The organism is Micromonospora sp. WMMD735, assembly GCF_049178995.1.
GTDB lineage: Bacteria > Actinomycetota > Actinomycetes > Mycobacteriales > Micromonosporaceae > Micromonospora > Micromonospora wenchangensis.
This window is the reverse complement of the sequence record NZ_JBMHMJ010000002.1, coordinates 2886639-2943355: the sequence shown is the minus strand read 5'-3', so window position 1 is coordinate 2943355 and position 56717 is coordinate 2886639. Positions and strand designations below refer to the sequence as shown.

General features: G+C 73.3%; 53 protein-coding genes (2 of these 53 cut by a window edge). 31 read left to right on the top strand and 22 right to left on the bottom strand.

All coding sequences use genetic code 11. The features are described 5' to 3' along the window. The 3 genes from ACN268_RS12300 to ACN268_RS12290 form a co-directional block, all read left to right on the top strand. Window positions 1-332, top strand: partial view of a metal-sulfur cluster assembly factor gene (locus tag ACN268_RS12300; protein WP_421486870.1) — the 3' portion only. Its footprint begins 157 nt before the window's first position; 332 of the gene's 489 nt are visible here — the last part of the coding sequence; its start codon lies beyond the left edge, outside the window; it ends in the stop codon at window positions 330-332. A gap of 520 nt (window positions 333-852) precedes the next feature. Further along, window positions 853-1731 carry a LysE family transporter gene (locus ACN268_RS12295; protein WP_421483323.1) on the top strand — a complete coding sequence of 293 codons (879 nt, stop codon included), beginning with the start codon at window positions 853-855 and terminating at the stop codon, window positions 1729-1731. Between the two features lie 208 nt (window positions 1732-1939). Further along, window positions 1940-2605 (top strand): acVLRF1 family peptidyl-tRNA hydrolase, encoded by a 666-nt coding sequence (locus ACN268_RS12290; protein WP_421483321.1) that lies wholly within the window; start codon window positions 1940-1942, stop codon window positions 2603-2605. Between the two features lie 206 nt (window positions 2606-2811). Here the strand turns inward: ACN268_RS12290 and ACN268_RS12285 are convergent, their stop codons facing one another. Beyond that, on the bottom strand, window positions 2812-3726 hold the full coding sequence (locus ACN268_RS12285) for a neutral zinc metallopeptidase (protein WP_421483319.1): 915 nt from the start codon (window positions 3724-3726) through the stop codon (window positions 2812-2814). Between the two features lie 246 nt (window positions 3727-3972). On the opposite strand from ACN268_RS12285, the gene ACN268_RS12280 reads away from it, so the two are divergent. Continuing rightward, window positions 3973-5577 carry an ABC-F family ATP-binding cassette domain-containing protein gene (locus tag ACN268_RS12280; RefSeq protein ID WP_204926107.1) on the top strand — a complete coding sequence of 535 codons (1605 nt, stop codon included), beginning with the start codon at window positions 3973-3975 and terminating at the stop codon, window positions 5575-5577. Between the two features lie 97 nt (window positions 5578-5674). On the opposite strand, the gene ACN268_RS12275 is transcribed toward ACN268_RS12280, so the two are convergent. After that, entirely contained in the window at window positions 5675-6277 is a 603-nt protein-coding gene (locus ACN268_RS12275) for a cadmium resistance transporter (RefSeq protein ID WP_421483318.1), read from the bottom strand. A gap of 202 nt (window positions 6278-6479) precedes the next feature. On the opposite strand from ACN268_RS12275, the gene ACN268_RS12270 reads away from it, so the two are divergent. From ACN268_RS12270 to ACN268_RS12260, 3 genes are all read left to right on the top strand, one after another. Beyond that, window positions 6480-6707, top strand: coding sequence for a helix-turn-helix domain-containing protein (locus tag ACN268_RS12270; protein ID WP_007072022.1), 228 nt, complete (start codon window positions 6480-6482; stop codon window positions 6705-6707). Between the two features lie 43 nt (window positions 6708-6750). Continuing rightward, the gene (locus tag ACN268_RS12265) at window positions 6751-7518 is read left to right on the top strand and encodes an enoyl-CoA hydratase/isomerase family protein (protein ID WP_204926108.1); all 768 of its coding nucleotides are present in this window, start codon (window positions 6751-6753) and stop codon (window positions 7516-7518) included. A gap of 127 nt (window positions 7519-7645) precedes the next feature. Beyond that, window positions 7646-9631: an ABC transporter ATP-binding protein gene (locus ACN268_RS12260; RefSeq protein WP_421486869.1), complete on the top strand. Its 1986-nt coding sequence runs from the start codon at window positions 7646-7648 to the stop codon at window positions 9629-9631. A gap of 229 nt (window positions 9632-9860) precedes the next feature. Here ACN268_RS12260 and ACN268_RS12255 read toward each other — a convergent pair whose 3' ends face one another. The 7 genes from ACN268_RS12255 to ACN268_RS12225 form a co-directional block, all read right to left on the bottom strand. Next, window positions 9861-10298 (bottom strand): hypothetical protein, encoded by a 438-nt coding sequence (locus ACN268_RS12255; protein ID WP_421483316.1) that lies wholly within the window; start codon window positions 10296-10298, stop codon window positions 9861-9863. A 213-nt stretch (window positions 10299-10511) separates the two neighbouring features. Beyond that, window positions 10512-11147: a G/U mismatch-specific DNA glycosylase gene (mug, locus tag ACN268_RS12250; RefSeq protein ID WP_421483315.1), complete on the bottom strand. Its 636-nt coding sequence runs from the start codon at window positions 11145-11147 to the stop codon at window positions 10512-10514. Beyond that, the gene (locus ACN268_RS12245; RefSeq protein WP_204926111.1) at window positions 11144-11896 is read right to left on the bottom strand and encodes an SDR family oxidoreductase; all 753 of its coding nucleotides are present in this window, start codon (window positions 11894-11896) and stop codon (window positions 11144-11146) included. Before ACN268_RS12245 ends, mug begins: the two co-directional genes overlap by 4 nt. 49 nt (window positions 11897-11945) lie before the next feature. Next, window positions 11946-12440 carry a hypothetical protein gene (locus tag ACN268_RS12240; RefSeq protein WP_421483314.1) on the bottom strand — a complete coding sequence of 165 codons (495 nt, stop codon included), beginning with the start codon at window positions 12438-12440 and terminating at the stop codon, window positions 11946-11948. After that, complete coding sequence (locus ACN268_RS12235; RefSeq protein WP_421406621.1) at window positions 12437-13255, bottom strand: DUF692 domain-containing protein; 819 nt, start codon at window positions 13253-13255, stop codon at window positions 12437-12439. The genes ACN268_RS12240 and ACN268_RS12235 overlap by 4 nt, the downstream gene beginning before the upstream one ends. Next, window positions 13252-14199: a TIGR04222 domain-containing membrane protein gene (locus tag ACN268_RS12230; RefSeq protein ID WP_421483313.1), complete on the bottom strand. Its 948-nt coding sequence runs from the start codon at window positions 14197-14199 to the stop codon at window positions 13252-13254. Before ACN268_RS12230 ends, ACN268_RS12235 begins: the two co-directional genes overlap by 4 nt. A gap of 131 nt (window positions 14200-14330) precedes the next feature. Next, entirely contained in the window at window positions 14331-14903 is a 573-nt protein-coding gene (locus ACN268_RS12225) for a TetR/AcrR family transcriptional regulator (RefSeq protein ID WP_204959124.1), read from the bottom strand. Between the two features lie 231 nt (window positions 14904-15134). On the opposite strand from ACN268_RS12225, the gene ACN268_RS12220 reads away from it, so the two are divergent. Beyond that, window positions 15135-15782 (top strand): HAD family hydrolase, encoded by a 648-nt coding sequence (locus ACN268_RS12220; RefSeq protein WP_204926116.1) that lies wholly within the window; start codon window positions 15135-15137, stop codon window positions 15780-15782. 155 nt (window positions 15783-15937) lie between these two features. Beyond that, window positions 15938-16870, top strand: a complete 933-nt coding sequence (locus ACN268_RS12215; RefSeq protein WP_421483311.1) for a serine protein kinase RIO — start codon at window positions 15938-15940, stop codon at window positions 16868-16870. A gap of 50 nt (window positions 16871-16920) precedes the next feature. On the opposite strand, the gene ACN268_RS12210 is transcribed toward ACN268_RS12215, so the two are convergent. Then, window positions 16921-17169, bottom strand: a complete 249-nt coding sequence (locus ACN268_RS12210; protein WP_088645025.1) for a DUF2630 family protein — start codon at window positions 17167-17169, stop codon at window positions 16921-16923. A gap of 275 nt (window positions 17170-17444) precedes the next feature. On the opposite strand from ACN268_RS12210, the gene ACN268_RS12205 reads away from it, so the two are divergent. The 4 genes from ACN268_RS12205 to ACN268_RS12190 all read left to right on the top strand — a co-directional run bounded on the left by ACN268_RS12205 (window position 17445) and on the right by ACN268_RS12190 (window position 21717). Beyond that, window positions 17445-20237, top strand: coding sequence for a nitrate- and nitrite sensing domain-containing protein (locus ACN268_RS12205; protein WP_421483310.1), 2793 nt, complete (start codon window positions 17445-17447; stop codon window positions 20235-20237). 76 nt (window positions 20238-20313) lie between these two features. Next, a complete protein-coding gene (locus ACN268_RS12200; protein ID WP_204926119.1) occupies window positions 20314-20736 on the top strand; it encodes a roadblock/LC7 domain-containing protein in 423 nt (140 codons plus the stop codon). A 5-nt stretch (window positions 20737-20741) separates the two neighbouring features. Continuing rightward, window positions 20742-21128 (top strand): DUF742 domain-containing protein, encoded by a 387-nt coding sequence (locus ACN268_RS12195; protein WP_088645633.1) that lies wholly within the window; start codon window positions 20742-20744, stop codon window positions 21126-21128. Further along, a complete protein-coding gene (locus ACN268_RS12190) occupies window positions 21109-21717 on the top strand; it encodes a GTP-binding protein (protein WP_204926120.1) in 609 nt (202 codons plus the stop codon). The genes ACN268_RS12195 and ACN268_RS12190 overlap by 20 nt, the downstream gene beginning before the upstream one ends. 75 nt (window positions 21718-21792) lie before the next feature. Here the strand turns inward: ACN268_RS12190 and ACN268_RS12185 are convergent, their stop codons facing one another. Further along, on the bottom strand, window positions 21793-24660 hold the full coding sequence (locus ACN268_RS12185) for an aconitate hydratase (protein ID WP_421483309.1): 2868 nt from the start codon (window positions 24658-24660) through the stop codon (window positions 21793-21795). 162 nt (window positions 24661-24822) lie between these two features. On the opposite strand from ACN268_RS12185, the gene ACN268_RS12180 reads away from it, so the two are divergent. The 4 genes from ACN268_RS12180 to ACN268_RS12165 all read left to right on the top strand — a co-directional run bounded on the left by ACN268_RS12180 (window position 24823) and on the right by ACN268_RS12165 (window position 26936). Then, window positions 24823-25212: a VOC family protein gene (locus ACN268_RS12180; RefSeq protein ID WP_421483307.1), complete on the top strand. Its 390-nt coding sequence runs from the start codon at window positions 24823-24825 to the stop codon at window positions 25210-25212. Between the two features lie 37 nt (window positions 25213-25249). After that, on the top strand, window positions 25250-25684 hold the full coding sequence (locus ACN268_RS12175) for a VOC family protein (RefSeq protein WP_421483306.1): 435 nt from the start codon (window positions 25250-25252) through the stop codon (window positions 25682-25684). Between the two features lie 33 nt (window positions 25685-25717). Next, window positions 25718-26203, top strand: coding sequence for a YcxB family protein (locus tag ACN268_RS12170; RefSeq protein ID WP_421483305.1), 486 nt, complete (start codon window positions 25718-25720; stop codon window positions 26201-26203). Between the two features lie 76 nt (window positions 26204-26279). Then, a complete protein-coding gene (locus tag ACN268_RS12165) occupies window positions 26280-26936 on the top strand; it encodes a DedA family protein (RefSeq protein WP_421483304.1) in 657 nt (218 codons plus the stop codon). Window positions 26937-27053: 117 nt separating this feature from the next. On the opposite strand, the gene ACN268_RS12160 is transcribed toward ACN268_RS12165, so the two are convergent. The 3 genes from ACN268_RS12160 to ACN268_RS12150 form a co-directional block, all read right to left on the bottom strand. Continuing rightward, window positions 27054-27710 carry a C39 family peptidase gene (locus ACN268_RS12160; protein ID WP_421483303.1) on the bottom strand — a complete coding sequence of 219 codons (657 nt, stop codon included), beginning with the start codon at window positions 27708-27710 and terminating at the stop codon, window positions 27054-27056. Between the two features lie 358 nt (window positions 27711-28068). Continuing rightward, on the bottom strand, window positions 28069-28794 hold the full coding sequence (locus ACN268_RS12155; protein WP_421483302.1) for an alpha/beta hydrolase: 726 nt from the start codon (window positions 28792-28794) through the stop codon (window positions 28069-28071). A gap of 99 nt (window positions 28795-28893) precedes the next feature. Further along, entirely contained in the window at window positions 28894-29076 is a 183-nt protein-coding gene (locus ACN268_RS12150) for a hypothetical protein (RefSeq protein ID WP_421487065.1), read from the bottom strand. A 19-nt stretch (window positions 29077-29095) separates the two neighbouring features. On the opposite strand from ACN268_RS12150, the gene ACN268_RS12145 reads away from it, so the two are divergent. From ACN268_RS12145 to pulA, 5 genes are all read left to right on the top strand, one after another. After that, window positions 29096-29770, top strand: a complete 675-nt coding sequence (locus ACN268_RS12145) for a hypothetical protein (RefSeq protein ID WP_421483301.1) — start codon at window positions 29096-29098, stop codon at window positions 29768-29770. A gap of 37 nt (window positions 29771-29807) precedes the next feature. Continuing rightward, the gene (locus tag ACN268_RS12140) at window positions 29808-30197 is read left to right on the top strand and encodes a hypothetical protein (protein ID WP_204926130.1); all 390 of its coding nucleotides are present in this window, start codon (window positions 29808-29810) and stop codon (window positions 30195-30197) included. A gap of 87 nt (window positions 30198-30284) precedes the next feature. Next, window positions 30285-31046 (top strand): hypothetical protein, encoded by a 762-nt coding sequence (locus ACN268_RS12135; protein ID WP_421483300.1) that lies wholly within the window; start codon window positions 30285-30287, stop codon window positions 31044-31046. 105 nt (window positions 31047-31151) lie between these two features. Then, window positions 31152-31916: a cellulose-binding protein gene (locus tag ACN268_RS12130; protein ID WP_421483299.1), complete on the top strand. Its 765-nt coding sequence runs from the start codon at window positions 31152-31154 to the stop codon at window positions 31914-31916. 220 nt (window positions 31917-32136) lie between these two features. Beyond that, the gene (gene pulA, locus ACN268_RS12125; protein WP_421483298.1) at window positions 32137-37632 is read left to right on the top strand and encodes a pullulanase-type alpha-1,6-glucosidase; all 5496 of its coding nucleotides are present in this window, start codon (window positions 32137-32139) and stop codon (window positions 37630-37632) included. Between the two features lie 101 nt (window positions 37633-37733). On the opposite strand, the gene ACN268_RS12120 is transcribed toward pulA, so the two are convergent. Next, window positions 37734-39407 carry a right-handed parallel beta-helix repeat-containing protein gene (locus ACN268_RS12120; RefSeq protein ID WP_421483297.1) on the bottom strand — a complete coding sequence of 558 codons (1674 nt, stop codon included), beginning with the start codon at window positions 39405-39407 and terminating at the stop codon, window positions 37734-37736. A 316-nt stretch (window positions 39408-39723) separates the two neighbouring features. Then, the gene (locus ACN268_RS12115; RefSeq protein WP_421483296.1) at window positions 39724-41205 is read right to left on the bottom strand and encodes an aminopeptidase P family protein; all 1482 of its coding nucleotides are present in this window, start codon (window positions 41203-41205) and stop codon (window positions 39724-39726) included. Between the two features lie 223 nt (window positions 41206-41428). On the opposite strand from ACN268_RS12115, the gene asnB reads away from it, so the two are divergent. After that, complete coding sequence (asnB, locus tag ACN268_RS12110) at window positions 41429-43390, top strand: asparagine synthase (glutamine-hydrolyzing) (protein ID WP_421483295.1); 1962 nt, start codon at window positions 41429-41431, stop codon at window positions 43388-43390. Window positions 43391-43497: 107 nt separating this feature from the next. Here asnB and ACN268_RS12105 read toward each other — a convergent pair whose 3' ends face one another. Further along, window positions 43498-44631 (bottom strand): lytic polysaccharide monooxygenase, encoded by a 1134-nt coding sequence (locus ACN268_RS12105; RefSeq protein ID WP_421483294.1) that lies wholly within the window; start codon window positions 44629-44631, stop codon window positions 43498-43500. A gap of 339 nt (window positions 44632-44970) precedes the next feature. Here ACN268_RS12105 and ACN268_RS12100 point away from each other — a divergent pair, with 339 nt between their 5' ends. Next, window positions 44971-45903, top strand: coding sequence for a carbohydrate kinase family protein (locus ACN268_RS12100; protein WP_421483293.1), 933 nt, complete (start codon window positions 44971-44973; stop codon window positions 45901-45903). A gap of 79 nt (window positions 45904-45982) precedes the next feature. On the opposite strand, the gene ACN268_RS12095 is transcribed toward ACN268_RS12100, so the two are convergent. Both ACN268_RS12095 and ACN268_RS12090 read right to left on the bottom strand, forming a co-directional pair. Then, a complete protein-coding gene (locus ACN268_RS12095; RefSeq protein ID WP_421483292.1) occupies window positions 45983-46813 on the bottom strand; it encodes an MBL fold metallo-hydrolase in 831 nt (276 codons plus the stop codon). Next, complete coding sequence (locus ACN268_RS12090; RefSeq protein WP_421483291.1) at window positions 46810-47214, bottom strand: thioesterase family protein; 405 nt, start codon at window positions 47212-47214, stop codon at window positions 46810-46812. The genes ACN268_RS12095 and ACN268_RS12090 overlap by 4 nt, the downstream gene beginning before the upstream one ends. Window positions 47215-47337: 123 nt before the next feature. Between ACN268_RS12090 and ACN268_RS12085 the strand changes: the two genes are divergently transcribed. Then, window positions 47338-48369, top strand: coding sequence for a phosphatase PAP2 family protein (locus ACN268_RS12085; protein WP_421483290.1), 1032 nt, complete (start codon window positions 47338-47340; stop codon window positions 48367-48369). On the opposite strand, the gene ACN268_RS12080 is transcribed toward ACN268_RS12085, so the two are convergent. The 3 genes from ACN268_RS12080 to ACN268_RS12070 are packed head-to-tail and all read right to left on the bottom strand — an operon-like array spanning window position 48370 to window position 50569. Continuing rightward, the gene (locus ACN268_RS12080; RefSeq protein WP_421486868.1) at window positions 48370-49770 is read right to left on the bottom strand and encodes a PH domain-containing protein; all 1401 of its coding nucleotides are present in this window, start codon (window positions 49768-49770) and stop codon (window positions 48370-48372) included. It abuts the gene before it with no gap. Window positions 49771-49823: 53 nt separating this feature from the next. Beyond that, window positions 49824-50342: a PH domain-containing protein gene (locus tag ACN268_RS12075; RefSeq protein ID WP_307826231.1), complete on the bottom strand. Its 519-nt coding sequence runs from the start codon at window positions 50340-50342 to the stop codon at window positions 49824-49826. Continuing rightward, on the bottom strand, window positions 50339-50569 hold the full coding sequence (locus tag ACN268_RS12070; RefSeq protein WP_421483289.1) for a hypothetical protein: 231 nt from the start codon (window positions 50567-50569) through the stop codon (window positions 50339-50341). The genes ACN268_RS12075 and ACN268_RS12070 overlap by 4 nt, the downstream gene beginning before the upstream one ends. 298 nt (window positions 50570-50867) lie before the next feature. On the opposite strand from ACN268_RS12070, the gene ACN268_RS12065 reads away from it, so the two are divergent. From ACN268_RS12065 to ACN268_RS12040, 6 genes are all read left to right on the top strand, one after another. After that, a complete protein-coding gene (locus ACN268_RS12065; RefSeq protein ID WP_204926144.1) occupies window positions 50868-51977 on the top strand; it encodes an AAA family ATPase in 1110 nt (369 codons plus the stop codon). Beyond that, window positions 51956-52966 carry a DUF58 domain-containing protein gene (locus ACN268_RS12060; RefSeq protein WP_421486867.1) on the top strand — a complete coding sequence of 337 codons (1011 nt, stop codon included), beginning with the start codon at window positions 51956-51958 and terminating at the stop codon, window positions 52964-52966. Before ACN268_RS12065 ends, ACN268_RS12060 begins: the two co-directional genes overlap by 22 nt. Continuing rightward, complete coding sequence (locus ACN268_RS12055) at window positions 52963-53913, top strand: VWA domain-containing protein (RefSeq protein WP_421483288.1); 951 nt, start codon at window positions 52963-52965, stop codon at window positions 53911-53913. Before ACN268_RS12060 ends, ACN268_RS12055 begins: the two co-directional genes overlap by 4 nt. A 770-nt stretch (window positions 53914-54683) precedes the next feature. Then, window positions 54684-55388 carry a 3-oxoacyl-ACP reductase FabG gene (fabG, locus tag ACN268_RS12050; RefSeq protein WP_421483287.1) on the top strand — a complete coding sequence of 235 codons (705 nt, stop codon included), beginning with the start codon at window positions 54684-54686 and terminating at the stop codon, window positions 55386-55388. Between the two features lie 23 nt (window positions 55389-55411). Further along, the gene (fabI, locus tag ACN268_RS12045; protein WP_204926147.1) at window positions 55412-56179 is read left to right on the top strand and encodes an enoyl-ACP reductase FabI; all 768 of its coding nucleotides are present in this window, start codon (window positions 55412-55414) and stop codon (window positions 56177-56179) included. Between the two features lie 94 nt (window positions 56180-56273). Then, window positions 56274-56717, top strand: the start of a protein-coding gene (locus ACN268_RS12040) for a ferrochelatase (protein ID WP_421483286.1). 588 nt of this gene lie beyond the right edge of the window; only the first 444 of its 1032 coding nucleotides appear in the window; its start codon is at window positions 56274-56276; its stop codon lies off the right edge, out of view.

The window sequence follows — 56717 nt, the reverse complement described above, 5'->3', positions numbered from 1 at the left end:
GCGGCAGCCGGGCGGCCCTCGCCGACATCGAGGAGGCGATGAAGGACGTCGTCGACCCCGAACTCGGCATCAACGTGGTCGACCTCGGCCTGGTGTACGGCGTGCACGTGGACGACCAGAACGTCGCCACCCTGGACATGACGCTGACCTCGGCGGCCTGCCCGCTCACCGACGTGATCGAGGACCAGGCCCGGCAGGCGTTGACCACCGGCCCCGGCGGGGGACTGGTCGACGACATCCGGATCAACTGGGTCTGGCTGCCGCCGTGGGGACCGGACAAGATCACTGACGAGGGACGGGACCAGCTCCGCTCCCTCGGCTTCAACGTCTGACCTCCGGTCCGACCGCGCGGGCGCGGCACCCACCCCGGGTGCCGCGCCCGCAGTCGTTCACCCGCCCCGGGTGCCGCGCCCGCAGTCGTTCACCCGCCCCAACCTCCCCTGCCGCGCCCCTGGCCCGGGCTCTGGTCCGAGCCCTGGTCTTGGTCCTGGTTCGGGTCTGAGCCTTGGTCCGGGTCCGGTCCTGGTTCGGGTCCGAGCCCTGGCCTGGGTCCTGGTCCGGTTCGGGTCCGGGTTACGCCGGGTCCGGGTCCGGGTTCGGCCGGGGGCCGGGCGGGGTGATCGACTCAACGGGGGCGACACAGGGGTATCCGGGCCCGCTGATACCGCTGCTTCGTCCCCGTTGAGTCGATCAGCGCGGTGGCCGGACAATCCGGTGGCGGGGTGTCGGGTGCGGAGCCGATGATGGGCCGGTGATCGAGACGTACCCGGTGCAGGGACCTGTCCGCGCGAGCACCACCGCGCGCCGACAGCAGGCCCGTCCGGGGCGCGGCTCGGCCCGTCACCGCTCGTCGTGACCGCCGCCTTCCTGGCCGGGCTGGTGGCCGGCTACGGGGTCGCCGTCCCGGTCGGTGCGATCGCGGTGCTCATCCTCGGGCTCAGCGCCCGTACCTCGTTGCGGGTGGGTGCGGCTGCCGCGTTCGGTGTCGCCACCGCCGACGGGCTCTACGCCGCCGTGGCGGTACTCGGGGGTGCGGCGGTGGCCGCCGTGGTCGCCCCGGTCGCCCCGGTCGCCGGGCCGTTGCGGGTGGTGGCGGCGGTGGTGCTGCTGGCGCTCGCCGTCCACGGCGGCTGGCGGACCTGGCGCTCCCGACCGCCGTCGGGCGGGTCGGGGTCGGCTGGACCGGAGCCGCACGGTCCGGGATCGGGTGGGTTCAAGCCGGGTGGGCTGGAGCTGGGTGGGTCGGAGCCGGGTGGGTTCAAGCCGGGTGGGCTGGAGCCGGGTGGGCAGGAGCCGGATGGGCTGGAGTCGGAGTCGGAGTCGGGTGGGTCGGAGTCGGGGCAGTCGGGTCGGGGCGGTCCCGGGCCGGGGTCGGGCAGGCCGCAGCCTGGTCGTCTGAGGTCGGGCGGGTCGGAACCGGCTCGGGGGATGGACACGCCGGGGCGCGCGTTCGTCGGGGTGTTGGCGTTGACCCTGCTCAACCCAGCCACGGTGGTCTACTTCGCGGCGCTGGTCCTCGGTCGTGCCGACGCTGCGCGGGCGGCACCGGCGGCCGCCGCGCTGTTCGTCCTCGGGGCCTTCGTCGCCTCGGCGAGCTGGCAGTTGCTGATCGCCGGGAGCGGCACCCTGGTCGGCCGGGTGCTGGCCGGCCCGCGTGGTCGACTGGTGACCGGCCTGCTGTCCAGCCTGATCATCGCCGCCCTCGCCGTCGCCATGCTGGTCGTGCGGTGAGCGGCCCTCACGCCGGCCGCATCGTCCCCGCCTGCTCCGACGGTGTCCGTGTCGTCCCAGCCCGCTCTGACGGTGTCCATGTCGTCCCCGCCTGCTCCCATGATGTCCGTGTCGTTCCCGCCCGCTTTGACGGCGTCCGCCCGCCGGGCTGCCGTCGTGCGGTGGGTCGCCCGCCGGGCCGCCGTCCACGGTGCCGTACGGTCGGGTGATGAGCAGTCGACCCGCGGCCGGTGGCGGCCGGTGGATCGAGGTCGATCCGACCCGCGTCGCCCGCTGGGTGGAGGGTTTCGCCGACCGGCACGGCCCGCCCGTCGTCTCCCCGCAGGGGTACGGCCTGCTGCTCACCGCCGCCGACGGGGCGACCGCGGAACTGCACCTCCCGCCGGGCGGCGGCACCGGGGCGGCGACCGGGCAGGTCGACGACGTGCCCGGGTTCGTCGAGATCGCCGTCGCACCCCACCGGCTCGGGCTGCTGCTCGCCCGCAAGGGCGCGGTGGCGGTCGGGGTGGCACTCGGTACCGAGCTGCTGGTCTCCAAGGTGGACACCCGGTACGTGCAGGGCCGCACCGCCGCCGGCGGCTGGTCGCAGCAGCGGTTCGCCAGGCGGCGGGACAACCAGGCCAGGGCGGCCCTGGGCGACGCGGCGGAACTGGCCGTACGACTGCTGCTGCCGGAGGCGGCGACGCTGGCGGCGCTGGTCTGCGGCGGCGACCGGCGGGCCGTCGACACGGTCCTGGCCGACCGGCGGTTGGCCCCGCTCGCCGGGCTGCGGGCCGAGCGGCTGCTCGACGTGCCCGAACCCCGGCACGCGGTGCTGGTCGGCGCGATCGCCGCCGCCCGCGCGGTGCACGTCCTGGTCCGCGACCCGGCCTGACACCGGCCTACACCTCGGCCGCAGCGGCGAGACCCTGAACGGCGACGACCCTGAACGGCGACGGGCACCGAACGGCGACGGGCACCGAACGGCGACGGGCACCGGATGGCGACGGGCACCGAACGGCGACGGCACCGCCGGAAACGACGGCGGCGGCCGGGGGGCATATGCGCCCGCCGACCGCCGCGACCTGCGACCGGTGCCGGTCAGAGGCTGCCGCCGAAGGTGTCGCAGGACTTCGGGTCACCGGTGGTGTAGCCCTTGGTGAACCACTGCTTGCGCTGCTCGGAGGAGCCGTGGGTGAACTCCTCCGGGTTGACCGGGCGGTTGGCCCGCTTGGAGATGGCGTCGTCGCCGATCTTCTCGGCGGTGTCGATCGCCTGCGCGATGTCCTGCTCGGTGATGCTCTTGAAGATCTTCTGGCCCTGCTCGTCGGCGGTGCCGGTGGCGTTCTTGGCCCACGCGCCGGCGTAGCAGTCGGCCTGGAGTTCCAGCTTGACCGAGAGCGCGTTGGCGTTGCCCGGGTCCCGCTGCTGCTGGCGGCGCATCTGTGCCTCGGTGCCGAGCAGGTCCTGCACGTGGTGGCCGTACTCGTGGGCCAGCACGTACGGCTGGGCGAACTCACCCTCCGCGCCGAGCTGGTCGGCGAGGGTCTGGTAGAAGGTCAGGTCGATGTAGACCAGGTCGTCGGCGGGGCAGTAGAACGGCCCGACGCCGGAGTCGGCCTGGCCGCAGCCGGTGTTGACGCCCTGGCTGAAGAAGACGGTCTTGGACGGCTGGTACTGCTGGCCGAACCGCTCCGGCAGGGCGGTGCGCCAGTACGCCTGGATCGAGTTGACGTAGAGGGTGTTGCGGCAGTCCAGTTGCTTGAGCGCGTCGTCGGCGGAGCACTTCTGGGTGAGTTCGGTGTTGTCGCCGGTCTCGGACCCGCCGCCGGTCATGGCGTTGAGCCCGAAACCGCCGCCCACCAGGGCCACCAGCACGGCGATGATCAGCCCGACGATGCCGCCGCGTCCGCCGCCGCCCGGGATCGGGATCGGGATGCCCCCGCCACCCCCACCGGACCCTCGCCGGTCGTCCACCTGGCCGGTGTCGATCCGCGCGTTCTCGTTCAGCTCCATGTTGACCCCGATCACCGATTCGTCACGTCTGAGGGTTGCGGTACCGGACCGGGTCCGGACGGCGTTTTCGGTACCCGATGATCTTGTACGGTAATCCGGGCGGTGTGCGTCGGGCCGCCCGGTACACTTGTCGGGTGCTGCGCTGCGAAGGCTGAACCGCCCCGCGCCGACGGGAACCACTGACCCGCCGGCGCTTTCGCGTGCCCTGAGTCAGCCCTTCCAGACCCCCGAGAGCGAGTACCGGAAATGATCAGTGTCACCGGCCTGGAACTGCGCGCCGGCTCCCGGATCCTCCTGTCCGACACCACCCTGCGGGTGCAGCCCGGTGACCGGATCGGACTGGTCGGCCGCAACGGCGCCGGCAAGACCACGACCCTCAAGGTACTGGCCGGCGAGGGGCAGCCGTACGCCGGGCAGATCGACAGGCGCAGCGCCATCGGCTACCTGCCGCAGGACCCACGCACCGGCGACCTGGAGGTCACCGGCCGGGACCGGGTGCTCTCCGCCCGGGGGCTGGACGTGCTGATGGCCCAGATGAAGGAGATCGAGCAGCAACTCGCCGACGGCGTCGACGACAAGCTCGTCCGCCGCTACGGCGCGCTGGAGGACCAGTTCGCCTCGCTGGGCGGGTACGCCGCCGAGGCCGAGGCCGCCCGGATCTGTGCCAACCTGGGGCTGCCCGACCGGGCCCTCGCGCAGACCATCGGCACCCTCTCCGGCGGTCAGCGTCGCCGCATCGAACTGGCCCGCATCCTGTTCCGCGACGCGGGGGAGAACGGCGGCGGCATCCTGCTGCTCGACGAGCCCACCAACCACCTCGACGCCGACTCGATCACCTGGCTGCGCGGTTTCCTCGCCAACCACAAGGGCGGGCTGATCGTGATCTCCCACGACGGTTCGCTGCTGGAGTCGGTGGTCAACAAGGTCTGGTTCCTCGACGCCACCCGCTCCGTGGTCGACGTCTACAACCTGGGCTGGAAGGCGTACCTGGCGGCGCGGGAGACCGACGAGCGTCGTCGCCGCCGGGAACGGGCCAACGCCGAGAAGAAGGCCGGCGCCCTGATGGCGCAGGCGGACAAGATGCGGGCCAAGGCCACCAAGACCGTCGCCGCGCAGAACATGGCCCGCCGGGCCGAGAAGCTGATCTCCGGGCTGGAGGAGGTACGGGTCTCCGACAAGGTGGCGAAGGTCCGGTTCCCCAACCCCGCGCCGTGCGGTAAGACCCCACTGACCGCGACCGGCCTGTCCAAGTCGTACGGCTCGCTGGAGATCTTCACGGACGTGAACGTCGCGGTGGACCGCGGCTCCCGGGTGGCGATCCTCGGGCTCAACGGTGCCGGCAAGACCACGCTGCTGCGGATGCTCGGCGGCCTGCTCCCGCCGGACACCGGCGAGGTGCACGCCGGGCACGGCCTGCGGCTGGGCTACTACGCCCAGGAGCACGAGACGCTGGACGTGGAACGCACGGTGCTGGAGAACATGCGGGCGGCGGCGATCGAGCAGTCCGACACCGACCTCCGCAAGATCCTCGGTGCCTTCCTGTTCTCCGGCGAGGACGTGAACAAGCCCGCCGGGGTGCTCTCCGGTGGCGAGAAGACCCGGCTCGCCCTGTCGACCCTGGTCTGCTCCGGCGCGAACGTGCTGCTGCTGGACGAGCCGACGAACAACCTCGACCCGGTCAGCCGGGAGCAGGTGCTCGACGCCATCGCCAACTACCCCGGCGCGATCGTGCTGGTCACCCACGACCCGGGCGCGGTGCTCGCGCTCAAGCCCGACCGGGCCATCCTGCTCCCCGACGGCGACGAGGACGCCTGGAGCGACGACCTCCTGGAACTGGTCGAGCTGGCCTGACCCGACCCCGACCCCGCCCGCGACGGCCGGCGGGGTCGGCTGCCCGCGACGGCCGGCGGGGTCGGCTGCGGCCGGTGGTCCACGGTCTGGCCGGTGGTCAGCGGGCGAGGTCGGCCAGCCGACCGAGGACGCCCGAGCCGACCAGGATCACCAGGCCGATGGCGACGAAGACGACCGGGACCAGCCAGTGCCCGGCCCGGCCGACCAGGTGGACCACCCGGGGGTGCCCGCCGAGCAGTGCGGCGGCACCGCACCAGACGGCGACCAGGAGCGCGAAGACCAGCAGGTAGACCAGCCCGGTGGCCGGGTCGAGGGCGCGGAACACCGGGACGTAGACGGCGATGTTGTCGGCGCCGTTGGCGACCGTCACCCCGGCGACCCCGAGCAGTCCGCCGACCACGGGCGGTGGCGAGTCGTCGTCGGTGCGGGCCAGCAGCGCCCGGACCCCGAGCGCGACCGGCAGCAGCCCGAGCAGGCCGGTCCACGGATCCGGTACCACCAGCAGACCGGCGGCGACCACCAGGGCGGCCGTGACGAGGGTGGCGATGCCGAGGTACTGACCGGTGACGATCTGCCACGGGCGGGGTCGTCCCACACTGCGGGCGGCCACGAAGAGTACGGTCAGCACCACGATGTCGTCGAGGTTGGTGGCGGCGAAGACGGCCGCCGCGCCACTCACGTCGCCCAGCAGGTCGGTCACGACCGGCAGGCTACGGGCCGCCGACCAGGGCCGCCAGGGCGCGCTAGCAGCCGCCGGCCGAGTGCAGGGTCACTCTATCGGGTTGACGACACTGCATAGCGTGTCGGTTGGCGAAGAGTTGATATCTGGCGCATGATCGTTCGAGACGGTCTAATAGGTGGGACCGTATCGAACCGCACAGTCTGGGACGTGAGGAATCAGCATGGCAGCCACTGGCACAGCCACCAGCACTGAGAAGGGTCGCCGGATCGTCGGAGCCGAGCGTCAGACGCTCGCCAAGGACCTGGTAAAGCGGTACACCGGCGGGGAGAGCATCCGCGCGCTCGCCGCCTCGACCGGGCGATCCTACGGGTTCATCCACCGTGTGCTCACCGAGTCCGGTGTGCAGCTGCGGCAGCGCGGCGGCGCCCGGCGTCGCAAGAAGGCGTGACCCGCCCACCAGCGTCGTCCGTCAGCACGCCCCGGGCGGTCCGGTGACCGCCGAGACGACCGGGGTGCTACTGCACTGCGACGGGCCGGTCGCGACGGTCACGTTGTGCCGGCCCGACGTGCTCAACGCCCAGACCCCGGCGATGTGGCGCGCGATGAGCGACTTCTCCCGGGACCTGCCCGGCGACGTGCGCGTCGTGGTGGTACGCGGCGAGGGGCGGTCGTTCTCCGCCGGCCTCGACCTGTCGGTGGCCGGTGCCCAGGGGCCGGGTTCCTTCGCCGAGCTGTCCACCCTGCCCGAGCAGGAGTGCGCCGACCGGATCGCCGGTTACCAGCAGGGCTTCACCTGGCTGCACCGCCCCGACGTGATCTCGGTGGCTGCCGTGCAGGGTCACGCCATCGGCGCTGGCTTCCAGCTCGCGCTCGCCTGCGACCTGCGGGTCCTCGCCGAGGACGCGAAGCTGTCGATGGCCGAGGTCACCCTCGGTCTGGTCCCCGACCTGGCCGGCACGAAGCGGCTGGTCGAGCTGGTCGGCTACGCCCGTGCCCTGGAGTTGTGCGCCACCGGCCGGCGGATGGACGCCGCGGAGGCCGACCGGATCGGCCTGGCCAACCTGGTGGTGCCGAACGCCGAGTTGGATGCGGCGGTCGGTGACCTCACCGCCGGCCTGCTCGCCGGCAACCGGGACGCGGTGGTGGAGATCAAGGCGCTGCTTGCCGGTGCCGCCGGCCGCTCCCACACCGAGCAGCAGCGGGCCGAGCGTGAGGCGCAGACCCGCCGGCTGCGCGACCTGGCCGGCCGGGGCGAGTAGCCGGCCGGCGGTCGGTAAGGACTGCCCGGGAAGAGTCGGGTTACCACCGAGGTTGTCGTAGGCGTGGGGAGAATCGACCCCGACGGTGCGTGCCGCCACGACACGGAGGTGACCGATGTCCAACCCGATGACGGGCGGCAACATGGCCGGCTGGAGCATGCTCCGGTCGATCCGCCACGGCGACGAGGTCTCCGCCCACCGGCTCAAGCGCGGCACCGCCAAGCGGATCATGGCGTTCGCCCAGCCCTACCGGCGGGACATCGTCATCTTCCTGGTGACCGTGGTGATCGCCGCCGTGATCGGGGTGGCCACCCCGGTGCTCGCCGGGCACGTGATCAACGCGATCAGCCGTGGCGGGCCGGAGGCCGGAGCCACGGTCGTGCGGTTCGCCCTGATCATCGGCGGTCTGGCCGTCGCCGACGCGGTCTTCTCCCTGGTCCAGCGTTGGTACTCGGCCCGCATCGGCGAGGGCATCATCCTCGACCTGCGTACCAGGGTCTACGACCACGTGCAGCGGATGCCGTTGCAGTTCTTCACCCGCACCCAGACCGGCGCCCTGGTCAGCCGGCTCAACAACGACGTGATGGGTGCCCAGCGGGCGTTCACCTCCACCCTGTCCGGGGTGGTCAGCAACGTCATCCAGCTGGTGCTCACCGCCGGGGTGATGTTCACCCTCTCCTGGCAGATCACCACGCTCTCGCTGATCCTGCTGCCGATCTTCGTGATCCCCGCCCGACGGGTGGGTCGGCGGCTGGCCGAGATCACCCGGGAGTCGTACAACCTCGACGCCAAGATGAACGCCACGATGACCGAGCGGTTCGGGGTGGCCGGGGCGCTGCTGGTCAAGCTGTTCGGCTCGCCCGGCGTGGAGGCGGGTCGGTTCGCCGCGCGGGCCGAGCGGGTCCGCGACATCGGCATCCAGTCGGCGATGTACTCCCGCACCTTCTTCGTGGCGATGCTGCTGGTCGCCTCGCTGGCCCAGGCGCTCACCTACGGGCTCGGCGGCTGGCTGGCGGTCAACGGCGCGGTCAGCGCCGGCACCGTGGTCACGCTCGCCCTGCTGCTCACCCGCCTCTACGGTCCGCTGACCGCGCTGTCCAACGTCCGGGTCGACGTGATGAGCGCCCTGGTCTCGTTCGACCGGGTCTTCGAGGTGCTCGACCTGCGTCCCGGCATCGAGGAGAAGCCCGACGCGGTGCCGGTGCCCGCCGGTGCCGGGCGGGTCGAGTTCCGCGACGTCCGGTTCCGCTACCCGGCCGCCGCCGACGTCTCGCTGGCGTCGCTGGAGGAGGTCGCCACCCTTGACCGGACAGCCGGCGAGCCGGTGCTCAAGGGGGTGTCCTTCCGGGTCGAGCCGGGGCAGATGGTGGCCCTGGTCGGGCCGTCGGGGGCGGGCAAGTCGACCCTGTCCATGCTGATCTCCCGGATCTACGACGTCACCGACGGCGAGGTGCGGGTCGGTGGGGTCGACGTCCGGGACGCCACCCTCGCCTCGCTGCGCGACGAGATCGGCGTGGTCACCCAGGACTCCCACCTGTTCCACGAGACGATCGCCGAGAACCTGCGGTACGCCAAGCCGGACGCCACCGACGACGAGATCTGGGCGGCGCTGGCCGGCGCCCAGGTGGCCGACCTCGTGCGCGCCCTGCCCGACGGGTTGGAGACGACCGTCGGTGAGCGCGGCTACCGCTTCTCCGGTGGGGAGAAGCAACGCATCGCCATCGCCCGACTGCTGCTCAAGGCCCCGTCGATCGTGATCCTCGACGAGGCCACCGCCCACCTCGACTCGGAGAGCGAAGCGGCGGTGCAACGGGCGCTGGCCGTAGCGCTGACCGGGCGGACGGCGCTGGTGATCGCGCACCGGCTCTCCACGGTCCGCGACGCCGACCAGATCCTCGTCCTCGACGACGGCCGGATCGTCGAGCGGGGGCGGCACGACGAGCTGGTCGCGGTGGGTGGGCTCTACGCCGAGCTGTACCGCACCCAGTTCGCGGTCGCCGACTCGCCCACGCCGTACCCGGATGCCGCCGAGCCGGCCGAGCCGATCGTCACCACCGTGCCCATGGGCACCTACGTCGCCCAGGAGGCGCGGCCCCCGGCCGTGGCCAACTGACCGTCCCCCGTCAGGGAGGCCGGTGGTGTCCGTGTGCACCGTCGGATGGTGGGGGCGCCGGTCGGCGGCGTGCCGTCGCCTGCGGTACGGGGCCGGGCCGGGGGGAGCGGCCCCGACCTGGCCCCTATTCTGACGCAATTCCCACGTCGGTCGCCGGGGGACGCGGGTCACCGGCTGGATGGGCCGGTGCTCGGCAATTCGGTGCCCGTTCCGTCATGCCGCGCGCAACTCAGAAGTAGATCGTGCGGGCCTTCGTGTACGTCGTGTACTGGTTCCCCGGGTAGAACGTGGAACCGGACACCGTGACCTGGATGTTGGTGAATCCATAGGCGGAGACGAGATCGCCGGTGAAGGTCTCGCAGTTCTGGTAGTAGACGGTGTGCGCGGCGCTGGCGGTGCCGCCCTGGATGGTGACCCGGGCGCTCGGATAGGTGCTCTCCCCGCACAGCGTCACCGAGTAGCTCGCCTGGTTGCTGCCCGTCGTCCCGGTGATGGTTCCGGTGGCGGTGCCGAGGGACTGGCTGTTGTTGTAGCCACCCTTGACCGAGACGGTGAACGGTGCGGTGCCGGCCTGGGCGCTGACCGCGGGCAACATGGCCACTGCGGCGGCCCCGGCGGCGCCCGCGGCCAACAGGCGGACGAAGCGGGAAGAACGGACTTGTGACATAAGTGCTCCCGACGTGATGGGAAATGCGTTAACGGCGTGTGGCCGATTGCCTTCCAATGTTAGACCAACGTGAACTCGAAAGCACGCGCGAAATAAATACGCGTCAATTGCATCGGGACCCGTCGTGCGCAATTTATTGCCGTGATGTCGGCATTTACACGACACATCGTGAACGCGCGACGCGACGTACCGTGGGTGCGGGGACGGCGGCGGTCAGCCGGTGGGGGAGGGCGGGTGGCCGGTCACCGCGGCGCGCAGCTCGCCGAAGGCGTCCCCCAGGGTCTGCGGGGTGAAGTGGGCGTTCAGGCCGCTCGGGTTGGGCAGCACCCACAGCCGCGCGCCGGCCAGCGGCTCCGGCTGCGGGCCGAAGCCGGCCCGGGGCCGGGCGAACCCGATCCGGTACGCGGTCACCCCGACCACGGCCACCCAGGTCGGCCGGTAGCGGGTCACCTTGTCGGTCAGCGTCCGCGCGCCCGCCACCAGCTCCGCCGGGGTCAGCTCGTCCGCCCGGGCGCTGGCCCGCGCCACCATGTTGGTGATGCCCAGGCCGAACCCGGGCAGCGTGTCCTGCTCACTGGGGTGCAGTTGGCGTGGGGTGAAGCCGCCCCGGTGCAGGGCCGGCCAGAAGCGGTTGCCCGGCCGGGCGAAGTGCCAACCGGTGGCCGCCGACCACAGGCCCGGGTTGATCCCGACGAAGAGCACCGTCAGCCCGGGGCCGATCACGTCCGGGATGGTGCGGTCCGCCGCCGCGGCCAGCTCCGCCCGGTCCGGCCGCCGCACCGGTCCGGAGGTGGTACGGACCGGTGCGGGGGTGGTCGCGGGTCCGGTCGAGCGGCGTCGCGGGGTCACAGGCTGCGCAGCGCGCCGCCGTCGACCGGCACGCTGACCCCGGTGACGTAGCCGGCGGCGGGGGAGAGCAGGAACGCGGCGACCCGCCCGAACTCGGCCGGATCGCCGATGCGGCGCAGCGGGATGCCGGCCTCCGCGGCGGCGCGGGCCGTCTCGTCGTCGCCGAGCAGCTCCCGGTTGCGGTCGGTCAGGAAGCGTCCGGGCAGCAGGCCCAGCACCCGTACGCCGCGCGGGCCGTGCTCGTCGGCCAGGTCCTTGGCCACCCCGGCGAGGCCGGGCCGCAGCCCGTTGGAGATGCCGAGGCCGGTGATCGGGGTACGGGCCGAGGTGGACAGCACCAGCCCGATCGCGCCGCCCTCGGTGAGCGCGGCGGCCACCGTCCGGGCCGTCCGCACGGTGCCCAGGAAGACCGTCTCGAAGGACTCCCGCCACTGCGCGTCGCTGACCTGGGCGGCGGTGCCGGCGGGCGGCCCACCCACCGAGACGAGCGCCCCGTCGAGCCGGCCGAAGTGCTCCCGGGCGGCGATCACCAGCCGCTCGGGCAGGCTCGGGTCGGCCAGGTCGGCGACGAGGCCGATGGCGTGCTCGGGCCCACCCAGCAGGTCGACCGCCCCGGCGACCCGCTCCGGCGTCCGGGCCGACAGGACCACCCGTGCCCCGTCGGCGACCAGGCACCGTGCGGTCGCGAAGCCGAGCCCCCGGGACGCGCCGGTCAACACGTACACCCGATCGGTGAGTCCGAGATCCATGCCACCGATCCTGCCGTATCCGGCGGTGGTCGGCGCGGCGGGCCGGCGGTCAGCGGCGGGTGGAGGGTAGCAGGCGTACCCGGCCGGCGAGCTGGAGGGCGACGGCGTCGCCGCTGCGGGCCAGGGCCGGCAACCGGCGGCGGCGGGGCGGACGCCTGCCGTCGTAGCGGTGGGCGGCCTCGCGGGCGGCCAGCTCCTGCGCGCCGAGCGCAGGGAGGGCGCCCCGGTCGCGCAGCGTGCGGGCGAGGTCCCACCCGTCGCGCAGCGACCCGGCGGTGGGCCGGCCGGCTGCCCAGCCGGCGAAGGTGGCCGGCCAGGCGTCGCCGAGCCCGGCGGCGAGCAGCGGCCAGTGGCGGGCGACCTCCCCGGCCCGCTTGCGCAGCAGCGCCCGCCGGGCGGCGTCGACCCGGTCGGTGGCGAAGCCGGCGGGCAGCGGAGCCCCCGCGACCAGGGCGGCGACCAGCGCGGCCTGGCGGGCGGCCAGCCCCGCCGGTCCGGAGGCACCGGGCGGCGGGGCCGACCCGACGGGGTGTGTCGGGCTCACGTGACCACCGGGTGGCCGGCGGCGGTGGCGAGGGCGTCCAGCTCGGCCCGCAGCACGTCGGCGGGCGGGTAGTGGCCGTCGCGTTCCAGCAGCAGGGGCGGCGGCCGGCGGCCGGCGGCCAGCGCGCCGACCAGCTCCAGCACCTCGGTGGGCACCGGATCGGTGTGCGTGTCGTGGTAGAGCCCGCCGTGCTCGGCCCCGCCGGCCACGTGCACGTAGGCGATCCGTTCCAGCGGCAGCCGGTCCAGCAGGGCCTGCGGGTCCTGGCCCCGGTTGCGGGCGTTGGCGTAGACGTTGGCCACGTCGAGCAGCAGCTCCGCGTCGGTGGCGTCGAGGATCTCGGTGAGGAAGTCCGCCTCGTCCAGCTCGTCGTCGGGCCAGTCGAACAGCGCCGCGATCGGCTCCAACGCCAGCGGCACCGGCAGCTCCGCCCGGGCCCGCGCGACGTTCGCCGTCACCGCCGCCACCGCCTCCCGGGTGCGGGGCAGCGGCAGCAGGTGCCCGGCCTCCAGCCCGCCGGCCCGGACGAATGCGATGTGCTCGCTGACCAGTGGCGCGCCGACCAGCTCGGCCACCCGGGCCAGGTGCGTCACCCGGGCCGGGTCGACCGGCTCCGCGCCGCCGAGGGAGAGTCGCACCCCGTGCGGCACGACGGTGACGTCGCGCTCCCGCAGCGCGGCCAGCCCCGGTGGGAGGGGGCCGTCGGGGGCGAGCGACTCCGCCACCACCTCGACGAAACGCAGGCCGGGCAGCTCGGCGACGAAACCGGCGATCTCCGGCCGCCAGCCGATGCCCACCCCCTGCGGACGGGTCATCCGCCGCACCCGCCACCGCCGCCGCATCCTCCGCCACCACCGCAGGAGCTGCCGCCCCCGCACGACGAGCCGCTGTCGCCCGACGAGGTGCTGCCGCCGCACGTGACACCCGTGGAACCGGTGTAGCCGCTGCCGCTGCCGGCGTTCAACGCCTGCCGCTGGATCTCGGCCTGCGCGGCGAAGCCGGGGTCGAGCGCGTAGAGGGAGACGGTGCCGAACAGGGCCACCCCCATCGCCGCGCCGGCCGGACCGTAGGTCGCGTAGGCCGGGGAGGCGTCGGGGGCGAGGTGGTGGTTGCTGCTGCGCAGCCGACGCATCATCACGTTCGCCGTCCTGGTCCGCCGGGGGGTGCGGGCCACCAGGGCGAAGGCCACCCCGAGCCCGGCCAGGGCGAGCAGCAGCCAGCCGACCGGCCGGCCGTTGACCAGCCCGGAGACCAGTCGCACCACACCCAGGGCCAGCAGCACCAGCAGCAGGTTCCGGCCGCGCCGCAGGGCCCGTACCCCGTCGGCGTCGATCAGCAGACCGCGCTGCTCCAACCCCTGCCGCAGCTCCTGCAGGGCGCGGGTCACCCCGGCGTTGCGGCGCAGCTCGCGGGCGGCGACCGACCGGCGGGCGGCGTGCCGGATCGCGTGGTCGAGTGGAGTGAGCCCGTGGGGTGCCGACTCGGTGGCGACCAACCGGCCGTTCGACTTGACGTCGATCGCGCCGGCGCCGCGCAGCCCACCCAGCGCCGCCCAGATGGCGAGCTGGTCGCCGCCGTTGAGGTAGGCGACCTGCTGCGGACCGAGCTGTTCGGCACCGACCGCGTCGGGTCCGGCGGCCGTGCGCCGCCGGTGCACCAGCACGCCGATCACGGCGACGACGGCCACCAGGAGGTAGAGCTTCAGGAAGAGCGGGCCGGGGATGCCCCAGGTGTCGCCCGCTGCGGCAAGGGTGTTCATGGGCTGCTCCTGTCGCGCGAGGGGGATCGCGGCCCCATTGTGGGACAGCCCCGCCACGCCGGCACGGCGGCGGTGGGCGAGTTACCGAGCCGAGACCTGCCCGCTCCCACGGCTGCCGCCCCGGGGCGGGGTCAGCGGCGGCGGACGGCCTCCTCGACCAGGTCCAGCACCGGCCCGAGATCGCCGGCGGGCCGGCCCATCGCCAGGTGCAGCACCAGACCGTCGTACGCCAGCTCCAGGAACTGGGCCAGCACGTCGATGTCGATGTCCTCGCGGAGCACCCCGGCCTCGCGTTGCCGCACGAGCCGGTCCCGGGTCGCCTCGGCGATGGCGGCCGACCGTTGCGCCCACCGGCTGGCGAACGCCGGGTCGGTACGCAGCCGGCGGGACACCTCCAGCTGGCTGCCCAGCCAGCCGGTGGTGTCCGGGGAGACCGCACGGGCGAGCAGGTCCCGCATCACCTGGACGAGGCCGTTGCGGGCCACCGTGGAGACCATCACGGCGGCGTCGTCCTCGGCGACGGCGAGGAAGAGCGAATCCTTGTCGCGGAAGTGGTGGAAGATGGCGCCCCGGGACAGCCCGGTGGCCTCCTCCAGCCGGCGCACGGTGGCTCCCTCGTAGCCGTGCCTGGCGAAACAGGCCCGGGCCGCGCCGAGGATCTCCTGGCGACGCGCGTCGAGCTGGTCCTGACTTACTCTGGGCACGGGTCGATCGTCGCAGGTGACCCAGCGCAAGGCAAACCGTACGTACGGCTTGCTATTGGCCCGTCACCTCGGAATGCCGGACGCGCGTCCGGTTAGGATCAGCCGGTGGCGACAGCCCCGGTCACCTCCCCCCACCCGCGCCCCGCACCCGCCCGACCCCGGCCACCCGACGGTCGACGGCGGGTGGTTCGACCCTGTCGGCGGCGGTCCCCTCTCCCGTAAGGTGCCTCAGTGCCGTTGCTCCTGCTCGACCTGGACAACACCCTGCTCGACCGGGCCGGGCCGTTCCGCGCCTGGGCCGAGGGTTTCCTGGCCGAGATCGGCGCGCCGGCCACCGACATCGACTGGCTGCTGTCCATCGACGCCGACGGCCTGACCGACCGGTGGGACATCGCCGACGCCATCCGGGACCGGTACGCGCTGCGCATCCCCTCCATCGACCTGGTCGAGGAACTGCACGACGGGGTGGTCGGCTACACCCGGCTGGATCCGCTGGTGGCCTGCGCGCTGCGGATCGCCGACGACGCGGGGTGGCTACCGGTGGTGGTCACCAACGGTTCGGTCCGGCTGGAGGACGCCAAGATCCGGCAGACCGGCCTGGACCGCTACGTCGCCGACTGGGTGATCTCCGAGGAGGCCGGGGTCAGCAAGCCCAACCCCCGGATCTTCGCGCTGGCCGCCCAGCGGGCCCGGCTGCCGCTGCGCGGCGCGTGGGTGGTGGGGGACAGCCCCGAGGCGGACATCGGCGGGGCCGCCGCGGTCGGCCTGCCCAGCGTCTGGCTGCACCGGGGCCGGAGCTGGACCGACACCCGGTTCGCCCCCACCCGTACCGTCGACTCGTTGATCGCGGCCGTCTCGGTGGTGCTCGCCGGCGGGTAAATCGGTTGTGCCCCGTGCGGGGCGTCGGCCAGCATGGGCCGGCGCGCACGCGCAGCCGGGCGGGGCCCGGTCGAGGAAGGGGGGTCGGTCATGACCGTCTTCGCAGGGTCGTACCACCTGCCTCCATCAGCCTCGATCAAGGGATCACCAGCACCGTGCGCGAACACGACCTCCCGGCGCCGCAGCGCCGTGGCCGCGGCAAGAGCCGCTTCGACGACGACGAGACACCCCTTCTGACGTACGGCCGGCAGCCGGCCGGCACCGCACCCCAGGACGAACCCGACCCCGAGCCGGAGGACCACTGGTCCTCCTGGGACCAGGCCGTGCACGGGCCCGAACCGCACCCGCCGTGGCTGGTCACCGAGCTGGCCGCCCGGGACACCGACCTCGGCGTGCTCAAGACCGGCAAGGAGGCGGACGTCCACCTCGTCCGCCGGGCGGTGCCCGACACCGACCGGTCCTGCCTGCTGGCGGTCAAGCGCTACCGCGACGCCCAGCACCGGCTCTTCCACCGTGACGCCGGCTACCTGGAGGGACGCCGGGTCCGCCGGTCCCGGGAGAACCGGGCGATGGCCGGCCGGACGGCGTTCGGCCGGCAGATGATCGCCGGCCAGTGGGCGGCGGCCGAGTTCGCCGCGCTGTCCCGGCTCTGGGAGGTCGGGGCGGAGTCCGGGCGGATCGCCGTGCCGTACCCGGTGCAACTGCTCGGCACCGAGCTGATGCTGGAGTTCGTCGGCGACCCCGACGAGGGGACCGCCGCACCCCGGCTGGCCCAGGTACGCCCCGACCCGGCCGAGCTGCGTTCCCTCTGGGAGCAACTGGTGGACGCCCTGATGGTGCTGGCCCGGGCCGGCTACGCCCACGGCGACCTGTCGCCGTACAACCTGCTGGTGCACGCGGGGCGGCTCGTCATGATCGACCTGCCGCAGGTGGTCGACGTGGTGGCCAACCCGCAGGGGCCGGAGTTCCTCGCCCGCGACGTGCGGGTGGTGGCGACCTGGTTCACCGCCCGGGGCCTGCCCGCCGCCGACACCGACCCGGCCGCCCTCACCGGGCTGCTGCTGCGGGAGGCGGGGATGCGGCGCTGACGCGGCGACGCCCCCGGACGACCGACCGTCGTCCGGGGGCGTCGGGGGCGTCACTGGAGGTAGCGCTCGACCTCCGACACCGGCCGGGCCCCCTGTGCCTCCGGGTCGCCGTGGGCCTCCCGGGCCGCCCGGCGGCGGCGCAGCAGGTCCCAGCACTGGTCCAGGGACTCCTCCAGCGCGCGCAGTTGTTCCTTGGCCTCGTCGTCGGTGCCGGATTCGTGGGCCTGGGCCGCCGACCGGAGCCGGTGCTCCTCGTCGACCAGTTCCGAGATCCGGTGCAGGATGCTCTTGTCGTCCATGCCCCTGAGCCTGGCACAGCGGGGTCGGCCGCGCCCGCGATCGGGGTCGGTCGTCCCGGCGACGGTCCCGTCCGACCCGCCGCCGGCCCGGCACCGCCGTCGGGCCGGTACCATCCATGGTGGTCACCATCGCCTCCGACCTGCGGCACCGGCCCCGCCTCCATGATCAGCATGGCTTGAGCGATGGTGCTGCCGACTGCTAGCGTGCGCCGGGTTCAGGTGTGTCGTGACGCGTCGGGCGTCCGGCGGCCATGGTCCGGCCCGGGGGCGGTGTGATGGGTTCCGGCAGCACACGTCTGCGTACCAAAATCGTCGCCCTGCTCACCTCGCTCGTCGCGCTCTGGTCCTTCGCGGCCTGGGTGACCGTCCAGGACGGCTTCACCCTGCTGTTCGTGCAGACGCTCAACAGCCGGGTGGCCGACCCGGGCCAGGCGCTGCTCACCGCCCTGCAGGACGAACGTCGGCTCGCCAACGCCTACCTGGGCGAACGCGGCCAGCCGCAACTCGACGCCCTGACCGCCCAGTGGCAGCGCACCGACCTGGTGTCGGACGACTTCGGCACGTCGGTCGGCAGTTGGCAGGCCGAACTGGCCACCGGGGAGGACACCCGCCGCCGGGTGGACGAGGTGCTGACCGGGCTCAGTGGTCTCACCGGCGTCCGGGAGTCGGTGCGCGACGCGGGGGTGAACCGGGCCGAGGCGTCGGCCGCGTACACCGCCATCCTCGCCGCGGTGCTGCGGATGTACGGCTCGCTCGGCCAGCTCGACGACCCGCGGATCGCCGCCGAGAGCGAGACCCTGGTCGACCTCTACCAGGTGCGGGAACTGATCTCCCAGCAGGACGCCCTGATCACCGGGGTGCTCGCGGCGGGCCGGATGACCGGCGACGAGTACGCCCGCTTCGCCCAACTGGTCGGCGCCCAGCGCTACCAGACCGCGGAGGCGGCCGGCGAGCTGTCCCCGGCCGACCGGGTCCGCTACGACCAACTCGCCGGCTCCGACGCGGTGGCCCGGTTCCGGGTGCTGGAGGACCGGGTGATCCAGCAGTCCCGGTCGGGGGCCACCCTGCCGTTGACCGCCCAGGAGTGGCAGTCGACCGTCGGTCCGGCGATGCAGGCCCAGGTGGACTTCGGGGTGACCATCAACGACGCGCTGATCGACCGGGCCACACCGGTCGCGGTGGGCGTCATCGTCCGGCTGGTGCTCGCCGCCGGCCTCGGCCTGATCGCCGTCGTCGCCTCCATCGTGGTGTCGATCAGCACCGCCCGGCACCTGGTCCGCCAGCTGGCCCGGCTGCGGGACGCCGCGCTGCGGCTGGCCCACGAGCGGCTGCCCGGGGTGGTGGACCGGCTCGGTCGGGGCGAGGACGTCGACGTGGCCCGCGAGGCCCCGCCCCTGGACTTCGGCGACGACGAGATCGGCCAGCTCGGGCGGGCGTTCAACGCCGTGCAGGAGACCGCCGTGCGGACGGCGGTGGAGCAGGCCGAGCTGCGCCGCAACGTCCGGGGGGTGTTCCTCAGCCTGGCCCGGCGGACCCAGGCGCTGGTGCACCGCCAGCTCACCCTGCTCGACGCGATGGAACGGCGCGAACACGACGCCGAGGAGCTGGAGGACCTGTTCCGGGTGGACCACCTGGCCACCCGGATGCGGCGCAACGCGGAGAACCTGATCGTGCTCTCCGGCGCCACCCCGGGCCGGGCCTGGCGGCGCAACGTGCCCATGGTGGACGTGGTGCGCGGCGCGGTCGCCGAGGTCGAGGACTACACCCGGGTGGACGTGCTGCCGCTCGGGCCGGTCGCGCTCGCCGGCCGGGCGGTCGGTGACGTGATCCACCTGCTCGCCGAGCTGATCGAGAACGGGCTGTCCTTCTCGCCGCCGAACACCACGGTGGAGGTGCGGGGTCGACCGGTGACCGCCGGGTACGCCATCGAGATCGAGGACCGTGGCCTGGGGCTGACCGGGGAGGAACTGGTCGCGGCGAACCGCCGGATCGTCGACCGTTCCGAGTTGAACCTGGCCGACGCCGCCCGCCTCGGCCTGTACGTGGTGAGCCGGCTGACCGAGCGGCACGGGGTGAAGGTGCAGCTCAAGGAGTCCGCCTACGGGGGCACGACCGCCGTGGTGCTGATCCCGTCGGAGCTGGTGGTGCCCGGTGACCCGAGCCCGTCCGGCGCCCAGCCGGTCCTCGCCGCCGGCCCGGCCACCGCCGTGCCGTCGCCCCTTGCGGCCCCGCCGCCGGCCACCGCGTCGCCGATGCCGGCCACCGCGCCGCCGCCGGCAGCCACCGCGTCGCCGACCACCGCGACAGCGCCGCCGGGCACCGCGACAGCGCCGCCGGCCACCGCGTCGCCGGCGGGTACGACCACCTCGTCGGCGGCCCCGTGGGCCGTCCCGCCGTCGGGCGCGGTGACCCCGGCCGGGCTGCCCGCCCGATCCCGCAAGCGTCCCCCGCGCCAGCCGGCCCCGGCCGCCGCCCCGCCGTCGGTCAGTGACGCGCTGCACGGGCCGACCGTCCCGACCGGCCTGCCGGTCACCGGTGTCCGACCGTCCACCCCGGAGCCTGCGGCCGGCGACCCACCGCCACCCGGTGACCGGGGGACGGCCCCGTCGGCCGATCCCGGACCCGCCCCGGCGACCACCGGCCCGACGGTCGCGGGCCTGTTCGGCACGGGTCCGGTCGGCACGGGTCCGGTCGACACCGGCCCGGTCGACACCGGCCCGGCCACGGGCCGGTCGGGCGGCCCCCACCCGGCCGACCGGGCGACCGGGGACGGGCGGACGGCGGACGACGGCGTCGACCCGCCGTCGCCTACTGTGGAAGGGCCGGTGACCGACGCGGGCCTGCCGGTGCGGGTGCGCCAGGCGAACCTGGCACCCGGGCTGCGGGCCTCCCCGGGCACCGGGGAGACTGCGGCCGCAGGCACCCCACGGCGTGCCCCCGAGCAGGTGCGCCAACTGATGAGCGCCTACCAGTCGGGCACCCGACGCGGTCGCAGCGACGCGGCCCGGCTGCTGGAGGGCACCCGCGCCGGCGAACGGCCGGACGACGCGGACAACCCGGCGGGCTGACGGCGTCGCGACGGATGCGACACCGCCGACGGGACGGCAACGAGCACGGCGTACGCGCCGGGGAAGAGGACGACGAGTGGGGCAGACGACGGCATCCGGTGCCGACCTGACGTGGTTGCTCGACGATCTGGTCAGCCGGGTCAAGCAGGCCGAGCACGCCGTCGCGCTCTCCACGGACGGCCTGCTGATGGCCGCGTCCGGGGGGATGGGCCGGGACGACGGCGAACACCTCGCCGCGATGGCCGCCGGCATCCAGAGCCTGGCCCGGGGCGCCGGGAAACGGTTCGGCGGCGGGCAGGTCCAGCAGACCATCATCGAGATGGAGTCCTCGTTCCTGTTCGTCACCGCGGCCGGGCCCAACGCCTGCCTGGCGGTGCTGGCCGGCACCGACGCCGACGTCGGCCTGATCGCGTACGAGATGGCGATGCTCGTCGCCCGGGTGGGCAAGTACGTGGCGTCCCCGGCCCGGGGCGTCGATCAGCCGTCCGGCGGGAACTGACCGCGATGGCCGGTGACGGCGACCCCGCGGACGAACAGTGGGTCGACGAGCACGCGGGCCCGGTGGTCCGTCCCTACGCGGTCACCCGGGGCCGGGCCCGCCCGGTCACCGGCTCGTTCGACCTGATCTCGCTGGTCACGGCGACCCGGACGAACGCGGTCGAGGAGGCCGGGCTGGGGCCGGAGCACGTGGCGATCGTGGCGCTGACCCAACGCATGCAGTCGGTGGCCGAGATCGCCGCCCGACTGGACCTGCCGGTGGGCACCGTACGGGTGCTCCTCGGTGACCTGGTGGCGCGGGACCTGGTCCGGGTACAGGAACCCCGGGAGCCGGCCGGTGTCAACGACGAGAGCATCTACGAGGCGGTGATCAATGGACTACGGGCACTCTGAACGTCCGGCGGGGGCGCGGGTGCTGCCCACCGCGCTCAAGGTTCTGGTGGCGGGTGGGTTCGGGGCCGGCAAGACGACCCTGGTCGGGGCGGTCAGCGAGAGCCGTCCACTGCGGACCGAGGAGGTGCTGACCGAGACCGGCATCGGCGTCGACGACCTGTCCGGTGTGGAACGCAAGAGCACCACCACGGTGGCGATGGACTTCGGCCGGATCACCATCAGCAACGACCTGGTGCTCTACGTCTTCGGCACCCCCGGGCAGGACCGGTTCTGGTTCCTGTGGGACGAGTTGGCGGTGGGGGCGCTCGGCGCGGTGGTGCTGGCCGACACCCGACGGTTGGCCGACTGCTTCCCCTCCATCGACTACTTCGAGGGGCGGGGCACCCCGTTCGTGGTGGCGGTGAACTGCTTCGAGGGCGCCCGCCGGTTCGGCGTCGACGAGATCCGCGCGGCGTTGGACCTGGACCCGGAGGTGCCGTTGCTGCTCTGCGACGCCCGGCAGCGGGAGTCCGGCCGCAACGTGCTGATCACCCTGCTGGAGCACGCCATGAAGACCCGCGAGGCCCGCCGCCGGGCGGCCGGCGGCTGAGCACGACCGCACCGCGCGCCGACGCGACGGGCCCCCTCCGAAAGCGGAGGGGGCCCGTTCCGTGCACGGGGTACGTCAGCTCGCGATCATGCGGCGCAGCACGTACTGGAGGATGCCGCCGTGGCGGTAGTAGTCCGCCTCGCCCGGGGTGTCGATCCGGACCACCGCGTCGAACTCCACGCCGGTGTCGGTGCTGACCCGCACCGTACGCGGGGTGTCACCGTCGTTGAGTGCGGTCACCCCGGTGATGGAGAAGGTCTCCGCACCGGTGAGGCCGAGCGACTCGGCGGTGGTGTCCACCGGGAACTGCAACGGCAGCACGCCCATCCCGATCAGGTTGGACCGGTGGATGCGCTCGTAGGACTCGGCGATGACCGCCCGGACGCCGAGCAGCATGGTCCCCTTGGCCGCCCAGTCCCGCGACGAGCCGGAGCCGTACTCCTTGCCGGCCAGGATGACCAGCGGCACGCCGGCTTCCTGGTAGGCGGTGGAGGCGTCGTAGATCGTGGTCTGCTCGCCGGTGAGGTGGTTGACGGTGAAGCCGCCCTCCACTCCGGGGACCAGCTGGTTACGCAGCCGGATGTTGGCGAAGGTGCCCCGGATCATCACCTCGTGGTTGCCCCGGCGGGAGCCGTACGAGTTGAACTCGTGGCGCGGCACGCCGTGCTCGGCGAGGTACCGGCCGGCGGGGGAGTCGGCCTTGATCGCGCCGGCCGGGGAGATGTGGTCGGTGGTGACCGAGTCGCCCAGCTTGGCCAGCACCCGGGCGTCGGCGATGTCGACGACCGGGCTCGGCTCCTGCTGCATGCCCTCGAAGTACGGGGGCTTGCGGACGTAGGTGGAGTCGTCGGCCCAGGCGAACGTGTCGCCGGTCGGGGTGGGCAGCGACTGCCAGCGCTCGTCACCGGCGAACACGTCGGCGTACGCGGCGCTGAACCCGGTCGCGCCGATCGCCTGGGCGATGACGTCCTGGATCTCGGCGGTGTTGGGCCAGATGTCGCGCAGGTAGACCGGCTCGCCCTTGGTGTCCTCGCCGAGCGGCTCGTTGGCCAGGTCGATGTCCATCGTGCCGGCCAGCGCGTACGCCACCACCAGCGGCGGGGACGCCAGGTAGTTCATCTTGACGTCCGGGTTGATCCGGCCCTCGAAGTTCCGGTTGCCGGACAGCACCGACACGACGGCCAGGTCGCCGGAGTTGACGGCGGCGGAGACCTCCTCCGGCAGCGGGCCGGAGTTGCCGATGCAGGTGGTGCAGCCGTAGCCGACCAGGTTGAAGCCGAGCTTGTCGAGGTACGGCGTGAGGCCGGCCCGCTCGTAGTAGTCCATGACGACCTTGGAGCCGGGCGCCAGGGTGGTCTTGACCCACGGCTTGCGGCTCAGGCCCTTGTCGACGGCGTTGCGGGCCAGCAGCGCGGCCCCGATCATCACCTGCGGGTTGGAGGTGTTGGTGCAGGAGGTGATCGCGGCGATCACGACCGCGCCGTGGTCCAGCTCGTACTCCACGCCGTCGCTGCCGGTGACCCGGACCGGGTTGCTGGCCCGGCCCCCGGCGCCGACGGCGGCGGTCTCCAGGTCGCGCGGCTCGTCGGCCGGGTCGCTGAAGTCGTTGGCGGGCGGGTCGCTGGCCGGGAACGACTCGGCGCTGGCCTCGTCGGCCGGGCCGTTCGCGCCCCGGGGCAGCTGCTCGCGGGCGACGCCGGGCTTGAGGTCGCGCTCACCGGCGGAGTCGTCGGCGACGTAGTCGGTCAGCGCCGAGCGGAACAGCGTCTTGGCGGCCCCGAGCGGCACCCGGTCCTGCGGGCGCTTCGGCCCGGCCAGGGACGGCTCGATGGTGCCCAGGTCCAGCTCCAGGCGCTCGGAGTACGCCGGCTCACGCTCCGGGTCGTGCCAGAGCCCCTGCTCCTTGGCGTACGCCTCGACGAGCGCCACCTGGGAGGCGTCGCGGCCGGTCAGCTCCAGGTAGCGGACGGTCTCGGCGTCGATCGGGAAGATCGCGACGGTGGAGCCGTACTCGGGGGACATGTTGCCGATGGTGGCCCGGTTGGCCAGTGGCACGGCGCCGACGCCGGGGCCGTAGAACTCGACGAACTTGCCGACCACGCCGTGCTTGCGCAGCATCTCGGTGATGGTGAGCACCAGGTCGGTGGCGGTGGTGCCGGCCGGCATCTCACCGGAGAGCTTGAAGCCGACGACCCGGGGGATGAGCATGCTGACCGGCTGGCCGAGCATCGCGGCCTCGGCCTCGATGCCGCCGACGCCCCAGCCCAGCACACCCAGGCCGTTGACCATGGTGGTGTGCGAGTCGGTGCCGACCACGGTGTCCGGGTACGCCTGCATGACTCCAGACGCCTCTGCGCGCGCCATGATCGTACGGGCCAGGTACTCGATGTTGACCTGGTGCACGATGCCGGTGCCGGGCGGGACGACCTTGAACTCGTTGAACGCGGTCTGGCCCCAGCGCAGGAACTGGTAGCGCTCCTTGTTGCGCTCGTACTCCAGCTCGACGTTGCGGGCGAAGGCGTCCTCGCGGCCGAACAGGTCGGCGATGACCGAGTGGTCGATGACCAGCTCGGCCGGTGCGAGGGGGTTGACCTTGGTGGCGTCGCCGCCGAGGTCGCGGACCGCCTCGCGCATGGTGGCCAGGTCGACCACGCAGGGTACGCCGGTGAAGTCCTGCATCAGCACCCGCGCCGGGGTGAACTGGATCTCCACGCTCGGGTCGGCGGTGGGGTCCCACGCGCCGAGCTGGGAGATGTGGTCGGCGGTGATGTTCGCGCCGTCCTCGGTCCGCAGCAGGTTCTCCAGCAGGATCTTCAAGCTGTAGGGCAGTCTGTCGTGCCCCGGCACCTGGCTGATCCTGAAAATCTCGTAGCTCGCGTCTCCGACGCGTAGCTGGGTCTTCGCACCGAAGGTGTCGAGGCTCGCCACGTCGTACTCCTTCACACCAGCGACCGTGAGTAGTCCTGAGCAGTCTGTCGCACCGGGCGGAACGTCGCCCAGGTTAGGTAACACTTACTGCCGATTCGTCGTCTTCCAACAAAACCGTACGTCCGTCTTGCTATCCACGCAACCTCGTGCCAGGGTTCGGGACGAGGAGGTGCCACCATGATCCATCATGTGCTGCTCGCCTGCCCGCCCGGTGCCGAGGACGCGTCCCGGGCCTTCTACGTGGGCATCCTCGGCCTGACCGAGAAACCCAAACCCCCGGCCCTCGCCGCCCGTGGCGGCTGCTGGTTCACCGGGTACGACGCCGAACTGCACCTCGGCGTCGAGGCCGACTTCCGGCCCGCCCGCAAGGCGCACCCCGCCCTGCTGCGCCCCGACCTCGACGCCCTCGCCGACCGGCTGGCCCGCGCCGGCCACGCGGTCACCTGGGGTGACGACGACGAGCTGCCCGGGATGCGCCGCTTCCACACCGCCGACCCGCACGGCAACCGGCTGGAGTTCGTCGCCCCGCTGCCCGCCCGGACGGAGCGGTCGGCCCCCGGTCGCTGACCGCCGTCGTGTCGGACCCCGCCGCTACGGTGTGCCGATGGCGTCGGTCAAGCAGGTCCAGGTCACCTTCGACTGCGCGGAGCCCGAACGGGTCGCCCGCTTCTGGTGCGCGGTGCTCGGTTACGTCGTGCCCCCACCCCCGCCGGGGTTCGCCGACTGGGGCGCGTTCGACAGCGCCCTGCCGCCCGAGCGGCAGGGCTCCGCGTTCGCCTGCGTCGACCCCACCGGCGTGGGCCCGCGACTGTTCTTCCAGCGCGTGCCCGAGGGCAAGGTGGTCAAGAACCGGCTGCACCTCGACGTGCGGATCGGCCCCGGCCTGGTCGGTGCGGAGCGGTTGGCCGCGCTGGAGGCGGAGTGCGCCCGGCTGGTCGCCCTCGGCGCGACCCGGGTACGCCTGCTGCCCGCCGACGGGCACGACGAGTCGTGCCTGGTGATGCAGGACGTCGAGGGCAACGAGTTCTGCCTCGACTGAGCCACCGCCGCCGCGCCGCACTATCGTTTCCGCGTGCACATCCGTTTCGACGTCCCCGCCGACCCCGCCTACCCGGGCCGGGTGGCCGCCGCGCTCAGCAGCGTCCGGTTGCGCCGGTTCACCCTCATCGGCGCGGCGCTGGCGGCGGCCGGGGCGGTCGGTCTGCTGGTCTCCTGGGGCGGCCGGCTCTCGTCGCTGTGGCTGGTGCTGCTCGTGGGCGGGCTGCTGTCGATGCTCTACGCGCCCTGGGTGCGCTGGCGGGCCCGACGCCGCTCCGACGACTACGCGGTCGAGGGCGGCTACGACATCACCGACGACAACATCATGATGCGCAGCGGCTCGGAGTCCGGGGGCATCGCCTGGGACGGGGTGGCCCGGGTGCGGGAGGCCGGCGACTTCTGGATCGTGTACGTCGGCCGGATGCCGGCGACGGTGATCCCCCGCTGGTTGATGTCCCCCGGGGACGCCGAGACGTTGCGTGCCTTCATGGCCGCGCGCGGTCTGCTCGCACCCCGCTGACCACACCCCGCTGCGGGGCCCGCCCGGCCCGTCCGGCACGGGTAGGGTTCGAGGTCGGGTCGGAAGGGGTGCCGCAGTGGTCGACGTTCAGCACTGGCTCGTAGCACTTCCCCCGGGGGTGGTCTACCTGATCGTCGCCGGGGTGATCGGCGTCGAGAGCATGGGTGTCCCGTTGCCGGGCGAGATCGTGCTGGTCAGCTCCGCCCTGCTGGCCGCGACCGGGGTGGTCGAGCCGCACTGGGTCGCCACCGCCGCGGCGTTCGGCGCGATCGTCGGCGACTCCGTCGGCTACGCGGTGGGTCGCCGGGGCGGCCGTCCGCTGCTGGCCCGGCTGGGCCGGCGCTTCCCGAAACACCTGGGGCCCGCACAGCTCGCCCGCGCCGAGCAGAGCTTCGCCCGGCACGGCGTCTGGGCGGTGTTCTTCGGCCGGTTCGTCGCCCTGCTGCGCATCCTGGCCGGGCCGCTGGCCGGCGCGCTGCACGTGCCGTACCGGCGGTTCCTGGTGGCCAACGCGGCCGGCGGCCTGGTCTGGGCCTTCGGCACGACCTACCTGCTCTACACCCTGGGCCGGGCGGCCGAGCACTGGCTCAAGGACATCTCCTGGGCCGGCCTGGTCCTGGCCGTGCTCGGCGGGGTGGCCAGCACCTGGTGGCTGCGCCGCCGGGCCCGCCGGCTGGAGTCGACGACGACCGCCGACGAGGCCGAACCGGTGGCGGCCGGCACCGACCGCTGAGCCGCCACCGCTACGGCCCCCCCGGGCACGGGAGCGAGCTGGCGGTACCGACGACGATCGGGCCGCCCCCGGGTGGGGGCGGCCCGATCGGTGTCCGGGGTCAGGACGGGTAGCGGGTCAGGACGAGTAGCCGCGGGTGGCGATCCAGTCGGCGAGGTTGTCCACGCTCATCCGGTAGGACGCGGTGTCCGGGTTGGCCGAGTCACCGATGGTCACGGTCTTCCCACCGTCGCGGTAGCCGATGACGCTGATGTAGTGGCCACCCTCGAAGGAGTGGGCGTTGCCGTCGGTGTCCACCGCGGTGCCGGCGATGTTGGCCACCACGGCCCGACCGTCGTCGACGGTACGCACGATGTCGGCGCGCAGCTCGTCGGTCTGCTTGTCGTCGGCCTTGGCGCCGCGGATCTCGGTGCTCTCGTACGCCTTGCGGCCGGTCTCCTTGTTCAGCACGGGGGTGATGTCGTTGATGCTGTCGGTGCCGGCCTCGGTGGTGCGCATCTCCTTGGCCATGGCGTCGACGTCGATGTTCTTGCCCTGGACGGACAGGGCGTTGCGGGTCGCGGCGGGGCCGCAGTAGTAGAAGTTCGGCTGCGCCTGGTAGTCCATCGTCAGCTCACGCTCGCCGGCGGGCCGGCGCTCGGCCTGAACGGCGGCGGGTGCGCCGGTGCGGGCCTCGACGGCGTAGGCGGCGGTCAGCGGGCCGGCGATGGCGCCGGTGGTGAAGGCGAGGCCGGCAGCGGTCAGGGCGGTCTTGCGGATCAGATCGGTACGCATGGTCGCGTGCTCCTCTGCATCGGGGGTATGGCGCACGCCCACAGGGGGGTGGGGCGTGGCCGGAAGTTCGGGGGATCGCCAGGCGATCGGGGGGACCTGCTCGGGCGTCCGGGGATTGTCAACCGACCCGGTGGCGACCGCATTCCGCGATCGGGGTTCCGGGGCCGTCCCCCTCGGGCGGGGGAGTGGCGGTGGTATGCCAGGTACAACGCCCCGCCCCCGGCGGCGATTCCGCCGTGGGAGTGGCCCCGGCCACGGGACGATCGGGCACGAACGCACCGGTCCGGTGCTCGACCCCCGCGACGAACCGGACATCCGGTCGGTCACCGGACCCGGTGCGGTGGGTGGTGGACCCCGCTCAGTCGGCGCGGATCAGGTCGACCACCGCGTCCCGGGCCGCCCGGACGGCCTCGCGGGACTGCGCGGTGTGGTCCAGGATGTCGAAGGCGTGCTGGCCGTCCGGCACCTCCACCAGGCGCACCTGTCGCCCGACCTGGGTGGCGGCGTCGAGGAACGCCGCGATGCCGGCCAGCAGCCCGGGGAGCTTGTCCTGCCCGGCCCGGGTCAGCACCACAGGCGTCGTCGAGCCCGTGCCGAGGGCGTCGAGGGGCAGGAACCGTGCCGGCACCTCCCAGCCGGGCAGCGGGACGAGCAGCGGATAGGTCAGCGCGATGCCCCGCACCCAGGCCGGCGCGACGCGCAGCCAGTCGGCCGAGAACAGGCTGCCGCCGGAGAAGAACCAGAGCACCACCCGCTGCGGGTCGACCCGGGGGTCGGCCCGGACGGCCTCGACCAGGCCGGCGATCTCGTCGGCGGTGGCGGGCAGCCCGGCCAGGTCGGTGACCCGGTAGCTGACGACGGCGGCGACCAGGCCCTGCTCGGCGAGGAGCGCCCCGTAGCCCCGGTAGAGCAGCCAGTCCCGGGGGTCCGGCGCGCCCGGCGGAAGGGGGGCGCCGTGCACGATCACCACCACGGGGTGCGGACCGTCACCGGCCGGCAGGTGCAGGTCGACCTGGCCGTGCCGCTCCACCGGCGCTGGGGGCGGTGCCAACACGAAGGGTTGCCGCTCGACCGCGTCGTCCATGCCGGGGAGCCTAGCCGCCGACGGCCCGTCGGACCGTCCCGTCGGGACCACCGTGGACCTCGGCAGTGGTGGATCGGCGTCGGGTCGCCGCGGAACCGGTCAGGCCGGGTCGTCGCCGGACTTCGCGGCCTGGGCGTGCCGCTCCCGCAGCCGGTCGCGGATCTCCTCCGGGGTGTACGCGCGACGCCGCCGCTCGGCGCGGGCGACGACCACCCCGGTCGCGGCGACCCCCGCGAGACCGGCCAACCCGAGGACCTTCCACCACTGCATCCGTTGCCGCATCGGCCTAGGGTAGACGCCCATGAGCATCAGCCTGGACGAGGCCGTCGACCTGACCCGTACCGGTGACGTCTGGGTGTTCCGGGGGCGCAGCGTGCCGGACCGGGCCATCCAGTTCACCACCAACAGTCCCGTCAACCACGTCGGCATGGCGGTGGTGCTGGACGACATGCCCCCGCTGATGTGGCACGCCGAGCTGGGCCGGTCGCTGCGGGACATGTGGACCGGCACCCACCAGCGGGGTGTGCAGCTGCACGACCTGCGCGACGCGGTCTGCGTCTGGGCCAACCGGTACGGCCAGCGGGCCTGGCTGCGTCAGCTCGAACCGTCGGCCGATCCGACGATGGAGCAGGCGGTGCTGCGGACGGTGGCCCGGCTCGACGGCACCCCGTTCCCGTCCACCGCCCAGTTGGCCTGGCGGTGGGCCCGGGGGCGGGTGCCGCAGCTGCGCCTGCCGCTGCCGGGCCGGCGGGACCGGGCCGACGAGCGGGCCGACCTGCCGGCGGGTGACAGTGCGCTGGAGACCGCGTACTGCGCCGAGGTGGTGGCGGTGACCTACGAGGCGATGGGGCTGCTGCCGCCCGGCCGGCGGCCCAACTGGTACGACCCGGGCCGGTTCTGGAGCGGCGACGACCTGGACCTGGCCGGCGACGCGCGGCTCGGCGCGGAGATCGAGGTGCGTATCCCGCCCCGGTGAGGTTTGCCGGCGGCCGGGGACGGCAATTGGTGACGCCGTGAGAGCTTCCACCGACCTCGACACGTTGAGCGACTTCTTCGACAGGTACGGGGTGGCGCTCACCACCGGCGACGTGCCCACCATCGCCGGCTGCTACGCCCTGCCGGGGCTGGTGGTCGCCGACACCTACAGCTTCTCGTTCAGCACGATGGCGGCGGTCGCGCTCTCCTTCGTCGGGGCCGCGCCCGACTACCGGGAACGGGAACTGGTCGCGGCGCACGCGCTGATCGAGGAGGTGGAGCCGGTCTCCGCCCTGCTGACGATGGTGTCGGTGCGCTGGGAGTTCCTGGACAGCCAGGGCCGGGCGGTGCCCGGGGAACGCTACCGCTACCTGCTGCGCGGCACCGAGGACGGCCCGGCGATCTGCACCGTCATCCGGACCGGCTGACCGCCGGGTCGCCCCTGCCACGCCCCCGGTGATCATCCCTACCGGACGGTCGCTAATCTCTGCGTACAGGGTCGACCGAGGAGGGCCATGCCGGGCACCCGTGGAAAGCGGTGGACGTCCCGACTGCCCCAGGCGGTCGCCGCGACCCCCTGGCTGCTCGCCTCGATCGGGGTGATCGTGCTGCTCCTGCTGCTGGTCAAGGCGCTGGTGGCGGTGCTGGGTCACGATCGGTACGCCGAGCACGGCGCCGGGTCACGCAGCGAGGCCGTGATGGTGCCCGGGGTGCCGGTGACGACCGGGCCGGCGTCGGCGACGCCGTCGCCGTCGCCCACCCGCACCCGGCGGGCCACCAGCGGCGACGGAACCGGCGTGGTCCCACCGGCACCGGGTCGGACGCCCGTCGCGTCCCGGTCGGCCAGCCCGTCGGCGTCGGTGTCGCCGCCGACCGTGGCCCTGACGCCGCCGCCGGCCACGCTGCTCAACGACGACGCCCCCGGCATCACCTACCGGGGACGGTGGGCGGTCTCCCGGAACCGGCCATACGGCGACCACCGGAACGACGTGCACTACACCATCCACGACGGGGACTCGTTCAGCTTCACCTTCACCGGCACCGGCCTGGACTACATCACCTCGCGGGACCCCGAGTACGGTGACGCCGACGTGTGGGTCGTCGATGCCGCCGGGCGACCGGTGAAGCAGGAGCGGGTGAGCGCGCGGGCGCACCGTTACCAGCCGCAGCAGACCGTGTTCAGCGTGCAGGGGCTGCCGGTCGGGAAGTACACCATCTGGGCGGTCAAACGCGGCGGGGTCTACTTCCAGGTGGACGCCCTGCGGGTGCGCGGCTGACGGGACGAACGGACTGTCCGGTTAGGACAAAGTCCGGACGTTGGGTACTTTCCGACAATCGCCTGAATCGTTACTCTTCTCGGACGGGGCCGACCAGGGAGGGTCATGTCCGGCATGCGTCGCGCGCAACCGCGGGCACACGGAGCGGGTGCGCTGGCGTCGTCGCCATGGGTCGTGGTCGCCACCGGCGTGCTGGTGATGGTGGTGCTCCTGATCGTCGCCTTGGCGTCGTACCGCAGCCGGGGGCCGGCGTTCGAGGCCCGGCCGGCCGATCCGCTGCCGACGTACTCGCTGCCGGGCTCGGGGGCGACCAACCCGGCCCGGGTGGCGGCGAACCTGCCCGAACCGGTCGTCCCCGGGCTGACGCCCCGCCGCACCGACACGCCTCCGGTCGAGGTGCCCGTGGTGGTCGTGCCGCCGTCGGCCGGGGACGACGTGCCCGCACCGCCGGCCGGTGGGGTCGGGTCACCGCCCGACGAGCCGGGCGTAGAGCAGCCCCGACCCACCACACCCGCACCGCCACCGCCCGCCGCGCCGCCGTCGTCGCCGGTCACCGGCCGGTTCAGCGTGCGGGACAGCTGGAACAACCAGGCGTTCATCGGTGAGGTGCTGCTCTACAACCGCGACCGGGTGTCCCGACCGTGGACGGTCCGGTTGGTGCCGCCACCGGGCAGTCGACTGGTCACCTCGTGGGTCGAGGGCGCCCCGCAGGGCACTCCCCGGATGTCCGGCGGGGTGTTCACGTACACCAGCGGGGTGAACGTCGGCCCCGGTGCCTCGGTGCCGTTGCGGTTCCACTTCGAGAACACCGGCGGCAGCATCCGGCCCTCGCGGTGCACGGTCGACGGGGTGCCCTGCTCCGGCCTCTGACCCGCCGGCTGCCGGTCCGCCGCGCCGGCCACAACCGCCGTCCGGGCCATGGGCCGTTCAACCGTGGCGCTGCCACCGTCCGGCCATGGGTGCTGCCGGCACCGTTCATTCCGCGTTCTGCAAGGTTACTGCCGTATTGCCGCAGGGTTTGCAAGGTATTGCAGATTTTTTCGGCAAGGGCTAGCGTGCGGGCGAATCAGCGACCATAGGAAGGCCGTCGATGACACCCCCGCTGCCGCGCAAGGCGCTGCTCGCTCTGGTCTCCACCCTCACCCTCGCTCTCGTCGGCGTCCCGGTCGCCGTCCGGCAACTCGGTGCCGACGCCACCGACCGGCCGTCCACCATCGACGCCCTCGCCGCGGCCGGCGCCGCCCAGTGGGGTGCCGAACCCTCCACCGACGCGCTGCTCGCCGCCGGCGCCGGTAAGGGACGTAACGAACAGTTCTACTTTGTCCTGCCGGACCGCTTCGCCAACGGCGACCGCCGCAACGACACCGGCGGCCTCACCGGGGACCGGCTGCGTACCGGCCTCGACCCGACCGACAAGGGCTTCTACCACGGCGGCGACCTCAAGGGCGTCATCGACAAGCTCGACTACATCCAAGGGCTCGGCACCACCGCCATCTGGCTCGCGCCGGTGTTCAAGAACCGGCCCGTGCAGGGCAGCGGCGCGGACGTCTCCGCCGGCTACCACGGCTACTGGATCACCGACTTCACCCAGGTCGACCCGCACTTCGGCACCAACGAGGAGATGAAGCGGCTGGTGAAGCTGGCCCACCAGCGGGGCATCCGGGTCTACCTCGACGTCATCGTCAACCACACCGCCGACGTCATCAGGTACGCCGAGGACAGGTACGCCTACGTCGACAAGAAGACGTCGCCGTACACCGACGCGCAGGGACGCGAGTTCGAGGACCGCAACTACGCCGACGGCACCCGGGCCTTCCCGACGGTGAACCGGGACTCCGGGGCGTACACGCCGACCTTCGCCACTCCCGCCGACGCGAAGGTCAAGGTCCCGGCGTGGCTGAACGACCCGACGATGTACCACAACCGGGGTGACTCCACCTTCACCGGCGAGAACAGCGAGTACGGCGACTTCTACGGTCTCGACGACCTGTGGACCGAGCGGCCCGAGGTGGTCAGGGGCCTGACCAAGGCGTACGGCGACTGGATCGCCAGCACCGACGTCGACGGGTTCCGGCTGGACACGGTCAAGCACGTCAACCTCGACTTCTGGCCGCAGTTCAGCCAGGGCATCAAGCGCGCCGCCGACAAGGCCGGGAAGAAGGACTTCTTCATGTTCGGCGAGGTCTACAGCGCCGACCAGGAGGTCACCTCCACCTACGTGCGGCGCGGCGGGCTGCCGGCCACCCTCGACTTCTCCTTCCAGGAGGCGGCGCGCGGCTACGTCACCGCCGACGGCTCGGCCAAGGCGCTGGCCGACGTCTACGCCAAGGACCCGCTGTACGCCGCCCGGGACACCGACGCCGGCCGGCTGACCACCTTCCTCGGCAACCACGACATGGGCCGGATCGGCTCGTTCATCGCCGCCGGCGGGGGCGACGACGCCCGCCAGCTCGGCCGGGACCGGCTCGCCCACCAGCTGATGTTCCTCACCCGGGGGCAGCCGGTGGTCTACTCCGGCGACGAGCAGGGCTTCACCGGGCCGGGCGGGGACAAGGACGCCCGGCAGGACATGTTCGCCACCCGCACGGCGGACTACCTCGACGACGACCTGATCGGCACCACCCGCACCCACGCCAGCGACCAGTACGACACCACCCACCCGCTCTACCGGACCATCGCCGAGCTGGGCCGGCTGCGGGCCGCGCACCCCGCCCTGCGCGACGGCGTGCAGGTCACCCGGTACGCCGCCGACGGGCCGGGCGTCTTCGCCTTCTCCCGGATCTCCCCGGCCGACCGCACCGAGTACCTCGCCGCGGTGAACAACGCCGGCACCCCGCAGACTGTCACCGTGCAGACCTGGTCCCCCGGCACCACCTTCACCGGCATCTACGGCGGCACGGCCACCCCGACCGCCGGCACCGACGGAAAGCTGAGCCTGACCGTGCCCGCCGGGTCGGCCGTGGTGCTCCGGGCCGGCCGGCCCGTGCCGCAGGCCACCGCGAAGCCGGCCGTCACCCTCACCGAGCCGGGCACCGACCCGGTCGCCACCCGGGCCGCCGTCACCGCGCAGGTGACAGGTGACCCGCTGGCCACCGTCACCGTCGCCGCCCGGGTCGCGGGTGGAAAGTGGACGCTGCTGGGCAGCGCACACACCGCGCCGTACACCGTGCACCACGACCTGACCGGGCTCGCCGGCGGCACCCGGGTCGAATACAAGGCGGTGGTGCGCGACGGGAAGGGGCGGACGACCGCCACCCGGTCGACCGGCGTGGTCGGCACCCCGGCGCAGGGCGCGTCCCGGGACTGGCTGGTGGTGCACTACCAGCGCCCCGCCGGGGACTACGCCGACTGGGGACTCTACGCCTGGGGTGACATCGATCCGGCGTACGTCACGCAGTGGCCCGCCGGGCAGCCGTTCGTCGGGGAGGATTCGTACGGCCGGTTCGCCTGGGTGAAGCTCAAGCCCGGCGCGACGTCCGTCGGGTTCCTCGTGGTCGACAAGGCGGGCACCAAGGACGTCGCCAACGACCGCACCGTCGACGTGACCACCACCGGTGAGGTCTGGGTCAAGCAGGGCGACCCGGCGCTCTATCCCACCCGGCAGGCCGCCACCGGCCAACCCGACCCACCCGTCGACCCGAACACCGCGATCATCCACTGGCGCAAGGCCGACAACGACTACGCCGGCTGGGGCCTGCACCTGTGGGACGGGGCGGCCACCCCGACCGACTGGGCCAGCCCCCTGCCGCCCGAGAAGGTGGACTCGTTCGGCGCGCTGTTCCGGGTGCCGCTGGCGGCCGGCGCGACCGGGTTGAACTACATCATCCACCGGGGCGACACCAAGGATCAGCCCGACGACCAGCGACTCGACCTGACCGGGGTGGGCCACGAGATCTGGCTGCTGGGCGGGGTGCCCGGCCGGCTGCTGCCCGCCACCGGCGCCGGGGCGACGAAGGACCTCGACATCACGAAACAACAGGCACAGTGGATCGACAGGTCCACGGTCACCTGGGCCGTCGGCCCGACCGACGGCAGGGCGTACGCCCTGGTGGCCGCCCCGGCCGGTGGGCTGGGGGTGGTCGACGGCGAGCTGTCCGGGACGTACACCTCGTTGCCGTTGCGGGCGCAGCGCAACGGGCTCACCGAGGCCCAGCGGGCGGCCTTCCCGCACCTGTGGGCCCACCAGGCGTTCCACCTCGACCGGGCCGACCTGGCGAAGGTGCCGGCGGCGCTGCGCGGGCAGCTCGTGGTGACCGAGCGGGACGCCCGGGGCGCGCTGCTGCGCGCGACCGGGGTGCAGGTCCCCGGGGTGCTCGACGACGTCTACCGCGCCGCCACCGACGCCACGCTGGGTGTCAGCTTCGCCGGTAAGGTGCCCACCCTCGCGGTCTGGGCGCCCACCGCCCGCACCGTCACCCTCGAACTGTCCGACACGCCGTCGGCGTCGCCGCGCACGGTGGCGATGCGCCGCGACGACCGCACCGGCGTCTGGTCGGTACGCGGCAGCCGCGACTGGGCCGGCCGCTACTACCGCTACCGGGTGGAAGCCTGGCAACCGGCCGCCCAAGAGATCGTCACCGCGTCGGTCACCGACCCCTACTCGGTGGCGCTCGCGGCGGACTCCACGCACAGCCAGATCGTCGACCTGACCGATCCGGCGCTCGCCCCGCCCGGCTGGTCCGGGCTGCGTAAGCCGGCCGCGCCGCCCGCGTCACAGGCGCAGATCTCCGAGCTGTCGGTACGCGACTTCTCCATCGCCGACGACACCGTGCCGGCCGACCGGCGGGGCACCTACCTGGCCTTCACCGACCCGGGCACGGCCGGCATGAAACACCTGAAGGCGCTCGGCGACGCCGGGGTCAACTACCTGCACCTGCTGCCCGTGTTCGACTTCGCCACCATCCCGGAGAAGCGGGCCGACCAGCGGCAGCCCGACTGCGACCTGGCGGCGCTGCCGCCGGACTCCGACCGGCAGCAGGCGTGCGTCGCGGCGGTCGCCGACACCGACGGCTACAACTGGGGGTACGACCCGCTGCACTACACCGTCCCCGAGGGCGGCTACGCCGTCGACCCGGACGGGGCACGGCGGACCGCCGAGTTCCGGCGCATGGTCGCCGGGATCAACGGCGCCGGCCTGCGGGTGGTGCTGGACGTGGTCTACAACCACACCTCCGCCGCCGGCACCGACGAGAAGTCGGTGCTGGACCAGCTGGTGCCCGGCTACTACCACCGGCTGCTCGACGACGGCACCGTCGCCAACTCGACCTGCTGCGCCAACACCGCCCCCGAGCACGCCATGATGGGCAAGCTGGTGGTCGACTCGCTGGTGGTCTGGGCGAAGCAGTACAAGGTGGACGGCTTCCGGTTCGACCTGATGGGCCACCACCCGAAGGCGAACATCCTGGCCGTGCGGGCCGCGCTGGACCGGTTGACCCTGGCCCGCGACGGCGTCGACGGGAAGAAGATCCTGCTCTACGGCGAGGGCTGGAATTTCGGCGAGGTCGCCGACGACGCCCGGTTCGTGCAGGCCACCCAGGCCAACATGGCCGGCACCGGGATCGGCACCTTCAACGACCGGCTCCGCGACGCGGTCCGCGGCGGCGGCCCGTTCGACGGCAACCCGCGCGTGCAGGGCTTCGCCTCCGGCCTGTACACCGACCCCAACGGCGACGACGTCAACGGCACCGCCGCCGAGCAGCAGGCCCGACTGCTGCGCCAGCAGGACCTGATCAAGGTGGGGTTGACCGGCAACCTGCGCGACTACCGGTTCACCGACTCCGCCGGCCGGCAGGTCACCGGGGCGCAGGTCGACTACAACGGCTCGCCGGCCGGCTACACCGCCGCCCCCGGCGAGGCGGTCACCTACGTCGACGCGCACGACAACGAGATCCTGTACGACGCGCTGGCGTACAAGCTGCCGACCGGGACCTCGGCGACGGACCGGGCCCGGATGCAGGTGCTGGCCCTGGCCACCACCGCCCTCGGGCAGGGCACCGGGTTCGTGGCGGCCGGGTCGGAGCGGCTGCGCTCGAAGTCGCTGGACCGCAACTCCTACAACTCCGGTGACTGGTTCAACCAGATCCGCTGGGACTGCGCCCGGGGCAACGGCTTCGGTGCCGGGCTCCCCCCGGCGGCCGACAACCAGGACAAGTGGCCGTACGCCAAGCCGCTGCTGGCCGACCCGGCCCTGGTGCCCGGCTGCGCCGCGATCGACCTGGCCGACGCCCGGTACGCGGAGCTGCTGCGGATCCGACGGTCCTCGCCGGTGTTCGGGCTGACCACCGCCGCGCAGGTGCAGCAGCGGGTCGCGTTCCCGCTGTCCGGGGCGAAGGAGACCCCGGGGGTGCTCACCATGACCCTCGACGCGCGGGGGCTCGGCGGCCGGTGGAAGACGGTGACCGTGGTCTTCAACGCCACCCCGGCGACGGCGAAGCAGACGGTGACCGGGCTGCGGGGCACCGACACCGCCCTGCACCCGGTGCTGGCCGGCTCGGCCGACCCGGCGCTACGGACCGCGTCGTTCGACCGGGCGGCGGGCACCTTCACCGTGCCGGCGCGCAGCGTGGCGGTCTTCGTGCAACGCTGACGCGGACGACGACCGGCCCCCCTGCGCGTGCTGCGCAGGGGGGCCGGTGCGTGTCCTGCCCGGTGTGCCGCCGTCACCGGCCGCACGTCACCCGAGGGTGCTCAGCCGAAGCAGTTCGGAATGGTGTCGCCCGGGATGGCCAGGCAGTTGGTCGGACGGTTCGCGACGATCGCGGACTTGTCGTCCACGTTCACCACGCCCTCGAAGGTGAACACACCGCCGGGGGCGAGGGTGGCGAAGTTGTTGGCGACCTTCGTCCGGCTGAGGTTGACCTCGCCGAAGATGTTGAAGATGCCGCCGCCGACGCCGATCGGACCGAGGGCCCGGTTGGCGACGACATCGGACTCGCGCACCGTGGTGACGCTGTCCGCGTTGAACAGCCCGCCGCCGAAGAAGCCGGCGGTGTTCTCCTTCAGGTGGCTCTTCTCGATGGTGACCGCGCTGTCGAACGCGACGGCCACGCCACCGCCGACACCGGCGGTGCTGTTCTTGGCCACCGTCGAGTGGTCGACGTTGACCTGGGCGTCCGCCGCCGCGAGACCGCCACCGGCGAGCACCGCGGTGTTCGACAGCAGTTCGGTGTAGCGCACGGTGGTGTTGCCGCCGATGTCGAGCACGCCACCGCCGAAGCCGAGCGTCTCGTTGTCGGTGACCTTGGACTTCTCGATCAGGGCGGTGCCGCCGTCGACGTCCTCGGTGAAGATCTCCGCGGCGCCGTTGGCGATACCGCCGCCACCGACGATGGCGGTGTTGTCGGTGATCGTGGACTCGTCGACCGTGAGCAGGCCGGCGTTGAAGATGCCCCCGCCGAAGAAGAAGGCGGTGTTGTGGGCGACCTCGGTGTGCCGCAGCGACGTGGTGCCGAAGTTGGCCAGCCCGCCGCCGTTGCCGCCTGACTGGTTGAGCACGACCGAGGTGTCGAACAGGTTGGCGGTGCCACCCGGCTGCACCAGGATCCCGGCGCCGTCGTTGACGCCCGGCTCCTCGACCAGCGTGGTGGCCTTCCCCGGCTTGGCCTTCGGCGCGGCCTTCACCGCGGCCTTGCGGGCGGCCTTCGGCGCGGCCTTCAGGCCGGCCTTCGGGTTCGCCTTGCGGGCGGCGAGCGCCTGGGCCAGCGGGGTGCCGGCCTTGACCTGGGCGGCGATCGCCTGGGAGTCCGAGTAGGCCCCCCACACCGCTGCCGGGGAGACCGGCTGCAACGCCTCGATGGTCTGCCCACCCTTGATGGTCAGGCCCTTGAGGCTCAGGTGACCGCCCGGACCCACGTTGAGGATCCGGAAGTAGTCGGCGGTGGCGTCCCGGGTGATCGTGGTGTGCTCACCCCGCAGGGTGATGTCCTGGGTGATCACCGGCAGGCCGTTGCCGTCCTGGTTGCGGGTCAGGTTGTAGGTGCAGCCCTTGGCCAGGTCCAGCACACCGCCGTCGCGGCTGTTGGCGAAGACGATCGCCTGGATGAGCCGGTCGGTGTCGCAGGGCACCTCCTTCCCCCGTTCGTGGTCCTTACCGTCGCGGTCGTCCTTGCCGCCACGGTCCGGACCCTCCTCGCCACGGCCCTCGTCGCCGCGACCCTGGTCGCCGTCCTTGGTGACCTGCTGAGTGGTGTTCCACGTCAGTCCGCTCACCCCGACCGCCCCGGCGCTGCCGGCGACGCCCACCGCGGCGAGACTGACCACACCTGTCAACCCGGCGACGCCACTGGCGAGCCAGAGCTTGCGACGGCTCCTGCTCCCCGTCGCCCGCGCGGAGGCTTCGTTGTTCGTTAGGTAGTTGGACATCGGAGCTCTCTGCCCTCTCCTCGTACCAGACAGGGTCGCCGCGCCTGAGCGGACGTCCCCTGCTACAAATCGGTTGTAGCTCCCGAAACCCACGGTATGAGAAGGTTCCTCGCTATGAGGTCAAACCCGAGGAAAGCCCGCCTTATTTACACGTTCCGGCGGTCGGTGACCCTGGGGACGAGCAGGCCCTCCGTGGTGTGATCCGCGCGGGAGCGCCGGTACGGTGGGCAGGAACGACGACGGCCCCGCCGCCGGAGGCGTCCGCCGAGGGGCGGGACGCGTCCGACGGCGGGGCCGTCGCGGTGGGTGCGGGGGGTCAGCCGGGCAGGCGGGGACCCGCCTCACGCTGCTCGGCCAGCCAGGTCTCCACCTCGTCCGAGCGGCGGGGCAGACCCGCCGACAGGTTCACCGAGCCGGTCGCGGTGACCAGGATGTCGTCCTCGATCCGGACGCCGATGCCGCGCAGCTCCTCGGGGACCAGCTCGTCCTCCGGCTGGAAGTACAGGCCCGGCTCGACGGTGAGCACGTAGCCCTCACCCAGCGCACCGTCGCGGTACTTCTCCTTGCGGGCGTTCGAGCAGTCGTGCACGTCGATGCCGAGCATGTGACTGGTGCCGTGCAGGGTCCACCGCCGGTAGACCGTGGAGGCCGGGTCCATCGCCTCGTCGACGCTCACCGGGAGCAGGCCGAGATCCTTCAACGCCTCGGCGAGCACCCGCATCGAGGTCAGGTGCACGTCCCGGAAGCCGACCCCCGGGCGGATCGCGTCGATACCGGCCTGCTGTGCGGCGTACACCGCGTCGTAGACCTGGCGTTGCAGCGGGGTGAACCGGCCGTCGACCGGCAGCACCCGGGTCACGTCGGCGGTGTAGAGGTTGCGGTTCTCCACGCCCATGTCCATCAGCAGCAGCTCACCCGGGCGGGTCGCGCCGTGGTTGTGCACCCAGTGCAGGATCGTCGCGTGCTCGCCCGCGCCGACGATCGAGCCGTAGCCGACGTCGTTGCCGTCGTGCCGGGCCCGCAGCGCGAAGATCCCCTCCAGCAGCCGCTCGGAGACACCCCGGTCGGCCGGCAGCGCGCGGGCCACGTCCTCGAAGCCGCGTACGGTGGCGTCGACCGCCTCCTGGAGCTGGGCGACCTCCCACTCGTCCTTGACCAGCTTCAGCTCGGCGATCGCGATCGCCAGCTCCCGGTCCCGGCCCGGCTGCCCCTCCTCGCGGGGGCCGTCCCACGGACGCACCGCGTCGTCGACCCGCTGGTCGAAGCCGCGCAGCACCCGGGTCCGCCCCGGCGCCATCCGGGCCAGCGCCCCGTCCAGCGCGGACAGGTCCTCGGTGGCCAGGCCCAGCTCGGTGGACTTCTCGGCCAGGGTGTGCCGGCGGCCCACCCACAGCTCGCCGTGCCGGCTGCGGAAGAACTCGTCGGTCTCCCGCGAGGACCGGGGGCGCATGAACAGCGTCGCGTCGTGCCCCGAGCCGTTGGGGCGCAGCACCAGGACGCTGTCCGGTTCGTGGTCGCCGGTCAGGTAGGCGAAGTCGCTGCCCGGCCGGAACGGGTGGTCGGTGTCGTTGGCGCGTACCTTCTCGGTGCCGGTGGGGATGACCAGCGTCTCGCCCGGGAAGGCCGCGGACAGGGCTTCCCGCCGCTTGGCGTGGTGCGGGACCTCCGGCCGGGGACCGACCGGCAGGCTGGTGTCCCGCCAGCCCTGCCGCATGAAGGACAGGAACGCCTCCGGAAAGTCCGGATCGTGCGATTCGGTGCCGTCCGCCGGCTTGCCGTCCGTCCGTTCCTCGGCCATGTCGGCTCCCTTCGCCTCGTCGCTCGTCCAGACGGTACTCCGGCTCCGCCCGGACGGGGTGCCTGCGGTCCCGCACCCGACGCCCCGCCCGCACCCGACGCCGTCCGGGTGGCCCGACACCGTCCGGGACGCCGGCCGGGGCCGGGCGGATCGTGCCGTGGGGAGGGGGACAGAGCCTGCGGTGCCGCGCGGGCGGATTGCGCCGCGTGGAAAGATGTCGGCCATGTGCGGACTCCTGGCCTTCTTCAGCGCGAACGGCAACGCCGCCGCCCACCGCGACAACATCGCGGGGGCGTTGGAATGCCTGCACCACCGCGGACCGGACGAGACAGGGGTCGAGGTGGTCGGCGACGCCACCGGCCACTACGCGGACGGGGTGTTCGCCCACAAGCGGCTGGCCATCATCGACGTGGCGTCCAGCCACGAGCCGCTGCCCTATGCCAACGGTCGCTACCTGCTGACCTTCAACGGCGAGATCTACAACTACATCGAGCTGCGTGAGGAGCTGGCCCGCAGCTTCGGCGCCCAGTTCGCCACCGCCGGGGACGGCGAGGTGATCGTCGCCGGCTACCACTACTGGGGCGAGCAGGTGCTCACCCGGCTGCGCGGCATGTTCGCGTTCGTCATCTGGGACCGGCAGGAGCGCCGGGCGTTCGGCGCGCGGGACTACTTCGGCATCAAGCCGCTGCACTACCTGGAGACCGCCGACGGGCTCTACCTCGCCTCCGAGAAGAAGGCGCTGCTGCCCTTCGCGCACTCCTACTACCAGGGTGACGCCGGCATCGACGCCGCCAACCTCAGCCACTACCTCACCCTCCAGTACGTCCCCGAGCCCGGCACCCTGCACCAGGGGATCAGCCGGATCGGCTCAGGGGAGTACCTCACCTGGTCGCCGGGGGGCCGGCTGGACGTGCGGCGCTGGTACCGGCCGGTGTTCCGGCCCGCCCCGGTCGCCGACGAGCAGCGGCTCTACCACGAGATCCGGGAGACGCTGCGGGAGAGCGTCCGGATGCACATGCGCTCCGACGTGCCGGTCGGCTCGTTCCTGTCCAGCGGCATCGACTCGACCGCCGTGGTGGCCCTGGCCCGCGAGTTCAACCCCAACATCCTCACCTTCACCGTCGGCTACGACGTGCCCGGTTACTCCGAGATCGACGTGGCCCAGGACTCGGCCCGGCACCTCGACGTGACCACCATCGCCACCAAGATCGGCCCGCAGGACATGATCGAGGCGCTGCCGAAGATCGTCTGGCACCTGGACGACCCGGTGGCCGACCCGGCGCTGGTCCCGCTCTACTTCGTGGCCAAGAAGGCCGCCGAGCACGTCACGGTGGTGCTCTCCGGTGAGGGGGCCGACGAGTTCTTCGGCGGCTACACCATCTACCGCGAGCCGCTCTCCCTGGGCACCGTCAACGGCCTGCCCGGCGGGGTGCAGAAGGGCCTGCGGGCGGTCTCCAAGGCGATCCCGCAGGGGGTCAAGGGCAAGAGCTTCCTGGAGCGCGGCACCACCCCGATCGAGCAGCGCTACTACGGCAACGCCCGGATGTTCACCGAGGAGGAGAAGCGGCACCTGCTGCGCCGCTACGACCCGTCGGTGCGCTACACCGACGTCACCGCCCCGATCTACGCCGAGTGCACCGAACTCGACGACGTCACCAAGATGCAGTACGTCGACCTGTACACCTGGCTACGCGGCGACATCCTGGTCAAGGCGGACCGGATCTCGATGTCGCACTCGCTGGAGGTCCGGGTGCCGTTCCTGGACCGGATGGTCTTCGACGTGGCGTCCACCATCCCGGTCGACCTGAAGCTGCCGCCCCGCTCCGACGCCACCAAGTACGCCATGCGCCAGGCGTTGCAGGGCGTCGTGCCGCCGGCCATCGTCAACCGCAGGAAGCTGGGCTTTCCCACCCCGACCCGGGTCTGGCTGCGGGGCGAGATGTACGAGTGGGCCCGGCACGTGCTGGCCACCTCCGCCGCCGGCGACCTGATCGACCTGCCGTACGCGATGCGGCTGCTGGAGGAGCACAAGCGCGAGGAGGCGGACAACTCCCGCAAGGTGTGGACGGTGCTGATCTTCTGCATCTGGCACGCCATCTTCGTGGCCAAGACCCTCGACCCGGGCATCCAGCGCAACCAGTCGGCGCTGCTCACCAAGCCGGTGGTCGGCAGCATGGTCCGCTGACCCCGCCCCCGGTCCCGTCGGCACCGCCGCGACGGACACCGGGCCCGGACGGACCGGAGGCCCCCACCCGACGGGTGGGGGCCTCCGGCGTCGCTTTCAGCGTCGGATCACCGGCCGGAGCAGGTGACCGTCGGCAGCCCGTTGGTGCCGGAGCTGCTCGCCGTGAAGCCGAACGTGGTCGTCTTCTCCGGCGCGAGCGAGCCGTTGTACGCGGCGTTGGTGACGGTCACCGTCGACCCGCTGGTGCTCAGCGAGCCGTTCCAGACCTGCGAGATCACCTGCCCGTTGGGCCAGGTCCAGCTCGCCGCCCAGCCCCCGTAGGTGCGGGTGCTGTGGTTCATGATGGTGACCTCACCCTGGAAACCGCCGTTCCAGGCGCTGACCACCTTGTAGACCGCCATGCAGTCGCTGTTGCCCGGCGGCGGGGTCGTGGTCGGCGGCGGGGTGGTGGGCGGCGGGGTGGTCGGCGGGGGCGTGGTCGGCGGGGGAGTGGTGGGCGGCGGGGTGGTGGGCGGCGGCGTGGTCGGGTTGTTGCCGCTGCCGACCCCGGTCACCTGGCCGTTGCCACCGTCGAAGGTGACGTCCGAGCAGCCGAAGAAGTTCTCCTGGCTGTCCGAGCGCACCCAGCGGGAGTAGATGATGTGCCGGCCGGACTTGCCCGACGGCAGGTTCCCGCTGAAGTAGTAGTGCCCCTCGTTGGTGCCCGACGCGCCCCGCTGGGGCGGGTTGGTCACCGTGAGGAAGGGCTCCTCCAGGTCACTCCAGGCCAGCGGCCGGGTCGGGCTCCAGCTGTCCTTCGTCACGTAGAAGTAGAAGGTGCCCGGGTGGTGGGCCCAGTTGCTGTACTTGAAGTCCAGCCGGGCGCCGGAGGTCAGGTGGGTCAGCGGCCAGTCGGTGCGGGCCAGGTCGTACCCGGCGAAACCGGTGTTGCCACCGCTGCACAGCTTGCCGTCGGGGATGTAGCCGACGGTGCGGCCACCGGCGTCCGAGCGGAGCACGCTGAACCAGTTGTAGAGGGAGTTGGTGCCGCTCTGGGCGACGGCGGCGGAGCAGGCCGGGTTGTTCGGCCTGATCTCACCGGTCGGGCTCAGGCCGTCCTGCCAACACAGGTAGGTCCGGCTGCCCGGCACGATCGGCGTGCCGTGGGCGGCAGCCGGTTCGGCCTGCACCGTCAGGGCCACGGCCCCGAAGGCGAGGGTGGCGGCCGCGGTGAACAACGCGGCCGTACGGGAACGGAGCACGAGCTTCTCCTGATCCGCGGGGTGGCGCGAGCGCCGCCCCGCACAAGGGTGGGGGATGCGTCGGTCGCGGCTCTGGCCGGCGGCCCGACAGGGGCCGACGGACGCGTGCCGTCGGCGGTCCGTGCCCACGGACCGGTGCCTCTCGCGTCAGACCCCAGCTGATCGCCGAGCGGGTGCGGCAGCCCTCCGCGCCGGCCCGGCACCCCAATACCATCACGCCCGGATGAACCACGCAATAGTCGTTGCTCGATGGGTGGGATCTGGTTGCCCGGTCGGCCCCGATCGGCATGGACCGTTGTGCCAGCCTGGTAGCCGGGAGACGACGCGCTGGGAGGCGACGTGGGGTACGCGGTGGTGCTCGGTGAGGCGCTGATCGACCTGTTGGACGCCGAGTCCGAGGGGCAGCCGGTGTTCCGGCAGGCGATCGGGGGCGGCCCGCTCAACGTCGCCGTCGGGGTGGCCCGGCTCGGCGGCACCGCCGAGTTCGTCGGCTCCCTCGGCGACGACGTGCTCGCCGGCCGCATCCGCGCCTTCCTGGCCGACGCCGGGGTCGGGCTGACCGGCGCGGTCACCGTGCCCGCACCCACCACGCTGGCGGTCACCACCCACACCGGGGCGGAACCGGACTTCCGGTTCTACGGCGAACCGCCGTCGTACGGCCTGCTCACCGCCGACGACCTGGACGTGGCGCTGGTCGAGGGCGCGGACGTGCTCTACTGCGGCTCGATCGTGCTGCTCAGCGCCCCGACGCTCGCCGCCGCCCGGCGGGCCTGGTCGCTCGCGCCCGGCCTGCGGGTCTTCGACCCCAACGTCCGGCCCCGCCTGCTGTCCGGCCCGGCGGAACTGGCCGGCCTGCGCCAGGTGGTGGTGGAGTTCGCCGCCGGGGCGCACCTGGTGAAGCTCAGCAGCGCCGACGCCGCCCTGCTCTGGCCCGACGAGCCGGTCGAGGGGGTCGCCGCCTACCTGCGGGAGGTGGGCGCGGGCACGGTGGTGGTGACCCTCGGCGCGGACGGCGCGCTGGTCGCCGCCGGCCCCGACCCGGTCCGGGTGCCCGCCCCGACGGTGCACGCGGTGGACGCCACCGGCGCGGGCGACTCGGTGATGGCCGCGCTCGTCGCCGAACTGCTGGCCGACGGGGAACCGACCGGGCCGGCCGACTGGCACCGGCGGGTGGCGTTCGCGCTGCGGGTCGCCGGCCTGGTCTGCGAGTCACCAGGCGGCGCGGTCGCCATGCCCACCCGGGACGCGGTCCACCGCCGCTTCGCCGGCTGAGCGCGGCCCACCCGGCACCGGGTCGACGGTCGGGCACGGCGCGCTGCAGTCCGTCCGGCCCCCCGCGACGGCCGGCGGCTCAGGGCGTGCCGTCGAGTTCCCGGTAACCCCGGCGGGCGGCGACGAGACCGGGACGCGCGCCGAACGGGGATCCGGCGGCCACCCGCTCCGGCGGGGCCCCGCCCGTGTGCGCGGCCCGGATCAGCCAGGCCAGCTCGACCAGCCGGGCGTGCTGGGCCCGGACGAACTCCACGTCCACAGGCGTGCCGTGGCCCGGCACCACCACCGTGTCGGGCGTGGTCATCCGCAGCAGGTCGGCCACCGCGTCCGGCCACTGCAACGGGTACGACTCCTCGAAGGCCGGCGGCCCGGACTGCTCCACCAGATCCCCGGCGACCAGCACGTCGGCGTCCGGCACGTGCACCACCAGATCCGCGTCGGTGTGCCCGTGCCCCGGGTGCCGCAGCACCACCCGCCGGCCACCGACGTCCAGCACCGTCTCGGTGTGCACGGTGTGCGTCGGGGCCAGCAGGGTGGTTTCGGCCAGTTCGGCGGCCAGCTCCGGCTGCGCCGACCGCATCTCCTCGTACGCCGCCCGGCGCAGCTGCTCCGGTCGGTCGCGCAGGGCGGCGGCGGCCACCTCGTGGGCGTACACCGGGCGGGGTGGGTCGGCGGCGAGGGTCGCGTTGCCGAAGCAGTGGTCGAAGTGGTGGTGGGTGTTGACCAACGTCCACGGGTCCGGGGTGACCGCCCGCGCGGCGTCCGCCAGCGCGGCGGCCTGCCCGGCGGTGGACAGGGTGTCCACCAGCAGCGCCGCGCCGTCACCGACCACCAGCGTGACGTTGACGTCGAGCAGCGGCTCGCGCAGCACGTGGACCCCGTCGGCGACCGCCGTGAACCGGAACGTCACGACGCCCGCACCGCCCGTGCCACGAAGCGCTGCCGGTCGACGAGCGCCCGTTCCACCCGGCCCGAGGCCACGGTGGTGTCACCGTCGGTCACCGTCACCGCGAACAGCAACCGCCGGCCGTCGGCCTCGACCAGCCGGGCGTGCGCCACCACCGTCCGCCCGACGGGGGTGGCGGCCAGGTGCGCCAGCTCCACCCGGACCCCGACCGTGGTGCTCCCGGCGGGCATCCCGGCGGCCGTCGCGGCCACCGTGGCCGCCTCGGCGAGGGCCAGCACCCGGGGGGTGGCCAGCACCGGCACGTCACCGGAGCCGACGGCCGCCGCGGTGTCGGCCCCGGTGACGGTCAGCTCGACCCGGGCGGTCAACCCCGGCGGGAACGCGGCGTCCGGTTGTTCCTGCATCCGCTCAGCCTAGTGGGGGACCACCGGGGGCGGCCGGACGACGGGCCGGCCGGGACACCCACCCGTCGACGCACCGGTGGTCGGCGGTGGTCGATGCGTCGCCCACCGTTAACCTTGACCGCGATGGCCGTTGTGACTGAGCCCCCGCCCCCCGTCCCGACCGACACCCCCGACCCGTCCGTCGGTGGGCGACGGCGGGTGACAGCGATGTCCGTCTGGGCCGTCGCCTTCGTCGTGACCTGGCTGGCCATCGGCCTGCCGACCGACCCGGCGTACGCCTTCCTGTGGATCTGGGCGGGCACCGTCGCCTGGAACTGGGGCCGGCCGTGGCGCAGTCACCTGCGTTTCGCCCGGGACTGGATCCCGGTGGTGCTGCTGCTGGCCGTCTACAACCTGTCCCGGGGCTTCGCCGACAACGGCCGCACCCCGCACGCCTACGAGCTGATCGTCGCCGACCGGGTGATGTTCGGCTGGGCCACCGGGGGCGAGGTGCCGACGGTCTGGCTCCAGCAGCACCTCTACCAGCCCGACGTGCGCTGGTGGGACGTGCTGGTGAGCTGGGTCTACTTCTCCCACTTCGTGGTGACGCTGGCCGCCGCCGCCGTGCTCTGGCTGCGCAGCCGCGAGCGGTGGGCGGCGTACATGCGGCGCTGGGGCTTCCTGTGCGCGGCGGGCCTGGTCACCTACTTCGCCTACCCGGCCGCGCCGCCGTGGTGGGCGGCGCAGAACGGCCTGCTGAGCGAGGTCGCCCGGATCTCCACCCGGGGGTGGAAGGAGTTCGGCATGCACGGCGCGGGCAACCTGCTCAACGCCGGGCAGATCGCCTCCAACCCGGTCGCCGCGATGCCGTCGCTGCACACCGCGTGGGCGCTGTTCGTGGTGCTGTTCTTCCTGCGTTCGACCCGTCGCCGCTGGTGGCCGCTGCTGCTGGCCTATCCGCTGGCGATGACCTTCACGCTGGTCTACAGCGGCGAGCACTACGTCATCGACGTCCTGGTCGGCTGGGCGTACGTGGGGATGACGTTCCTGGTCGTCGGGCTGGCCGAGCGGGCCTGGCGGGCCCGCCGCGCCCGGCGCGGTGCCCCCGACGACGATCCGCCGGCCGACGCCCCCACCCCGGTCGCCGTCACCCCGGCGGGCGGCGCCGGACGCTGATCAGCGGGCCCGGCGGGCGGCGTGCGCCCGCGCGGTCAGCTCAGCGGCGAGCGCCCACGCCTGCGCCAGGTCACGGTCGTGCGCGGCGGCCCCCGACCCGCCGGCCGTGTCGACGTGCACGGTGGCCAGCCGCAACCGGCGCTGCGCCGGCCCCTGCACCACCCGTACGCTCTGCATCCGGGCGTACGGGACCAGGGTCAACTGCCGGGTCAGCAGGCCGGAGCGGACGGCGAAGACCCGTTCGTGCAGCCCCGCGCCGAGCACCCGGGCGCTGAGCGGGCGCAACCAGCGGGCCCGGCCCGGCGGGGGCGTCAGCGGCAGCGCGGTCAGCGCCACCCCGGGCAGCACCTCGTCGACGATCGCCGCCCCGACGGTCAGGTCACCGACGGGCAGCAGCCGGTCGGGCCGGTTGCGGTCGTCGGCCTCGCCGCCGGAGTAGCCGGCGACCTCCAGCCGCAGCCGCAGCCACCCCTTCATCCGCCAGAGCAGCGGCCAGGTCACCCCGACGGTCTGCACCCGCTCCAGCGGCACCGTCTGCACCCGGGTCTCCAGCAGGCCGTTGTGGATGCGTAGCCGGTCGGCCTCGCGGGCCAGCCGGAAGTTCCAGTCGTCGAGGACCCGGCGGACCGGTTGCAGCAGCACACCGGCCATCGCGGTCAGGGTGCTGGCCACCGCGATGAACGACCAGGAGCCCTCGGAGAGGAACTGCGCCACCACGAAGGCCACCCCGACCGGCAGCAGGAACGCCTGCGGGGTGAGTAGCTGGCTGACCAGCAGGTCGGCGTTCGTCACCGCGTGCAGCGGCCGGGCGGCCGGCTCCCGGTCGACCGGCGCGGCGGCGTCCCCGCCCGGCGGCACGACGTCTGTCGACTGCGGGTCGGGGCCGATGGTCGTCCCGTCGGGCAGGCCGGCGGCCACGGCGAGCAGCCGTTGCCGTAGCCGGGCCGCGTCGGCGACCGACAGGTACGCCAGCGGCGCCTCGGTCTTGCCGCCGCCGACCACCTCCAGGCGCAGCTCGGCCAGGCCGGTGAGCTGCGCCAGCAGGGGGCGGACCACCTCCACCGCCTGCAACCGCTCCAGCGGGATCGCCCGGGTCCGCCGCCACAGCAGCCCCTCGTACACCCGCAGTTCCCGCCCGACGACGTGGTAGCCGGTGTTGTACCAGCTCACCACCGCCAGCACCGTCGCGCCCAGGGCGAGCACCGCCACCAGCACCGCGAACCAGCCGAAGCCGACCCGGGACAGCGTCGACCAGGAGAGCCCGGCGATGACCACGACCAGCGACTTCGCCCCCTGCAACACCGGGCTCAGCGGGTGCAGCCGCTGCCGGGGCTCGGCACCGGCCGGCCCGCCCGTCCCCACCGGCGGGGCAGCCGGGTCCGCCGGGAGGTCGGGAGCCACCGGGGCGTCCGGGGGCGTCGGGTGGGGTGCGCCGGTGCCGGGGGAACCGTCGGTCACAGCCCCTCCGCCCGGTCCTCACCGAGGGCGGTGAGGCGGTCGCGGAGCCGGGCCGCCTCCGCCGGTCGCAGGCCGGGCACCCGGGCGTCGGTGGCCGCCGCGGCGGTGTGCAGCTGCACGGTGGCGAGGTCGAAGGCGCGTTCCAGCGGGCCCGCGCTGACGTCGACGAACTGCATCCGCGAGTACGGCACGATGGACAACCGGCGGACCAGCAGCCCGTGCCGGACCAGCAGGTCGTCGGCGCGTTCGGCGTACCCCCAGGCGCGGACGGCGCGGACGATCGTCACCACCCGCCAGGCACCGCCGAGCAGCACCACGGCGCAGCCGGCACCGAACAGCCAGTGCCCGGTGAACGCCCAGCCCAGCGCCAGCCCGACCAGCAGCACCGCCAGGCCCATCGCCAGGCGGAGCAGTTCGACCCAGATCAGGTCGGTCGAGATGGGCTGCCAGTGGACCGTGTCCGGCCAGGGTTCCAGGGCGCTCACCGGGGACTGGGGTGGCTCGGCAGCGTTCACGCTTCGAGGGTATGCGATCCGGGGAGCGCGGTGACCTCACGGAGGAAGCCGCGGGCGTCGAGGAAGTCGCCGAGGCTGCCCCGGTGGGCCGGGCAGGCGAGCCAGGTCTTGCGCCGCTCGGGGTCGTGCAACCGGGGATTGTTCCAGCGCAGTGCCCAGGTGGCGGGCGCGCGGCAGCCCCGGGACGAACAGACGGGAGGCTCGCCTGCGGGGGTGGGATCGGTCACCAGGGGAGTGTAGGCGCGCACCGGAGCCGGAGAACGTGCGCCGGGGCCGGGGACGTGCGCCGGGGCCGGAGAAGCCGGGCTGGTGAAGAGGTGAGCGCCGGGCGGCCACGGGGGGAGCCGCCCGGCGACGGGGTGAATCGTACACGTGGCAGGCCCCTTCGTGTCCAGCCTCGTTCAGCGATTCGGTGATCCGGACGGCGTACCCGAAATCGGGTTCTCCCCACCTCGGCTCTCAGCCGGGCATGCGAGTCTTGTTACCGCACCACGCCACGACGACCGAACATGCTGTGGAGGACCGGTGGCCCAGCCGACCACGCCCGACGCCCCGACCCCGAACGGGACGGCCCCCGAGACACCCGCGGCGGTGACCACCCCCGCCCAGGACGCCACCCTGCTGGAACGGGCCCTGTTCGAGATCAAACGGGTGATCGTCGGTCAGGACCGGATGGTGGAGCGGATGTTCGTGGCGCTCCTGGCCCGGGGGCACTGCCTGCTGGAGGGGGTGCCCGGGGTGGCCAAGACCCTGGCCGTGGAGACGATGGCCCGGGTGGTGGGCGGGCAGTTCGCCCGGGTGCAGTTCACCCCGGACCTGGTGCCGGCCGACATCATGGGCACCCGGATCTACCGGCAGTCGAGTGAGAAGTTCGACGTCGAGCTGGGCCCGGTCTTCGTGAACTTCCTGCTCGCCGACGAGATCAACCGGGCCCCGGCCAAGGTGCAGTCGGCGCTGCTGGAGGTGATGAGCGAGCGGCAGGTGTCGATCGGCGGTCAGAGCCACCGGGTGCCCGACCCGTTCCTGGTGATGGCGACCCAGAACCCGATCGAGCAGGAGGGCGTCTATCCGCTGCCGGAGGCGCAGCGGGACCGGTTCCTGATGAAGATCGTCGTCGGGTATCCGACCGACGCCGAGGAGCGGGAGATCGTCTACCGGATGGGGGTCGCCGCGCCCGAGCCGGCGCAGGTGTTCGACACCGACGACCTGCTCGCCCTGCAACGCAAGGCCGACCAGGTCTTCGTGCACAACGCCCTGGTCGACTACGCGGTACGGCTGGTGCTGGCCACCCGCAGCCCCGCCGAGCACGGGATGCCCGACGTGGCCCGGCTGATCCAGTACGGGGCCAGCCCGCGTGCCTCGCTCGGCCTGATCCGGGCCACCCGGGCGCTGGCCCTGCTGCGCGGCCGGGACTACGCGCTGCCCCAGGACGTCCAGGACATCGCGCCGGACATCCTGCGGCACCGGTTGGTGCTCAGCTATGACGCGCTCGCCGACGACGTGCCCGCCGACCACGTGGTGCACCGGGTGATGTCGACCATCCCGCCGCCCTCGGTCGCGCCCCGGCAGCAGGCGTCCGGGCCACCGCCGGTCAGTGGCCCGCCGGCCGCCGGCTGGCCCGGGCAGCACCCGTGACCGCACCGGTACGCCCGGCCGACGCCGGTGGGGAGCGGACCGAGGCGGTGCTGTCCCGCCTGCAACTGCTGGTGACCCGCAAACTCGACGGGCTGCTTCAGGGCGACTACGCGGGTCTGCTGCCCGGTCCGGGCAGCGAGGCGGGGGAGTCCCGCGAGTACCGTCCCGGCGACGACGTACGCCGGATGGACTGGCCGGTGACCGCCCGCACCACCACCCCGCACGTGCGGCGTACGGTGGCCGACCGGGAGTTGGAGACCTGGCTGGCGGTGGACCTGTCGGCGAGCCTGGACTTCGGCACCGGCCGGTGGCTCAAGCGGGACGTGGTGGTCGCCGCGACGGCCGCGTTGACCCACCTGACGGTGCGCGGCGGCAACCGGATCGGCGCGGTGATCGGCACCGGGGCCCCGCCTCCGCCCCCGCCCGCCCGCCGGTGGCGCTCCGCCCCGCCACCGGAGCCCTCCGGGCCCGGGGTGCTGACCCGGGTGCCGGCCCGCTCCGGGCGGCGGGAGGCGCAGGCGTTGCTGCGCGCGGTGGCGCACACCCCGCTGCGCCCCGGGCGCGGCGACCTCGGCGCGCTGGTGGACCTGCTCAACCGGCCGCCGCGCCGCCGGGGCCTGGCGGTGGTGATCTCGGACTTCCTCGCGCCGCCCGCGCAGTGGGGCCGGCCGCTGCGTAAGCTGCGGGTCCGGCACGACGTGCTGGCCATCGAGGTGGTCGACCCGCGCGAGCTGGAGTTGCCCGACGTGGGGGTGCTGCCGGTGGTGGACCCGGAGACCGGGGAACTGCACGAGGTGCAGACCGCCGATCCGCGGCTGCGTCGCCGCTACGCCGAGGCGGCCGCCGCCCAACGCGGCGCGATCGCCACCGAGCTGCGGGCCGCCGGCGCCGGGCACCTGATGCTGCGTACCGACCGAGACTGGCTGTTGGACATGGTGCGATTCGTGGCCGCCCAGCGGCACGCCCGCACCCGGGGGACGACGCGATGATCCGTTTCATGCAACCGTGGTGGCTGCTGGCCCTGGTGCCGGTGCTGGCCCTGGCCGCCGCCTACGTCTGGCGGCAGCGCCACCGCCGGGCGTACGCGATGCGGTTCACCAACGTGGACCTGCTGCGTACCCTCGCGCCGAAGGGGTTGGGGTGGCGACGGCACGCGGCGGCGACCGCGCTGCTGTTGGCGATGGTGGCGCTGGCCACCGGGATGGCCCGCCCGGCGATCGACACGCAGGAGCCGCTGGAGCGGGCCACGGTGATGCTCGCCATCGACGTGTCGTTGTCGATGCAGGCCGACGACGTGTCGCCGAACCGGTTGGAGGCGGCGCAGGAGGCGGCGAAGCAGTTCGTCGGTGAGCTGCCGGCCAGCTACAACCTGGGGCTGGTCTCCTTCGCCAAGGCGGCGAACGTGCTGGTCGCGCCCACCAAGGACCGGGCCGCGGTGACGGCGGCGATCGACGGGCTGACCCTGGCCGAGGCGACCGCCACCGGCGAGGCGGTCTTCACCTGCCTGGAGGCGATCCGGTCGGTGCCGGCCGACGGCGCGGCCGGTATCCCGCCGGCCCGGATCGTGCTGCTCTCCGACGGGTTCCGCACCTCGGGCCGGTCGGTGGAGGAGGCCGCGGCGGCGGCGCAGGCGGCGAACGTGCCGGTCTCGACCATCGCGTTCGGCACGGACTCGGGGCAGGTCGACATCGGTGGTCAGTTGCAGCGGGTGCCGGTGGACCGGCTGGCGCTGGCCCAGCTCGCCGAGACCACCGAGGGCTTCTTCTACGAGGCGGCCTCGGTGGCCGAGCTGAAGCAGGTCTACCAGGACATGGGTTCGTCGATCGGGTTCCGCACCGAGCCCCGCGAGATCACCCAGTGGTACGCGGGGGCGGCGCTGCTGCTGGCGCTCTGCGCGGGCGGGCTGAGCCTGCTCTGGACGTCCCGGATGCTCTGAGGTCGGCCCGGACGTCCCGGGTGCGGTGGCCCGTACCCGGGACGTCCCGGGTGCGGTGGCCCGTACCCCGGACGTCCCGGGTGTCGTGATCCGGGGCCGGGGCGGCCCGGCGGTGGACGCCGGTGCGGGGTGCGCAGGACAGCGCGGCGGCCGGTGGCGGTCTCAGTGACCGCCGCCGGCCAGCACGAACACGACGGCCACCCAGACGGCGGCGAGGGTGAAGCCCAACGGGGCGACGTAGCGGCTCATGAACGGCTCCGGGTGGCGACTGGACGGTCCGCGGGGCGGGCGGGACCGCAGGGGTTGGTCAGGGCGCGCACACGAAGTCGTGACCGGGCTGCTCCACCGGGGCGTCCCGGCGCGAGACGGCACCACCGACCGGTCTGTCGGCCGGGGCCGCAGGCGGGCGGTGACGGGGAGCGGGAGCTGGGTCAGCTCGACCGACTGAGTCGTGGCTCAGCGGGGCTGACGGACGGCCCGGCCACGACTGGGAGGATCGCTATCTCGCACAGCGATCACCTCCTGCGGTCGGCGGGGCCAGAAACGCGAGCCGCATTCGGCTCGCGGACGCTGATCATCGTACAACGGGGACACCCGCGACGCGTATTCGGCCAGCCCGGCCCCGGACGGTGGTCGCCCGCTCCCGGAGGGTGGTCGCGCCGTGATTCCTCCCGGCCGCCGCGCCCGGTCCGGTGGCGCGCTGTTAGCGGTTACCTGCCGGTAACGCCTAGGCTCCGACCGGAATGATCAGCGGAACCGAAGGGGGACCCGTGGCCCGCACCGTGCTGGTGACCGGCGGCAACCGGGGAATCGGACTGGCCATCGCCCAGGCGTTCGCCAAGCAGGGCGACCGGGTCGCGGTCACGCACCGCAGCGGCGACGCGCCGGAGGGACTGTTCGGGGTCCGGTGCGACGTCACCGACAGCGCCTCGGTCGACGCCGCGTTCACCGCCGTCGAGGCCGAGCTGGGCCCGGTCGAGGTGCTGGTCGCCAACGCCGGCGTCACCGACGACACGCTGCTGATGCGGATGTCCGAGGAACAGTTCACCGGGGTGCTCGACACCAACCTCACCGGCGCGTTCCGCTGCGCCAAGCGGGCCTCGTCCAAGATGCTCCGGGCCAAGTTCGGCCGGATGATCTTCATCTCGTCGGTGATCGGGCTCTACGGCGGCGCCGGCCAGGTCAACTACGCGGCCAGCAAGGCCGGCCTGGTGGGGGTGGCCCGGTCGATCACCCGGGAGCTGGGCAGCCGCAACATCACCGCGAACGTGGTCGCCCCCGGCTTCATCGACACCGAGATGACCGCCGCGCTGCCCGAGGAGCGTCGCACCGAGTACCGCAAGGTCATCCCGGCCGGGCGGTTCGCCGCGCCGGACGAGGTCGCCGGGGTGGTCACCTGGCTCGCCTCGGACGCCGCCGGCTACGTCTCCGGTGCCGTCATCCCGGTCGACGGCGGCCTCGGCATGGGTCACTGAGAACGTACGGAGGAAGCCAACACATGTCAGGACTGCTCGCCGGTAAGCGGCTGCTCGTCACCGGCGTCATCACCGACGCCTCGATCGCCTTCTCGGTGGCGAAGCTCGCCCAGGACAACGGCGCCCAGGTCGTGCTCACCGGCTACGGCCGGCTCTCGCTGGTCGAGCGGATCGCCAGGCGGCTGCCCCAGCCGGCGCCGATCATCGAGCTGGACGTGACCAGCCCCGAGCAGCTCGCCGGCCTGGCCGACCAGGTACGCGAGCACGTCGACGGCCTCGACGGGGTGGTCCACTCGATCGGCTTCGCCCCGCAGAGCTGCCTCGGCGGCGGCTTCCTCGACGCCTCCTGGGAGGACGTGGCGACCGCGCTGCACGTCTCCACGTACTCCTACAAGTCGCTGGCCATGGCGGCGCTGCCGCTGATGTCGCCGGGCGGCTCGGTGGTCGGGCTGACCTTCGACGCCACCAAGGCGTGGCCGGTCTACGACTGGATGGGGGTGGCCAAGGCCGGGCTGGAGTCCGCCTCCCGCTACCTCGCGCTGCACCTGGGCAAGAAGGGCATCCGCAGCAACCTGGTCGCCGCCGGGCCGCTGCGCACGATGGCCGCGAAGTCCATCCCCGGCTTCGAGCAGTTCGAGCAGGCGTGGACCGAGCGGGCCCCGCTCGGCTGGAGCCTCACCGACCAGGAGCCGGCCGCCCGCGCCTGCCTGGCCCTGATGTCGGACTGGTTCCCGGCCACCACCGGCGAGATCGTCCACGTCGACGGCGGTTACCACGCCCTGGGCGCCTGAGCCGCACGCGGGGGCCCGTGCCGGGGCCCCCGCGTAACCTGCGGGACCAGGGGCCGTCGTCAGGCCGTCGCCGACCGCGGGGGAGAATGACCCCATGTCGTACGACGCATTGGTGCTGGTCTCCTTCGGTGGCCCGGAGCGGCCCGAGGACGTGCTGCCCTTCCTGGAGAACGTGACCCGGGGGCGGGGGGTGCCGCCCGAGCGGCTGGCCGAGGTCGCCGAGCACTACCTGCACTTCGGCGGGGTCTCCCCGATCAACCAGCAGTGCCGCGAGCTGCTCGCCGCGATCCGGGCGGACCTCGCCGCCCACGACGTCGACCTGCCCGTCTACTGGGGCAACCGGAACTGGGACCCGATGCTCGCCGACACCGTGGCGCAGATGCGCGACGACGGGATCACCCGGGCGCTGGCGTTCGTCACCAGCGCGTACGGCGGCTACTCGTCGTGCCGGCAGTACCAGGAGGACATCGCCGCCGCGCGGGCCGCCGTCGGCCCGGACGCCCCGGTGATCGACAAGCTGCGCCAGTTCTGGGACCAC

Bases quoted from the DNA above. Each gene is read 5' to 3' on its own strand.
- ACN268_RS12245 (WP_204926111.1), bottom strand. From the start codon at position 11,896: ATGGATCTCGGACTCACCGATCGGGTGTACGTGTTGACCGGCGCGTCC.
- ACN268_RS12270 (WP_007072022.1), top strand. From the start codon at position 6,480: ATGGCAGCCACTGGCACAGCCACCAGCACTGAGAAGGGTCGCCGGATC.
- ACN268_RS12210 (WP_088645025.1), bottom strand. From the start codon at position 17,169: ATGGACGACAAGAGCATCCTGCACCGGATCTCGGAACTGGTCGACGAG.
- ACN268_RS12085 (WP_421483290.1), top strand. From the start codon at position 47,338: ATGGCCGTTGTGACTGAGCCCCCGCCCCCCGTCCCGACCGACACCCCC.
- ACN268_RS12150 (WP_421487065.1), bottom strand. From the start codon at position 29,076: ATGCGGCAACGGATGCAGTGGTGGAAGGTCCTCGGGTTGGCCGGTCTC.
- ACN268_RS12230 (WP_421483313.1), bottom strand. From the start codon at position 14,199: ATGAACACCCTTGCCGCAGCGGGCGACACCTGGGGCATCCCCGGCCCG.
- ACN268_RS12290 (WP_421483321.1), top strand. From the start codon at position 1,940: ATGAGCAGTCGACCCGCGGCCGGTGGCGGCCGGTGGATCGAGGTCGAT.
- ACN268_RS12160 (WP_421483303.1), bottom strand. From the start codon at position 27,710: ATGCGTACCGATCTGATCCGCAAGACCGCCCTGACCGCTGCCGGCCTC.
- ACN268_RS12180 (WP_421483307.1), top strand. From the start codon at position 24,823: ATGATCCATCATGTGCTGCTCGCCTGCCCGCCCGGTGCCGAGGACGCG.
- ACN268_RS12135 (WP_421483300.1), top strand. From the start codon at position 30,285: ATGCCGGGCACCCGTGGAAAGCGGTGGACGTCCCGACTGCCCCAGGCG.
- ACN268_RS12130 (WP_421483299.1), top strand. From the start codon at position 31,152: ATGTCCGGCATGCGTCGCGCGCAACCGCGGGCACACGGAGCGGGTGCG.
- ACN268_RS12255 (WP_421483316.1), bottom strand. From the start codon at position 10,298: ATGTCACAAGTCCGTTCTTCCCGCTTCGTCCGCCTGTTGGCCGCGGGC.
- ACN268_RS12055 (WP_421483288.1), top strand. From the start codon at position 52,963: ATGATCCGTTTCATGCAACCGTGGTGGCTGCTGGCCCTGGTGCCGGTG.
- pulA (WP_421483298.1), top strand. From the start codon at position 32,137: ATGACACCCCCGCTGCCGCGCAAGGCGCTGCTCGCTCTGGTCTCCACC.
- ACN268_RS12235 (WP_421406621.1), bottom strand. From the start codon at position 13,255: ATGACCCGTCCGCAGGGGGTGGGCATCGGCTGGCGGCCGGAGATCGCC.
- ACN268_RS12115 (WP_421483296.1), bottom strand. From the start codon at position 41,205: ATGGCCGAGGAACGGACGGACGGCAAGCCGGCGGACGGCACCGAATCG.
- ACN268_RS12195 (WP_088645633.1), top strand. From the start codon at position 20,742: ATGGCCGGTGACGGCGACCCCGCGGACGAACAGTGGGTCGACGAGCAC.
- ACN268_RS12190 (WP_204926120.1), top strand. From the start codon at position 21,109: ATGGACTACGGGCACTCTGAACGTCCGGCGGGGGCGCGGGTGCTGCCC.
- ACN268_RS12280 (WP_204926107.1), top strand. From the start codon at position 3,973: ATGATCAGTGTCACCGGCCTGGAACTGCGCGCCGGCTCCCGGATCCTC.
- fabI (WP_204926147.1), top strand. From the start codon at position 55,412: ATGTCAGGACTGCTCGCCGGTAAGCGGCTGCTCGTCACCGGCGTCATC.
- ACN268_RS12145 (WP_421483301.1), top strand. From the start codon at position 29,096: ATGAGCATCAGCCTGGACGAGGCCGTCGACCTGACCCGTACCGGTGAC.
- ACN268_RS12285 (WP_421483319.1), bottom strand. From the start codon at position 3,726: ATGGAGCTGAACGAGAACGCGCGGATCGACACCGGCCAGGTGGACGAC.
- ACN268_RS12175 (WP_421483306.1), top strand. From the start codon at position 25,250: ATGGCGTCGGTCAAGCAGGTCCAGGTCACCTTCGACTGCGCGGAGCCC.
- asnB (WP_421483295.1), top strand. From the start codon at position 41,429: ATGTGCGGACTCCTGGCCTTCTTCAGCGCGAACGGCAACGCCGCCGCC.
- ACN268_RS12155 (WP_421483302.1), bottom strand. From the start codon at position 28,794: ATGGACGACGCGGTCGAGCGGCAACCCTTCGTGTTGGCACCGCCCCCA.
- ACN268_RS12205 (WP_421483310.1), top strand. From the start codon at position 17,445: ATGGGTTCCGGCAGCACACGTCTGCGTACCAAAATCGTCGCCCTGCTC.
- ACN268_RS12260 (WP_421486869.1), top strand. From the start codon at position 7,646: ATGACGGGCGGCAACATGGCCGGCTGGAGCATGCTCCGGTCGATCCGC.
- ACN268_RS12090 (WP_421483291.1), bottom strand. From the start codon at position 47,214: ATGCAGGAACAACCGGACGCCGCGTTCCCGCCGGGGTTGACCGCCCGG.
- ACN268_RS12120 (WP_421483297.1), bottom strand. From the start codon at position 39,407: ATGTCCAACTACCTAACGAACAACGAAGCCTCCGCGCGGGCGACGGGG.